General features: G+C 55.2%; 57 protein-coding genes, 2 tRNA genes, 1 other RNA gene and 1 pseudogene (2 of these 61 running past the window's edge). 32 read left to right on the plus strand and 29 right to left on the minus strand.

What is annotated here, in order from left to right:
* Nucleotides 1–1,320, plus strand: partial view of a TRAP transporter permease gene (locus ACT3RQ_RS07305; protein WP_172117617.1) — the 3' portion only. The gene continues 471 nt to the left of window position 1, outside the view; only the last 1,320 of its 1,791 coding nucleotides appear in the window; the start codon falls outside the window, past its left edge; the stop codon is at nt 1,318–1,320.
* A 29-nt stretch (nt 1,321–1,349) separates the two neighbouring features.
* On the opposite strand, the gene ACT3RQ_RS07310 is transcribed toward ACT3RQ_RS07305, so the two are convergent.
* The 3 genes and pseudogenes from ACT3RQ_RS07310 to ACT3RQ_RS07320 all read right to left on the minus strand — a co-directional run.
* Nucleotides 1,350–1,895: a hypothetical protein gene (locus ACT3RQ_RS07310; protein ID WP_444680222.1), complete on the minus strand. Its 546-nt coding sequence runs from the start codon at nt 1,893–1,895 to the stop codon at nt 1,350–1,352.
* 59 nt (nt 1,896–1,954) lie between these two features.
* A complete protein-coding gene (locus tag ACT3RQ_RS07315; RefSeq protein ID WP_444680259.1) occupies nt 1,955–2,914 on the minus strand; it encodes a calcium/sodium antiporter in 960 nt (319 codons plus the stop codon).
* Between the two features lie 123 nt (nt 2,915–3,037).
* A pseudogene (locus ACT3RQ_RS07320) lies at nt 3,038–3,217 on the minus strand (CNNM domain-containing protein); the annotation flags it as partial.
* Nucleotides 3,218–3,395: 178 nt separating this feature from the next.
* On the opposite strand from ACT3RQ_RS07320, the gene ACT3RQ_RS07325 reads away from it, so the two are divergent.
* Nucleotides 3,396–4,085 carry a metal-binding protein ZinT gene (locus ACT3RQ_RS07325; RefSeq protein ID WP_444680223.1) on the plus strand — a complete coding sequence of 230 codons (690 nt, stop codon included), beginning with the start codon at nt 3,396–3,398 and terminating at the stop codon, nt 4,083–4,085.
* Nucleotides 4,086–4,234: 149 nt separating this feature from the next.
* The gene (locus ACT3RQ_RS07330; protein WP_441678203.1) at nt 4,235–4,633 is read left to right on the plus strand and encodes a lysozyme inhibitor LprI family protein; all 399 of its coding nucleotides are present in this window, start codon (nt 4,235–4,237) and stop codon (nt 4,631–4,633) included.
* A gap of 516 nt (nt 4,634–5,149) precedes the next feature.
* On the opposite strand, the gene ACT3RQ_RS07335 is transcribed toward ACT3RQ_RS07330, so the two are convergent.
* The 15 genes from ACT3RQ_RS07335 to smpB all read right to left on the minus strand — a co-directional run bounded on the left by ACT3RQ_RS07335 (nt 5,150) and on the right by smpB (nt 13,629).
* Entirely contained in the window at nt 5,150–5,431 is a 282-nt protein-coding gene (locus ACT3RQ_RS07335; RefSeq protein WP_444680224.1) for a hypothetical protein, read from the minus strand.
* Nucleotides 5,424–5,606, minus strand: a complete 183-nt coding sequence (locus ACT3RQ_RS07340) for a hypothetical protein (protein ID WP_444680225.1) — start codon at nt 5,604–5,606, stop codon at nt 5,424–5,426. Before ACT3RQ_RS07340 ends, ACT3RQ_RS07335 begins: the two co-directional genes overlap by 8 nt.
* Nucleotides 5,603–5,857: a hypothetical protein gene (locus ACT3RQ_RS07345; protein WP_444680226.1), complete on the minus strand. Its 255-nt coding sequence runs from the start codon at nt 5,855–5,857 to the stop codon at nt 5,603–5,605. The genes ACT3RQ_RS07340 and ACT3RQ_RS07345 overlap by 4 nt, the downstream gene beginning before the upstream one ends.
* Nucleotides 5,841–6,257: a DUF5681 domain-containing protein gene (locus ACT3RQ_RS07350; RefSeq protein WP_444680227.1), complete on the minus strand. Its 417-nt coding sequence runs from the start codon at nt 6,255–6,257 to the stop codon at nt 5,841–5,843. The genes ACT3RQ_RS07345 and ACT3RQ_RS07350 overlap by 17 nt, the downstream gene beginning before the upstream one ends.
* Nucleotides 6,244–7,008, minus strand: a complete 765-nt coding sequence (locus ACT3RQ_RS07355; RefSeq protein WP_444680228.1) for a hypothetical protein — start codon at nt 7,006–7,008, stop codon at nt 6,244–6,246. Before ACT3RQ_RS07355 ends, ACT3RQ_RS07350 begins: the two co-directional genes overlap by 14 nt.
* A 34-nt stretch (nt 7,009–7,042) precedes the next feature.
* The gene (locus tag ACT3RQ_RS07360; RefSeq protein ID WP_444680229.1) at nt 7,043–7,432 is read right to left on the minus strand and encodes a hypothetical protein; all 390 of its coding nucleotides are present in this window, start codon (nt 7,430–7,432) and stop codon (nt 7,043–7,045) included.
* Complete coding sequence (locus ACT3RQ_RS07365) at nt 7,429–9,273, minus strand: DUF927 domain-containing protein (protein WP_444680230.1); 1,845 nt, start codon at nt 9,271–9,273, stop codon at nt 7,429–7,431. The genes ACT3RQ_RS07360 and ACT3RQ_RS07365 overlap by 4 nt, the downstream gene beginning before the upstream one ends.
* On the minus strand, nt 9,257–9,772 hold the full coding sequence (locus tag ACT3RQ_RS07370) for a CHC2 zinc finger domain-containing protein (RefSeq protein ID WP_444680231.1): 516 nt from the start codon (nt 9,770–9,772) through the stop codon (nt 9,257–9,259). Before ACT3RQ_RS07370 ends, ACT3RQ_RS07365 begins: the two co-directional genes overlap by 17 nt.
* A complete protein-coding gene (locus tag ACT3RQ_RS07375) occupies nt 9,757–9,987 on the minus strand; it encodes a hypothetical protein (RefSeq protein WP_444680232.1) in 231 nt (76 codons plus the stop codon). Before ACT3RQ_RS07375 ends, ACT3RQ_RS07370 begins: the two co-directional genes overlap by 16 nt.
* Entirely contained in the window at nt 9,984–10,211 is a 228-nt protein-coding gene (locus ACT3RQ_RS07380; protein WP_444680233.1) for a hypothetical protein, read from the minus strand. Before ACT3RQ_RS07380 ends, ACT3RQ_RS07375 begins: the two co-directional genes overlap by 4 nt.
* 269 nt (nt 10,212–10,480) lie before the next feature.
* Nucleotides 10,481–10,705 (minus strand): helix-turn-helix transcriptional regulator, encoded by a 225-nt coding sequence (locus ACT3RQ_RS07385; RefSeq protein ID WP_444680234.1) that lies wholly within the window; start codon nt 10,703–10,705, stop codon nt 10,481–10,483.
* Nucleotides 10,706–10,793: 88 nt separating this feature from the next.
* Nucleotides 10,794–11,321 carry a hypothetical protein gene (locus tag ACT3RQ_RS07390; protein ID WP_172419681.1) on the minus strand — a complete coding sequence of 176 codons (528 nt, stop codon included), beginning with the start codon at nt 11,319–11,321 and terminating at the stop codon, nt 10,794–10,796.
* Nucleotides 11,318–12,547: a tyrosine-type recombinase/integrase gene (locus ACT3RQ_RS07395; RefSeq protein ID WP_444680235.1), complete on the minus strand. Its 1,230-nt coding sequence runs from the start codon at nt 12,545–12,547 to the stop codon at nt 11,318–11,320. Before ACT3RQ_RS07395 ends, ACT3RQ_RS07390 begins: the two co-directional genes overlap by 4 nt.
* Nucleotides 12,548–12,713: 166 nt before the next feature.
* Nucleotides 12,714–13,092: a transfer-messenger RNA gene (gene ssrA / locus ACT3RQ_RS07400) on the minus strand.
* A gap of 45 nt (nt 13,093–13,137) precedes the next feature.
* On the minus strand, nt 13,138–13,629 hold the full coding sequence (smpB, locus tag ACT3RQ_RS07405; RefSeq protein ID WP_087108742.1) for an SsrA-binding protein SmpB: 492 nt from the start codon (nt 13,627–13,629) through the stop codon (nt 13,138–13,140).
* A gap of 126 nt (nt 13,630–13,755) precedes the next feature.
* Here smpB and ACT3RQ_RS07410 point away from each other — a divergent pair, with 126 nt between their 5' ends.
* The gene (locus ACT3RQ_RS07410) at nt 13,756–14,190 is read left to right on the plus strand and encodes a type II toxin-antitoxin system RatA family toxin (RefSeq protein ID WP_087108740.1); all 435 of its coding nucleotides are present in this window, start codon (nt 13,756–13,758) and stop codon (nt 14,188–14,190) included.
* Complete coding sequence (locus ACT3RQ_RS07415; protein ID WP_444680236.1) at nt 14,180–14,491, plus strand: RnfH family protein; 312 nt, start codon at nt 14,180–14,182, stop codon at nt 14,489–14,491. The genes ACT3RQ_RS07410 and ACT3RQ_RS07415 overlap by 11 nt, the downstream gene beginning before the upstream one ends.
* A 5-nt stretch (nt 14,492–14,496) precedes the next feature.
* Here ACT3RQ_RS07415 and ACT3RQ_RS07420 read toward each other — a convergent pair whose 3' ends face one another.
* Nucleotides 14,497–14,967 (minus strand): outer membrane protein assembly factor BamE, encoded by a 471-nt coding sequence (locus ACT3RQ_RS07420; RefSeq protein ID WP_441678207.1) that lies wholly within the window; start codon nt 14,965–14,967, stop codon nt 14,497–14,499.
* 72 nt (nt 14,968–15,039) lie between these two features.
* On the opposite strand from ACT3RQ_RS07420, the gene fur reads away from it, so the two are divergent.
* Entirely contained in the window at nt 15,040–15,492 is a 453-nt protein-coding gene (gene fur / locus ACT3RQ_RS07425) for a ferric iron uptake transcriptional regulator (protein WP_172117611.1), read from the plus strand.
* 120 nt (nt 15,493–15,612) lie between these two features.
* Here the strand turns inward: fur and recN are convergent, their stop codons facing one another.
* A complete protein-coding gene (gene recN, locus ACT3RQ_RS07430; protein ID WP_444680237.1) occupies nt 15,613–17,286 on the minus strand; it encodes a DNA repair protein RecN in 1,674 nt (557 codons plus the stop codon).
* 223 nt (nt 17,287–17,509) lie between these two features.
* Between recN and grpE the strand changes: the two genes are divergently transcribed.
* From grpE to ACT3RQ_RS07450, 4 genes are all read left to right on the plus strand, one after another.
* Nucleotides 17,510–18,139, plus strand: a complete 630-nt coding sequence (gene grpE / locus ACT3RQ_RS07435; protein WP_087108733.1) for a nucleotide exchange factor GrpE — start codon at nt 17,510–17,512, stop codon at nt 18,137–18,139.
* A gap of 129 nt (nt 18,140–18,268) precedes the next feature.
* On the plus strand, nt 18,269–20,200 hold the full coding sequence (dnaK, locus tag ACT3RQ_RS07440) for a molecular chaperone DnaK (protein ID WP_192528396.1): 1,932 nt from the start codon (nt 18,269–18,271) through the stop codon (nt 20,198–20,200).
* Between the two features lie 111 nt (nt 20,201–20,311).
* Nucleotides 20,312–21,463: a molecular chaperone DnaJ gene (gene dnaJ / locus ACT3RQ_RS07445; protein WP_192528395.1), complete on the plus strand. Its 1,152-nt coding sequence runs from the start codon at nt 20,312–20,314 to the stop codon at nt 21,461–21,463.
* 98 nt (nt 21,464–21,561) lie between these two features.
* Nucleotides 21,562–22,461: a DMT family transporter gene (locus tag ACT3RQ_RS07450; protein ID WP_444680238.1), complete on the plus strand. Its 900-nt coding sequence runs from the start codon at nt 21,562–21,564 to the stop codon at nt 22,459–22,461.
* Here ACT3RQ_RS07450 and ACT3RQ_RS07455 read toward each other — a convergent pair.
* The 3 genes from ACT3RQ_RS07455 to ACT3RQ_RS07465 are packed head-to-tail and all read right to left on the minus strand — an operon-like array spanning nt 22,439 to nt 25,369.
* A complete protein-coding gene (locus tag ACT3RQ_RS07455) occupies nt 22,439–23,188 on the minus strand; it encodes an ABC transporter ATP-binding protein (RefSeq protein ID WP_087108725.1) in 750 nt (249 codons plus the stop codon). The genes ACT3RQ_RS07450 and ACT3RQ_RS07455 overlap by 23 nt on opposite strands.
* The gene (locus ACT3RQ_RS07460; protein ID WP_444680239.1) at nt 23,182–24,252 is read right to left on the minus strand and encodes a FecCD family ABC transporter permease; all 1,071 of its coding nucleotides are present in this window, start codon (nt 24,250–24,252) and stop codon (nt 23,182–23,184) included. The genes ACT3RQ_RS07455 and ACT3RQ_RS07460 overlap by 7 nt, the downstream gene beginning before the upstream one ends.
* Nucleotides 24,242–25,369, minus strand: a complete 1,128-nt coding sequence (locus tag ACT3RQ_RS07465; protein ID WP_193056523.1) for an ABC transporter substrate-binding protein — start codon at nt 25,367–25,369, stop codon at nt 24,242–24,244. The genes ACT3RQ_RS07460 and ACT3RQ_RS07465 overlap by 11 nt, the downstream gene beginning before the upstream one ends.
* 284 nt (nt 25,370–25,653) lie before the next feature.
* Between ACT3RQ_RS07465 and ACT3RQ_RS07470 the strand changes: the two genes are divergently transcribed.
* The 5 genes from ACT3RQ_RS07470 (at nt 25,654) to greA (ending at nt 32,345) form a co-directional block, all read left to right on the plus strand.
* Nucleotides 25,654–25,938: a DUF2218 domain-containing protein gene (locus ACT3RQ_RS07470; RefSeq protein ID WP_087108719.1), complete on the plus strand. Its 285-nt coding sequence runs from the start codon at nt 25,654–25,656 to the stop codon at nt 25,936–25,938.
* Nucleotides 25,939–26,108: 170 nt separating this feature from the next.
* Nucleotides 26,109–26,912 (plus strand): 4-hydroxy-tetrahydrodipicolinate reductase, encoded by an 804-nt coding sequence (gene dapB, locus ACT3RQ_RS07475; RefSeq protein ID WP_172117603.1) that lies wholly within the window; start codon nt 26,109–26,111, stop codon nt 26,910–26,912.
* A 514-nt stretch (nt 26,913–27,426) separates the two neighbouring features.
* A complete protein-coding gene (gene carA, locus ACT3RQ_RS07480; protein WP_172117790.1) occupies nt 27,427–28,572 on the plus strand; it encodes a glutamine-hydrolyzing carbamoyl-phosphate synthase small subunit in 1,146 nt (381 codons plus the stop codon).
* Nucleotides 28,573–28,641: 69 nt separating this feature from the next.
* Nucleotides 28,642–31,872, plus strand: coding sequence for a carbamoyl-phosphate synthase large subunit (gene carB, locus ACT3RQ_RS07485; RefSeq protein WP_444680240.1), 3,231 nt, complete (start codon nt 28,642–28,644; stop codon nt 31,870–31,872).
* A complete protein-coding gene (greA, locus tag ACT3RQ_RS07490; protein ID WP_444640321.1) occupies nt 31,869–32,345 on the plus strand; it encodes a transcription elongation factor GreA in 477 nt (158 codons plus the stop codon). Before carB ends, greA begins: the two co-directional genes overlap by 4 nt.
* 128 nt (nt 32,346–32,473) lie before the next feature.
* Here greA and yhbY read toward each other — a convergent pair whose 3' ends face one another.
* Nucleotides 32,474–32,800 carry a ribosome assembly RNA-binding protein YhbY gene (gene yhbY / locus ACT3RQ_RS07495; RefSeq protein WP_087108709.1) on the minus strand — a complete coding sequence of 109 codons (327 nt, stop codon included), beginning with the start codon at nt 32,798–32,800 and terminating at the stop codon, nt 32,474–32,476.
* Nucleotides 32,801–32,915: 115 nt separating this feature from the next.
* Here yhbY and rlmE point away from each other — a divergent pair, with 115 nt between their 5' ends.
* From rlmE to ACT3RQ_RS07580, 17 genes are all read left to right on the plus strand, one after another.
* Entirely contained in the window at nt 32,916–33,563 is a 648-nt protein-coding gene (gene rlmE, locus ACT3RQ_RS07500; protein WP_172117600.1) for a 23S rRNA (uridine(2552)-2'-O)-methyltransferase RlmE, read from the plus strand.
* A gap of 204 nt (nt 33,564–33,767) precedes the next feature.
* Nucleotides 33,768–35,786, plus strand: coding sequence for an ATP-dependent zinc metalloprotease FtsH (gene ftsH / locus ACT3RQ_RS07505; RefSeq protein ID WP_444680241.1), 2,019 nt, complete (start codon nt 33,768–33,770; stop codon nt 35,784–35,786).
* A 97-nt stretch (nt 35,787–35,883) separates the two neighbouring features.
* Nucleotides 35,884–36,798: a dihydropteroate synthase gene (gene folP / locus ACT3RQ_RS07510; RefSeq protein WP_444680242.1), complete on the plus strand. Its 915-nt coding sequence runs from the start codon at nt 35,884–35,886 to the stop codon at nt 36,796–36,798.
* A complete protein-coding gene (gene glmM, locus ACT3RQ_RS07515) occupies nt 36,795–38,144 on the plus strand; it encodes a phosphoglucosamine mutase (protein WP_444680243.1) in 1,350 nt (449 codons plus the stop codon). The genes folP and glmM overlap by 4 nt, the downstream gene beginning before the upstream one ends.
* Nucleotides 38,145–38,222: 78 nt before the next feature.
* Complete coding sequence (tpiA, locus tag ACT3RQ_RS07520; protein WP_444680244.1) at nt 38,223–38,972, plus strand: triose-phosphate isomerase; 750 nt, start codon at nt 38,223–38,225, stop codon at nt 38,970–38,972.
* A 4-nt stretch (nt 38,973–38,976) separates the two neighbouring features.
* The gene (gene secG, locus ACT3RQ_RS07525) at nt 38,977–39,336 is read left to right on the plus strand and encodes a preprotein translocase subunit SecG (RefSeq protein ID WP_444680245.1); all 360 of its coding nucleotides are present in this window, start codon (nt 38,977–38,979) and stop codon (nt 39,334–39,336) included.
* Nucleotides 39,337–39,370: 34 nt separating this feature from the next.
* Nucleotides 39,371–39,457 (plus strand) — tRNA-Leu (locus ACT3RQ_RS07530).
* Nucleotides 39,458–39,609: 152 nt separating this feature from the next.
* Nucleotides 39,610–39,686: transfer RNA gene (locus ACT3RQ_RS07535), tRNA-Met, on the plus strand.
* Between the two features lie 307 nt (nt 39,687–39,993).
* On the plus strand, nt 39,994–40,455 hold the full coding sequence (rimP, locus tag ACT3RQ_RS07540; protein WP_172117595.1) for a ribosome maturation factor RimP: 462 nt from the start codon (nt 39,994–39,996) through the stop codon (nt 40,453–40,455).
* A gap of 72 nt (nt 40,456–40,527) precedes the next feature.
* On the plus strand, nt 40,528–42,042 hold the full coding sequence (gene nusA, locus ACT3RQ_RS07545; protein ID WP_172117594.1) for a transcription termination factor NusA: 1,515 nt from the start codon (nt 40,528–40,530) through the stop codon (nt 42,040–42,042).
* Between the two features lie 27 nt (nt 42,043–42,069).
* Nucleotides 42,070–44,601: a translation initiation factor IF-2 gene (gene infB, locus ACT3RQ_RS07550; RefSeq protein WP_444680246.1), complete on the plus strand. Its 2,532-nt coding sequence runs from the start codon at nt 42,070–42,072 to the stop codon at nt 44,599–44,601.
* Between the two features lie 18 nt (nt 44,602–44,619).
* Entirely contained in the window at nt 44,620–45,030 is a 411-nt protein-coding gene (gene rbfA / locus ACT3RQ_RS07555) for a 30S ribosome-binding factor RbfA (protein WP_444680247.1), read from the plus strand.
* The gene (truB, locus tag ACT3RQ_RS07560) at nt 45,030–45,950 is read left to right on the plus strand and encodes a tRNA pseudouridine(55) synthase TruB (protein WP_444680248.1); all 921 of its coding nucleotides are present in this window, start codon (nt 45,030–45,032) and stop codon (nt 45,948–45,950) included. Before rbfA ends, truB begins: the two co-directional genes overlap by 1 nt.
* Before the next feature lie 180 nt (nt 45,951–46,130).
* A complete protein-coding gene (gene rpsO / locus ACT3RQ_RS07565) occupies nt 46,131–46,400 on the plus strand; it encodes a 30S ribosomal protein S15 (protein ID WP_018917553.1) in 270 nt (89 codons plus the stop codon).
* 316 nt (nt 46,401–46,716) lie between these two features.
* The gene (locus ACT3RQ_RS07570; RefSeq protein WP_444680249.1) at nt 46,717–47,511 is read left to right on the plus strand and encodes a DUF4886 domain-containing protein; all 795 of its coding nucleotides are present in this window, start codon (nt 46,717–46,719) and stop codon (nt 47,509–47,511) included.
* A gap of 254 nt (nt 47,512–47,765) precedes the next feature.
* Nucleotides 47,766–49,928 (plus strand): polyribonucleotide nucleotidyltransferase, encoded by a 2,163-nt coding sequence (pnp, locus tag ACT3RQ_RS07575; RefSeq protein ID WP_444680250.1) that lies wholly within the window; start codon nt 47,766–47,768, stop codon nt 49,926–49,928.
* A 126-nt stretch (nt 49,929–50,054) separates the two neighbouring features.
* Nucleotides 50,055–51,224 carry an MFS transporter gene (locus tag ACT3RQ_RS07580; protein ID WP_444680251.1) on the plus strand — a complete coding sequence of 390 codons (1,170 nt, stop codon included), beginning with the start codon at nt 50,055–50,057 and terminating at the stop codon, nt 51,222–51,224.
* Between the two features lie 100 nt (nt 51,225–51,324).
* Here ACT3RQ_RS07580 and ACT3RQ_RS07585 read toward each other — a convergent pair whose 3' ends face one another.
* The 5 genes from ACT3RQ_RS07585 to folK all read right to left on the minus strand — a co-directional run.
* Entirely contained in the window at nt 51,325–52,503 is a 1,179-nt protein-coding gene (locus tag ACT3RQ_RS07585) for an acetyl-CoA C-acetyltransferase (protein WP_444680252.1), read from the minus strand.
* A gap of 266 nt (nt 52,504–52,769) precedes the next feature.
* Entirely contained in the window at nt 52,770–53,150 is a 381-nt protein-coding gene (gene panD, locus ACT3RQ_RS07590) for an aspartate 1-decarboxylase (protein WP_087108680.1), read from the minus strand.
* Nucleotides 53,151–53,199: 49 nt separating this feature from the next.
* Nucleotides 53,200–54,048 carry a pantoate--beta-alanine ligase gene (gene panC / locus ACT3RQ_RS07595; protein ID WP_444680253.1) on the minus strand — a complete coding sequence of 283 codons (849 nt, stop codon included), beginning with the start codon at nt 54,046–54,048 and terminating at the stop codon, nt 53,200–53,202.
* Nucleotides 54,049–54,085: 37 nt separating this feature from the next.
* Nucleotides 54,086–54,877, minus strand: coding sequence for a 3-methyl-2-oxobutanoate hydroxymethyltransferase (panB, locus tag ACT3RQ_RS07600; RefSeq protein WP_172117585.1), 792 nt, complete (start codon nt 54,875–54,877; stop codon nt 54,086–54,088).
* A gap of 224 nt (nt 54,878–55,101) precedes the next feature.
* Nucleotides 55,102–55,162, minus strand: the 3' end of a protein-coding gene (gene folK / locus ACT3RQ_RS07605) for a 2-amino-4-hydroxy-6-hydroxymethyldihydropteridine diphosphokinase (protein ID WP_172117584.1). The gene runs 440 nt beyond the window's last position; 61 of the gene's 501 nt are visible here — the last part of the coding sequence; its start codon lies beyond the right edge, outside the window; its stop codon occupies nt 55,102–55,104.

The following is a 55,162-nucleotide window of genomic DNA, read 5'->3' on the forward strand; positions in this document are numbered from 1 at the left end:
GTGGGCTCGCTGACCATTGCCGAAGGCGGGCTGTGGGGATCGCTTACCGGTGTCAGTGTGGGCGTCGTCGCAATTTTCGTTATTTTTGGCGCGGTGCTTAACGCGGGCGAGGCAGGCCAAGGGTTTATGAATCTGGCAAGTGCTGTGGCGGGCCGATTAACCGGTGGCGCAGCGAAAGTCTCGGTGATCTCTTCGGCGCTGATGGGGTCCATTTCCGGGTCGGCCTCCGCCAATGTGGCGTCTACCGGGGCCATTACCATTCCTTCCATGGTGCGTTTGCGTTATCCGAAATCCCTGGCAGGGGCGGTGGAAGCCGTGGCCTCCTCGGGTGGACAAATCATGCCGCCCTTGATGGGAGCGGGGGCTTTCGTCATGGTGGAGCTCACTGGAACCCCCTACACACAGATTATGGCGGCGGCTGTTTTACCGGCGTTTCTTTACTTTCTAACGGTCTGGATGGGGATTAATGCTTACGCGACTCGGCATGATTTGCAGCCTTTGGATAAAAGCGATCAGCCCAGCCGTAAAGAGGTGCTGATTACCTCGCTATTTTTTGCGGTCCCGTTTGTGTTGCTGCTGGCGTGTATTTTTATCAGCGGATACACCCCTCAGTATGCGGCGAGCATTGCCATTTTCGCCAGTTTGGCCCTGCTGTTTTTTAACGTCACACTGCGTTTTTCTCTTTCCGGTTTTATAACCCGATTTATGCTTGCCATGGTGACCGCTGGGCGGCAGATTGCGATGATTGGCGCGATTATTATTTGCGCCTCGCTGGTGATAGGCGTGCTGTCGCTGACCGGGCTTGGGGTAAAAATTACCTCCGGTATCCTGTCGCTTTCCAACGATATGCTGTGGCCGGCGCTGTTGTTGACGGCACTGGCGTGTTTGATTCTGGGCATGGAAGTTCCCACCACGGCCGCCTATGTCATCTGTGTCTCAGTGGCGGGGCCTGCACTGACATCGCTTGGGCTTGAGCCGCTCCTCGCGCACTTGTTTGTCTTCTGGTATGCGCTACTGTCGACGATTACACCGCCGGTGTGTGGTGGTGTCTTTATCGCGGCGGGCATGGTGGGAGAGAACTGGCTTAAGGTAGCGTTGAAGGCCATGGCGCTGGGCATTGGGCTTTATATCATTCCGTTAGCAATGGTCGCTAACCCTGACATGATTCGGCTTGCCTTTGACCCCGCTGGTGCGCTGTTCGATACCGCCAAGGTGGCCGTAGGCTTGGGGGCGATCTCCTTTGGCATCATTGCCCATAAAGCGCTCTGGCTGCGCTTGGCGCTTGTGGTGGTGGGCGCGCTGATTATCTTCGCACTCTAGCTTGCCGGGTTCGCCGCTGCCAATGCACGCTATAAATGCAGCGGCGAGCCCTCATTCAGCGCTTCGGTGGCGTAGATAACCCAGCTATCAATGGCCGGTCCTAGCGAGCGTACCAAGGTTAGCGTATCAGGTGCCTGGGCCAGTGCTTCTTCTGCACAAATACCGGCCTGATAACGACCTTCAATCAACCCATTGGCAACGTCGACGGTTGTCGGTGCCTCAATGATCGCCTTGAACGCGCTTAAATCAGTGTAGTAACGCGTGGCAGGCTGAAGCGCGATGTGCTCTGGTTCGGCAACATCACGACGGGCGAGCAGCGCCAGCGGCTTACTGCCCGCAATAAACGTATCGACTGGAAAAGCGCGATGCATATAGCGACCTACGCAGTCGGCATGGCTGAAGTGGGCCGTACATTGCAGTACATGGGTTAGCTCACCGGCCAGCAGTGCCTCGAAAGCCGCCTCAAACGTGTCGAAGAAAATGCATTGGCCGCCTTGCGGTGCCCGACGCTTGAGATAGTGCCCAGCAATCAACGCATGATTGTTGCCTTCAGGCCCCAGAGTACCAAGAATCATTGTGCTTCCTTATGCCGTTAATGCCGTATGGTCGAGCGCAAGCCGTTGTCGTAAAAAGCCTAACTAATCACCGTAAAACTGGCCGTTAAATACGCTATATATCCTACCAAGAGCAATAACCCCTCACCACGTGATAAACGTAGGCTGGTATAGAGGAAAGCAATCAACAGCGCAGAGGCGCCCAGCATTACCCACTGGTCAAAGGATGCCATACGCTCAACAAGCGGTAGCGGCTGAAGAAAGGCGGAGATGCCCAGTATGCCGAGTAAATTAAAGATATTGCTGCCCAGAATGTTGCCTACTGCCACATCGGCATGACGCCGCAGCGCCGCGATCACCGATACCGCGAGTTCAGGTAGTGAGGTGCCGATAGCCACGATGGTAAGCCCGATAACCGCTTCTGAAATCCCCAGCGCCTGAGCAATGCCGACGGCGCCATAAAGCAGCAACTGGGAGCCGCCGATCAGTAGAGCCAGCCCGCCGATTAAAACCACCACGATAAACAGCGTGCTGCTGGGCAGTTGGGTCACTTCCTCTGCCTCGGCCGTGTGTAGCTCGGCAGAAGGGGAGTGCTGGCCGCTTTCGCTGCAGTAGGCCCATACCAGATAAGCCGCCAGGCTTGCGAGTAGCACCGCTGCATCGAAACGCCCCAGGCTGCCGTTAAACGCTAAAAGAATAAACAGCCCAGTGGCGAGCATCATTACCAACCCATCGCGCTTAAGCGCTTGGGGCTGGGTGGTCAGCGGGCAGATAAGTGCACAAAGGCCCAGAATCAACAGGATATTGCCGATATTGCTGCCGACCACATTGCCAATCGCAATGTCGGGCTGCTGGTTCATGGCGGCATGGATCGAGACCACCAGTTCAGGCGATGAGGTACCAAAGCCGACAATCACCAATCCGGTAAACAGCGGTGATACGCCCAGCCGTTTGGCCCCGGCGACGGCGCCGCGAATCAATCCTTCGCCACCTAGCGTTAAAAGCACAATACTGGCTAATAAACTCAGTCCATAAAGCAGCATAAAGGGCCTCCACCATGTAGCCTAAGCGCTTATTGTTAGTGACTATAAGCGTAAACTCGGTGCATGGCGAGACACATTATTTTTCAGCCATAGGGGGTTAAAATATTCGCTAAGGGCCAGCTAGTGAAGGGGTGTGTCGGACGTTACTTGATTGAGCCAACGCTGCTTGGCATGGTTTCTAAGATTCTGAATTTTATCCGTTTCATCTACAATATCTTGCCCCAAAATCGTTTCGATAACGTCTTCAAGGGTAATAATGCCAAGCCATGTCCCATGTTCATCATGGATCACACGCATATGGTGACGTGTCGGATCCCGCATGATCGTTACGAGGATGGTCGACCAGCTTGCCGCCAAGAACCGTTAGGTGCTTTTAACGCTTCAAGCCAATATGCTTTGTTTGATTAGTGTTATGTTATTAAGTATCTTTATTGCTGGTTCAAGAACCATTCATTTGCTGAAAAAGGAAGTCTGAAAAATGCCATTACTTTCATCAAAAGCACTCAGCGCATTAGCCATCAGCTTGCTGGCATTGGCGGGTATTCAGTCGGTGGTTGCAGATGACAAGCATGAACACCACGACCACGACCACGACCATGATCACTCCCATGGTCATTCGCACGACCACAATAGTGATATTTATTCCGGGCATTTCAGTGATGACCAAGTAGCGGACCGTCCTCTTTCCGATTGGGAAGGTGATTGGCAGTCCGTTTATCCTTATCTAGAGGATGGCACGCTGGATGAGGTGTTTGCTCATAAAGCCGAGCATGGCGATAAAACGGCTGAAGAGCACAAGGAGTACTACGACACTGGTTACCAAACAGCGGTTGACCGCATCGTTATTGAAGGCAATAACGTCACTTTTTATGAAGACAGCGAAGAGAGCACGGGCGAGTATCAATATGACGGCTACGAGATTTTAACCTACGACGCAGGCAATCGTGGCGTGAGGTTTATTTTCGAGTTAGAGGGTGAGAGCGCTGAGAATCTTCCTCAGTACATTCAATTCAGCGACCACGATATCTACCCAACCGACGCGCACCACTTTCACCTCTATTGGGGCGATGATCGCGAAGCACTGTTGGAAGAAGTCTCTCACTGGCCGACCTACTATCCGTCCGATTTAGACGGTAATGAAATCGCTGAAGAAATGACCGCTCATTAAGGTGGAGCCACCTTTTTTATAGCTAGTTGATGGGCGCCAGCAGAAATGCTGGCGCTTTGCCGTTATGGGCGCATGAAAAAGAGGCTAACCTGTAAGGCAGGTAGCGTTCTTGTTACCACGTTGGCTTTATTCACCAAATAGGTACGACGATGCGACTACTTTCACGATGGGCAGGTATGGGGCTTTTGATCTTCAGCGGCTTGGTAAGCGCTAATGAAGAGTGTGCTAGCCCTGAAACCCAAGCGGAAATGACGCAGTGTTCAGCGAAAACGTATCAAGCGGCTGATGATGAGCTTAATGAGGCTTATCAGGCGTTGATTGGAAGGCTTGAGAATAATGATTTATCGCTTGAGAAGCTCAGAGTTGCCCAGCGCAAGTGGATTGATTTTCGTGACGCCGAATGTGCGTTCGAGAGTCGCGCGGTCGAAGGGGGAAGCGCCCAGCCCATGGTGCGTAATGGCTGCCTTGAAGCGCTCACCAAAGCACGTACGCAAAGCCTGCAAGAGCATGCCAGCTGCGAAGAGGGCGACCTTAGCTGTGTAAGGTAGCTAATACAAAGGCTGCCTTTAGAAACAAAAAAAGCACCGCTAGGTGCTTGATTTGTAGGGGTGTCTGGTGGCGGCGTCGTTTGAACTGGATTTTATATTACTGTTTTGATTGGTCTTTATGCTGCTGTCTTTTATAGGGATACATCAGGGGATACAAGCTGGATGCTGCTGGAGCATTTTTAACGGTGATTCGGTGGATAAAGTGGGAATCGAATTGCCATAGTCACAGCCCTTTTTTAAGCCGTGGGAAGCGCGGGAAGCTGGGTTCTACGAAACTTTTGTAATACCCGGCACCAGGGGGATTTGAGAGTAGCTTTAAACTACTCTGTTAGTGCCTGTGCAATCGGCTAGGTTCCAAGCCCATTAGCGTTATCCAATTATCGGATATCGCCGGGAAGGTCAGTGCGACCGTCTCGGGTGGTCAGCTTGACCACGGCTAGAAGTGACTCAGGATCACATGAAAAAAGCCCCAGCGTTAGCCAAGGCTTCGGTTCCTGTTTTACACCTGTATGCAGGCTAGTCGTCTGTGATCTGCACCATGACAACAACGCTTCTAGGGTCTCTCCCCGGACGCGCTTGCATGGCAGCCAAGGCACGGTCTGCTAGATCGTCGTCGCTTTCGTTGGCCTGCCGGAATACTTCGATAGGCTCTCTAGTGGAGCTTTCACGCCACCCCAAGATGGGGGCCGGGTTGCCTTCAGAATCCACTCGGGCAATGCGTATGCAGCTCGGCATGTCCTCATCTGGGCGTAGGCGATGCTCTATAGCCTCCAGGCGCTTCATCATTGGGCTAGGCATTACGATCCCCTTCAAGCACATCAATAAGCGACTCGGATGGCCTTGGCGAGTCATCCCCGGCAGCTTTTGCACTTAGCTCGTCCATAATCGCGCTGATTTGAGCAACAATGGCGTTGTTACCGGTCTCTATTGTCCGCCGCTCCAAAGCCTCCAATCGGCTGTCTGTGCGCTTCATCGCGTACCCCCTTGAGCATCCATCCCGAAGGCAACGACTACGCCTCTATGACGGTTGGCAACGACGGACGCTCTAGCCTCTAGCGCTTCGTCTGATTCGTTCGCCTCCCGCCATATATCCACGCTGCCGCCTTTGGACATTGGGACGATCTGCCAGCCAGCCAGGCCGTTCTCGGGCGGGTCTATCCAGATAACGGCGCGTGTGGTGGCTTCCTTCTCCAGCGCCTCGATACGTTTAAGCAGGGGCTTCATGGCTTCTCTCCTCTAACTCAGCCAGACGCCGGGCGATTTCGTCCAGCTCCACGACTCTGGTAAGGCTTGCTATTCCATCCAGCAGGGCGCGGCCTTGATCGGGGGGAAGCTCCCCCCTTGAGACGGCGGCAAGTATTTGTCTCGCTTGATCCGCTAGTGGTGCGTCTGGGTCAAGCTCAAATATCACAGCGGGGTAAACCGGGCGTTGGGTAGGAACGCAGCGTTCTAATACCAACCGAGCGGCACCCATATCGCCAGCGGCAGCGGCCTCCAACACCTTGCTGGCTACCGCGTCAGCACTACCCTCTAATAGCCGGCGTAGTTCATCTGACTTGGCTGGACGACCATTAGGATTACCAGACGCCCCTTTAGCAAAACGGCCTTGCTTATCGCGGCTCATTGTCGCTTTCTCCCTCGGTCTCCTCGCCTTCCTCCTTGGAAACACGATCATGGATGCGCTCGGCTGCTGCTTCGGTCAGATTTCGTTCTAGGGCGTCGGCAGTAGCTGGGTCGCCTGCCGCCTTCACTCGGTCATCAAGCTCAACGCCTGCGCTCGCCTCTACCCAAGCCTGCCCAACCACCTCAGCGGCATCGTGAAGCGCTTGGCGTAGCTCCTCGATCTCGACGGCCTCTTGGGGATGGTTTTGCTCAATAGCTTGGCGCTCAAGCTGGGCGTACTTCTCGGCAGTGATTCCGGTGACAGCGGTAGGTAGTCGCAATACTGCATCGCGTAGCCGTAAATCACCCACTTGGCTCAAGGCGGCGGCGCGCTGGCTGGCAGTCATGCTTTGCAGGTGCTGCGCCAAGGCCAGGTCAATCGCCACGGTTGATTGGTCGCCATCACGGTATGGGGTCACGGCTTTTAAATTGGCGGCCCGAGCGCTCAACTTGTCCGACTCGACCTGTAGCTGGCGTCGCATTCCGGCCAGCTTCGGCAGTGCCTGGGCTGACGTTTTCGCGCTGTCTTCCTTTTTGGCCATATCGCTAAGGCGCGGGTTACTGCCAATCATTCCCTGCCGTGCCCAAATGCCGTTTAGCTCATTAGCGGCGGCCTTGGCGATCTGGAGCGCTAGTCCGTCATGGCTGGTGCGCCAAAGGCCCAATATCTTGCTGTTTCCGTTATAGGCGGCATTGATAGTGCTTTTGTTCATGGTGTGGTTCCTTTCTTTGTGGTTGGTCGTTGCTTCAAACATGGAGGGGGTCTCCTTTTAGCTTTGTGATAATCAGGTTGGCAGCACGTCGGCCAGCGTTATCGCGCTTGTGATACGTGGGTTCATCGTCGGCAGCAGTGCGCCACTCTTCTACATAGCGTTCAGCCAGGCGTTGCTGCATTCGTGGGTGAAGGCGTAGAAGGCCAGTAGCCACATGGCGGCGATCTTCCGGCACCAGGAGGCAGCGTTCAGCGATCCACTCCAGCCAATCGGGTACTTCCTCGCTGCAAGTGGGCGGAACCGACGGAACCAACGGAACCGCCGCTTGTGACGGGGCTTTCAGCGGTTCCGTGTGTTGGATAGGTGGCGGAACCGACGGAACCGAGTCACCAGCCACTGACTTGATAATGTCCATAAGGCTCATGATTCGGCCTCCTGTACGTGGTATAGCCAGATAGAGCGACCATTAACCTTCACCTTTTTGGCACGCTCTTTGTGACTGCGATCCGCAAGCCAGCCTGCACCTTCAAGCGCTTCAGCTATTCGGGCGACTTCATAGCCAGGGGCAGCGCGGCGCAAGCCTTCGGAAGTGAACAGCCAAACGCGACTAGGCCCGCTGTTTCTCCACCATCCGGCGCGATCCCTTATTGTGGTGTTGGTATCACCAAGTTCGGAGAACATGCTGTCACCATGCCTAGCCAAGAAGTCACCAATGCTTTCAAGCACCTTGGTGTCTTCAGACTGCCCACGACCACGGCCTTCCTGCCAGGTGTCGAACAGCTTAACCATGGCATCAGTAGGGTTGCCGCTTACTACGTCGAGAATGCCAAAGCTGACAGCTAACTCCCCGGCAAGCGCTACGATGGCGAACCTTTCAGCGGCGCGGGCTTCTTGCCCGGTAGTGGATGGGAACCTGCCAGCTAGAGCGCTTAACATTTCCGGCAGCTTGTCGGCTTCGCCGGATTCGATCAGCTTTTCTACGAACAGCGGCCCCACATGCCCGTAGTGAGTAGCAGCGGACTTCTGCAAGGCATCCGAAAAGGCGCGGCCATCAGGCAAGCCGTGAAGCTCTTCCCATGCGCCATGCTTCCGACGGGCAGAAACATCTAATAGGCGAATCTCTTGGCCAGCCCTAGCGCGTTGCCCTGACTCTTGCATGTGACGGTTTAAGCTAAGCTCGCCAGACGACAAGACCATGACGCGCCACCTTCTGGTGGCCCTTGCGGCACCTGTGCGTGTCGCCCTCGCTTTCCCGGTGCCATTAGCCAAGCAATAAACGGTGTTACCGATCTCTTTAGGAAGCGCCTCACCAATTTCATCAAGTGCTAGCAGTGTGTCGTTACGTTGGCTGGCGATCCCTTCCAGCCCGTTAGCAGTTGCCCGCCAAGTACGTACAAACTGCTCAGGTTCACCCCACACTGAAGCCGCCGCCGCTAGTGCCGTCGTCTTGCCGGTAGAGCTATCGCCTTTAAGATGAAAGCCGCCGCCATGCCGCTGTAGGTGATGCAGCAAAGGCCCGGCGAGCGCACAACACACCGCCAGCATCAGTACCGGGTTGTTAGCGCAGCGGCTCCCAATCTCGGCCTTCCACCCCTCAAGCGTTCCCGCTTGCCGGAAGTCGTCAGCATTAGCAGTTTCACTCTGAAAAATGGCATCCCCGGTGCCTATATTTTTCCTAGGCATAATGAAAAGCGAGGCTGAGCTATCACCCTTGGCCGAATGCCACCCTGTAGAGGTGGCTGCAATTACCTTTCTTTCAGGGCGCTGGCTCTGAAGGTAGCGGTTGAGCAAGCGATAGGCTTCGGGGTCGATCTCAACACCAAGATTAAGAAGCTCGCCGCGCATAGCTTCACCCGATCCCGCTAGCAAAAGCATCGGCATCGCCCACTCACGCCAAGCGCCTAGACTGTTACGAAAGCGGATTAGCCTTCCAAACTCTGCATCGTCGCTAGAGGTAATCGCTTCCACGTGAAGGGGCGAACATACGAATTTCTCATAAGTATCTTCACCCTTGACGCCGTGAAACCACACGCCAGGTGTTAACAGCTTGCCGTCACACCTGAATTTTTCATCATGGGCGCTAAATGATGGTCGCTCAAAGGTTCCGTCGGTTCCGTGCTTATCTTTAGGGGCGGAACCGCTGGAAGCCGCGTAGTTGCTGGTGGTTCCGTCGGTTCCGTCAGTTCCGTCGTGTTTTTCCAAGGCGTTGCTATAAACCTCATCAACTCTCTGATCTAGCCAGCAAGTTTCAGCCGTGTTTGACATAGCACCCTACCTCCCTTGCGGCAGTCCTCAGACGGCCAGCAGCCACCGCTAGGCGGTTGCGGTCGTCATCAGATAACAGCGTCCCACTATGCACGGCCTCAGCCGCTAACAGTGTAATCAGGGCTTCACGCGCCACCGCTGCCAGTACGTCACGGGGAACCCAGCGTTCACCAGGGCGCTTGCTGGTGGTGTATGCGTCGTTGTCGCGCTGAGGGAATAGGTCTTTAAGCTCCAAGCCAATGGCGGCTAGCACGTCCCCGGTCGGGCATCCTGCAAAGCACTTCATCAGGATCGTGCCGTCTGAGGTTTCACGCACCGCCAGACTAGGCGAGCGGTCTTGGTGTGCAGGACAACATGCCAGCCAGCGGCCCGGCCCGTTTTCTTTTACCTTGTCGAGTCGATTCAACATGGCGTGAACGTCAGCGCGGATGCTATTATTGGCTTGAACAGTATTATTTTGCGCTCGGCCTCGGTCGGGCGTTTTTATTGCTCGATGCATAGCAGCCCCTCCTCTTGAAGCCAGTCGCAGCGATCATCAAGACTGCTGGACAATAACCACAGCGCTTCAATAAGAGCTTCACGCTTCAAACCATCAAGATCATGGTCGTTAAGCAGCATCGCCACGCCTGCGAGGATTTTGGACGCCTGTTGCATTTGGCGAATGTCACCAGTAATGGCGGCTTTCAGCAGGTAGTTTTGGTCTTGGGGTGTCATTGGCTCACCTCCGCGTTTTCAGCGCGTAAGGTGTCGTAAGCCTTCATCGGACGGCTGCGACGGATATGGGCTTGCTCGGCCTCTAGGGCGCGGGCTTTTTCGATATGGTGGTTGTAGCGCTTGAGCCGGACGGCGGCGCTTGAGTCTGAAAACAGCGCAGATTTAGCCATTGCCCGGTGGGCGGCGGCGCGTGCAGACGGATTGCGGGTAGGGAATAGCTTCATGGGTGTGACTCCTAGAGTTGTGGAGTCGTCCCCGGTTGCCGCTAAACAACTAATGGGGGCGACTGTACGCAGGTTAGCGGACCGGCACTCTAGGAAACCGGCACACCCGAAGGTGTCCCACGCACAGCCGCCATAACTGACGGGCACTAAAAAAGCGCCGTCAATGGGGGCGCTAGTGCGCCTAGAAGTATTCGGGCCGCTAAACCCGGCTGACGATTTTGCGCCAGCCCTTGAAGCATATAACGGCATTGGTGAGCGTTGCAAGGTCATTATGCTGCACCTCGCTCGGCCAGCTTGGCATCTAGCCAGGCGTTAACCTCGGCAATAGGGAAGTAGCATTGTGCTTGCTGGCTATCACTGAACTTCAGAGGGCGGGGAAAGCTGGAGTCATTCTTCAGCAACTTGTCGATGCCGCTACGGGTCATATCCATAGCGCGGCATAGATTGGGCTTGGTGATTAGCTTTTGGTCTTGGGGTAGGGCTTCGATATTCATAGGTATGCACTCGTCGTGGGTACATACCTAATTATTCACATATCAATTGTTCGCCAAAAACTGCCCGTGTAGTACAAAGCCCGTTGTTCTACACAGTAGGCCAAGCGGCTAGTCTGGTTTTGGCTTCGCGTATTAGGTTTTCAATAGTTTCGGTACTTACTCCCCATGCATCGGCAGCGATCTGAATACACTCTCTTCCAAGCTCGTCAGCATTACGCATCAGCTCTATTGGTTCGATACTACTTGCTACAGCCGCTGCGCCGACTCCATGCTCCCTGTCGGGGTCTAGGTCAGGATCGAATGCTCGATATTTCACCTCATCGCGGATGCCAAGACATACTGAAACTAACACAGCGGTTTCCGCTCGTTCTTTAGCAGGTATTTTAGCTTTAGCTACTGCCTTGCGATTAGGTAAGCGTTCACCTGCAATTATTGTTGCAACCGCGTTGGTGTATTCCGGTGGTATAGGCTCGCTCCGAACCAGCTCAGTAAGCTGTCTCGGGTCTCCATAATCGTAAGACCACACTGCTTCAAACCAGCGCCAAGTATCTGATAAGCGGGTTGGGAGCCGGGTGGCCCATCCCGGTGTGCTTGCCCACCAATTACTTTCTGTCATGCCCGCTTCATCTCCACCACGTTTCCACGCTGCAAGTTGTCCAGGTGATCGGCGTACCACTGCATCATGTGGCGGCGCTGTTCGATGTATTGCGCCTTGTTATAGACGCCTGCCACACCGTCTTTAACGTGTGATAGTTGGGCCTCGATGTGGTCAGCGTTATAGCCGTACTCATTCAGGATCGTGCTAGCGATATGCCGGAAGCCGTGCCCGGTCTGGCGTCCCTCATAGCCAAGGCGGCGTAGAGCCATGATGAACACCGTGTTGGAGCGGGGTGCTGTCTTGTCACTGCGACCGGGGAAAAGCAGGGGCTGGTATCCGGTCAACTGGTGAAGGCTTTTCAGGGCTTCAATGGCCTGCTTGGGTAGGGGAACAGTATGCTCACGGCGGCGCTTCATTCGCTCGGCGGGTATCGTCCATAGTGCCCTGTCTAGGTCGAACTCTTCCCAGCGTGCCGCTCGCAACTCTGAAGGGCGTACCGCTAGGCGCGAAAGCAGGAATAGGCCAAGACGTACATCCTCAGCGTGAGGGTAAGAGCCAATGGCGCGTAGTAGGGCGGGCAGCTCGTCTTGGCTAACGTGGGAATAGTTGGTGGCTCGGCGCGTGGTCAGGTGCTTATGCAGGCTCTCAAGCGGGTTGTACTCGATGCGGCCACTCACTAGTGCCAAGTCGTACACTTCACGGCAGATAGCGCGTATGCGGCTGGTCTGCTCAATGATCCCTGTCTTTTCCAAGTCGCGCAGGAACTCCAACCATTCCATGGGTGTTATGTCAGTGAAAGAGCGCTTGCCGAACTTGGGAAACACATGCTTTTGCAGCGAGCCAATGACGCGGGTAGAGGTGCCGTCTGTCCAGTTTTGGCGCTTGTTGGTGTGCCACTCCCTCGCCAGTGCTTCAAACGTGCTGTTAGCAGCCTCTAGGGCTTCGACTTCCCTTGTCCGCTTGGCGACGATGGGGTTTTCTCCATTGGCCGCGTCTGCTCTAAGCTGGTCGGCTTTCTTGCGTGCCAAGCTACCGCTGGTTTCTGGATAGCCGCCTAAGCCAATCCACGACCATTTGCCGTCTGGCTTCTTATAGCGAAGCTGCCACGACTTGGAGCCGTTAGGCTTTACGCGAAAGTGCAGCCCATTATTGTCGTCTTTCTCCCGGTACTCTTTTGTCTCGGGTTCCAGTGTCGCCAATACCGTGTCAGCCAGCGGGCGGCGCTTAATCTGGGAGCGTTTCATTCTTGTATCCCTCCGGTTCACTATATCGAAAAGGATACACGCAGGGATACACGGTGCGCAATGCTGTATGGGTATATTGGAAAGCATACAGGCACAAAAAAAACCCGCACTGGGCGGGCTTTTCTGATCATTCAGACCTATGTGGGAGCATCTGAATTTAGGTAGGTGGTGGAGGCGGCGGGAATTGAACCCGCGTCCGCCAGCACGCGCCTATTGGCTCTACATGCTTAGATTCCGTCATTTGTTTTAACGCCACTGACTCCGACGATCAGGATTCAGCAACGCGAGCCTTCTAAAGTTTAACGCTTGGCGAGAAGACACCACCAAACGCGGTCCTATCAGCTTTAGCTCGTATCCCCTCAATGATGAATAGGCACATCACCTTGGGGCCAGACAAGAAGCTAACAGTTTAAGCTGCTAGCGCGCCTTGAGCGTAGTTTTCGTCATTTGCGACTATTTTTTCGTGATGTGGGATTTACGAGATACATCACGCTCTCGGCATGCACCGCAAGGGTTGTCACCGGCGTCGAAACCATGTCGCCCCCTTCTTTCAGATGAGCATTCTAACGTGCTCACACCTGATTGACCAGTTAAGCCTTGTTATGTTCCCGCATAATTCGTCCTTTTTGACGGCTCCAGTCACGATCTTTTTCTGTCGCCCGCTTGTCATGTAGCTGTTTACCGGTCACCAACGCCAATTCGCACTTCACTTTATTGCGTTTCCAATAGAGCTTGAGCGGTACGCAGGTGTGGCCCTTGTCTTGGGTAATCGAAAAGATTTTGGCGATTTCTTTACGATGCAGCAGTAGTTTGCGCGTGCGCGTAGGGTCGGCAATTTCATGAGTGCTTGCTGTATTAAGCGGCATGATGTGGCTGCCAAGCAGGAAGGCCTCGCCGTTACGCACCAGAATGTAGGTGTCGGTAAGCTGAGCTTTACCCGCTCGCAGGCTTTTGACTTCCCAGCCGGCGAGTGCCAAACCCGCTTCAAAGGTCTCATCGATATGGTATTCGAATCTTGCCTTCTTGTTCTGGGCAATAACGCTGCTGCCGGGGCCCTTGCTGTTACCTTTCTTAGTGGCCATGAAACCTCATCTATAATCTGTCGGTGGCACCCCCTTCGTTATATGGGGAGGCGTGATACCATTCAAGGTCTGAATAAATGTTTCCCATGATACGCTTTGGGCACTGTGAAGTCAGCGGAGAGGTCAATGCCAACCGTCAATCGTTCCGCCCTGGTGCGGCACACCCCCCAGCAAATGTTCGATCTGGTCAACGATTTCGAACACTATCCCGAGTTTTTACCAGGCTGTCGTCAGGCGCGTCTGGTAGAGCGTGACGCTACCCATTTAATTGGGGAAATGACGCTGGGCCGTGCGGGGATAGAGCAAACGATCACTACACGTAACGACCTGTTTGCCCCCGAGCAAATCGAGATGTCGCTGGTAAAAGGGCCATTTAAGCGCTTGAAAGGCCACTGGCGGTTCACTCCGATGGGAGATGATGCTTGCAAGGTGAGTCTGGAAATGGAGTTTGAGTTTGCCAGTCGCCTGCTCAGCATGGCCTTTGGTCGATTGTTCCAGCAAATAGCCGGTCAATTGGTAGACGCTTTCACTAAGCGCGCTGACGAGCTGTATGGGCGGTGATCGCCTTCAGGTAGAGGTCGCCTTTGCATTGCCTGCCAAACAGCGCCTAGTGGCGCTGGAAGTACCTGAGGGCACCACTGCCCGGCAGGCGGTAGCGCTTGCTAACCTGCCTCAACTGTTTCCGGAATTGCCCGAAGACACGTTCAACAAGGCGCCGCTGGGTATTTTTGGCAAAGCGCTACGCAACCCCGAGACGCAAACATTGCGCACCGGTGATCGTGTCGAAGTATATCGCCCGCTTGAGATCGACCCTAAAGCCGCCCGCCTGGAACGTGCCAAACGCCAAGCAAGCGGCCAGTAACGTTGTTACTCAGCGCGCAATACGGGCTGAGGTGCGGGTGCTGTCTCCGGTGTTTGCGTGCTTATATTCTCTTGGGGAAGCGTATTCAGCGGGTCAGCGCCTTCAACGGCAGGCCCCAGACTGGAGTCGGTGCTTAGCGGAAGATCGGTGGAAAAATCGCCCTGCTGCTGAACGTTGGCTAAGCGGCCCATCGGGTCAAAAGTAAGTGTGACGCGTCGCTGTACAACGCCACCGTACGCTTCGTCCAATCGATAGACGTAATCCCACTGGCTTGAATCAAACGGGGCTTCCAACAAAGGGCGGCCCATAACGTAGGTGACCTGCTCCTGCGTCATGCCCGGCTGAAGCTGGCTAACCATTTCTTCGGTTACCAGGTTGCCTTGTGGGATGTCACGTTTGTAAACACCGACGTAACTACAGCCACTTACAACAGTAAGGGCAACGGAAAGCGTAATGATGCGAGTCAATTTTTGCATTTGGACCTGTTCTTCACTATCGTGGTTTCGGTCGATCATACCCGACCTAACCTGTTACTGCGAAGAGCAACCATGGCCGATCAGAACCATGAACTGCGCAAAGCCGGGCTGAAAGTGACCCTGCCGCGCGTCAAGATCCTTCAGATTCTCGAAAATGCTTCGGGTCAACACCACCTTAGCGCAGAAGAAGTGTATAAAACACTGATTGATGCGGGCGAGGATGTTGGCTTGGCAACCGTTTACCGCGTGCTGACGCAATTTGAATCAGCAGGTTTGGTAATTCGTCATAATTTTGACGGTGGCCACGCAGTCTTTGAGATGACGCAAGAAGACCATCACGACCATATGGTGTGTTTGGAAAGTGGTGAAATCATCGAGTTTCTTGATGACATCATTGAACGACGCCAGCAAGAAATTGCAGAAGAGCACGGCTACGAGCTTGTCGATCACGCTCTGGTACTTTACGTGCGCCCTCGCGGGTCGGACGTAACGCGCCAGGTTAACGTGCCGATCAACAAAAAATAGGGTTTCCCGCAAACCTGTTTTGGCCGTGATGCAAACCCTCATGCCGCTCCTTGTTACAGGGAGCAGCATGGGGGTATTTTGCGTGGTAGCCGTTAATTAGATAGTGATGTGAGAAAGCTCTTAATGAGGCGGGCGCTGGCTGGCATGCAGCATTTCCTGGGCATGAGCCAGTGTTTGGTCAGAGAGCGTGACCCCGCCCAGCATGCGCGCAAGCTCGCTGATGCGCCCCCGCTCGTCCAGCAAGGCCATATAGGTACGCGTAGAATCTCGCTTGGCACGCTTTTCAATATGCAGGTGCTGATGCGCCTGTGCGGCCACCTGGGGCAGGTGCGTCACGGTCATTACCTGGCCGTTCTGTCCTAACTTGCGCAATAACTGGCCGACAATTTCCGCCGTGGCGCCTGAAATACCCACATCCACTTCGTCAAACACCAGGCTTGGGATCGTCGAATGCGAGGCGGCCACCACCTGAATCGCCAGGCTGATACGCGAAAGCTCACCCCCAGAGGCAACTTTGGCGAGCGGGCGAGCAGGCTGGCCTGGGTTAGCGCTGATTAAAAACTGTACGCTATCCAGCCCTTCAGGCGTGGGTGTTTCACGCGAAGCAACGGCCACTTCAAAGCGTGCCTTCCCCATGGCCAGAAAGGCCAGCTGCTGCTGAACTTCTTTACCCAGCCGTAGAGCAGCTTTTTGACGGGTATCGCTGATTTTCTTGGCTTCGCTGCGGTAGCGCTCACGGTACTCGGCGACCTGACCGCTCAGCGCTTCAAGGTCTTCATCGCTGGTTTCGAGCTGTGCCACTTCACGTTGAAGCGCGCTATGCAGGGCGCATATTTCTTCAGGCGCGACATGATGCTTGCGCGCAATGCGGTGTATATCGGTCAAGCGCTCTTCCACCCACATCAGGCGCTCTGGGTCGAGCTCGGTGCTGCTGGCAAAGCGCTGCAACTCGCTTGAGGCCTCTTCCACCTGAATGCGCGCATCGCTGAGCATGGCGAGCGTATTGGCAAGCGTGCCCTTATCGCTGCCCGGCAGGGCGCTTAAGTGTGCATAAGCTTGATTAAGAAGCGACAGCGCGCCGCCGTCATCGCTGGCGCAGCAGTCGGCAGCCAACTGGGTTTCACGCAGTGTCTCTTCGGCATGCGCAAGGGTCAGTTGCTCCTCTTCAAGCGTCTGTAGTTCGCCTTCACCCAGGCCAAGCTGGTCCAGCTCTTCAACCTGGTAGCGCAGCAGTTGGCGCTTGGCTTCTACTTCACTACCTTCTTCACTGAGCTTTTTAAGCCGTCGTCGCGCATTGCGCCATTCGTGGAAGGTTTCTGCCAGTTGCTGGCGAGCCTCCCGTAGCCCGGCATAATCATCCAGCAGGGCCAGGTGCACCTCTTCACGCATTAACGCTTGATGAGCATGCTGGCCATGAATTTGAATGAGCTGCTCGCCAAGCGATTTTAAGTCCGTGATGGTCGCTGGCTGGCCGTTAATCCACGCTTTTGAACGCCCACTGGCGGTCACTACACGGCGCAGCAGGCATTCGTCGGTGGGGAGCTCGCGGGCTGTGAGCCATTCGACGGCGGCGGGCAGGTGTTGAATGTCGAAACGCGCTGATAGGTCGGTGCGCTCGCAGCCGTGGCGCACGCTGCCAGCATCGGCACGCTCACCAAGGCACAGGCCCAGCGCGCCTAGAAGAATGGATTTGCCTGCACCTGTTTCCCCCGTGATGGCCGTCATGCCGTGGGTCAGGTCAAGCTCAAGGCGGTCGACAATCGCGTAATCTTGAATCGCTAGCTGAGTAAGCATGATGCCTCCTGAGGCGGTGCGACACAGAAGCTGGATACTTATCCAATAAATGTTGTTTTATACAGTAGTCGATAACTGACTTCAATGCTCCTCTTGAGATGGCTTTTATGGCCCCCATATAGCCTCTATACGTGTTTAGGGCTGTTTTAAAACTGATTTATTGATTATTTTTTATGAGCAGTGTTGGGCAGACAAAGCCCGAACCCCTTTTGAGGAGCATGGCATGGCAAAAGAACCGCAAACTCCATTAGATGACGAACTCGCTCGCCAAGAGCGGGAAGCCGATATGAGGGACCAGGAGTCTGAAGAGCGCTTGATTGATGGGGAGCTGGAAGGCCTGATTAACGACGAAGCGCCGCTTGAAGGCAGCTTCGCCGACCCCGAGGCCGACGTACTCGCCGCTCAGGTAAATGAGCTGGAGCAAAACCTGGCAGAAGCCAAGGACCAGGCGTTGCGCGCCGCCGCTGAAGCTCAGAATGTTCGCCGCCGTGCCGAGCAGGAAGCGGACAAGGCACGTAAGTTTGCCTTGGAAAAATTTGTAAAAGAGCTGCTGCCTGTGGTGGATAGTCTGGAAAAAGCGCTTGAATCCATGCAGGACGGCGCCTCTGAGGCGCACCGCGAGGGCGTTTCCATGACGCTCAATATGCAGCTGGGGGTGCTCAATAAATTTGGTGTTGAAAGCATTGAGCCCCAAGGCGAGCCCTTTGACCCCCAAGTGCACGAAGCCATGGCGATGGTGCCGAACCCCGAGCTTGAACCCAATACCGTAATGGAAGTGATGCAGAAAGGTTACCTGCTCAATGGGCGTTTGGTTCGCCCAGCGATGGTTGTGGTCAGTCAGAAGGCAAATTAAGCCGATTAGTGACGCAAAGTGTAAAAAAACCCTTGAAAAGTCACTGGCGGCCCCCAGATAAAGGCCAACCACGCGGGAAATCCCGCACACGTTTTAAGTATTGATACAACTGAATTCGAGGTTTTTGCTATGGGACGCATTATTGGTATTGACCTGGGTACTACCAACTCTTGTGTGGCAGTACTTGATGGCGACAGTGCTAAAGTTATCGAGAATGCTGAAGGTGGCCGTACCACGCCTTCGATCATCGCTTACACCGATGACGGCGAAACTCTGGTAGGCCAGGCCGCCAAGCGCCAAGCCGTTACCAACCCGGAAAACACGCTTTACGCCATCAAGCGTCTGATCGGCCGTCGCTTTAAAGACGACGTTGTTCAGAAAGACATCAAGATGGTGCCCTACAAAATCGCTGAAGCTGACAACGGCGATGCGTGGGTAGAAGTAAAAGGTAAAAAAATGGCGCCGCCGCAAGTAAGTGCGGAAGTGCTGAAGAAAATGAAGAAAACCGCCGAAGATTACCTCGGCGAAGCGGTAACGGAAGCGGTCATCACCGTACCGGCTTACTTCAACGACAGCCAGCGTCAGGCCACTAAGGATGCAGGCCGCATCGCGGGGCTGGACGTTAAGCGTATTATCAACGAGCCGACCGCAGCAGCACTCGCCTACGGTATGGACAAGTCACGCGGTGACAAAACCATCGCCGTTTATGACTTGGGTGGCGGTACGTTCGATATCTCGATCATCGAAATTGCCGACGTTGAAGGCGAAACCCAGTTTGAAGTACTCGCCACCAACGGCGACACCTTCCTGGGCGGCGAAGATTTCGACTTGGCGCTGATCAACTACCTGGTTGACCAGTTCAAGTCTGACAGCGGTATTGATCTGTCGGGTGACAACCTGGCCATGCAGCGTCTGAAAGAAGCCGCTGAAAAAGCCAAAATTGAACTTTCAAGCGCCCAGCAGACCGACGTTAACCTGCCCTATATCACGGCTGACAACACTGGCCCGAAACACCTTAACGTTAAGGTGACTCGTGCCAAGCTGGAATCGCTGGTAGAAGAGCTGGTTCAGCGTTCACTTGAGCCCTGCAAAATGGCGCTGAAAGATGCGGGTCTGTCTGCGTCTGAAATCGACGAAGTGATCCTGGTCGGTGGCCAGACACGTATGCCGATGGTGCAGAAGAAAGCCGCTGATTTCTTCGGTAAAGAAGCGCGTAAAGACGTTAACCCTGACGAAGCGGTTGCCGTAGGTGCAGCGATTCAAGGTGGCGTTCTGGGCGGCGACGTGAAAGACGTACTGCTGCTGGACGTTACCCCGCTGACTCTGGGTATCGAAACGATGGGTGGCGTGATGACGCCGTTAATCGACAAGAACACCACCATCCCGACGAAGAAGACGCAAACCTTCTCCACGGCGGATGACAACCAGACGGCCGTGACCATTCACGTCGTTCAAGGTGAGCGTAAGCAAGTGACTCAGAACAAGTCGCTCGGTCGTTTCGACTTGTCTGATATTCCGCCTGCGCCGCGCGGTGTTCCGCAGATCGAAGTGGCGTTTGACCTGGACGCCAACGGTATTCTGAACGTTTCTGCCAAAGACAAAGCGACCGGTAAAGAGCAGTCGATTGTCATTAAAGCGTCCAGCGGTCTGACGGATGAAGAGATCGATCAAATGGTACGCGACGCTGAAGCCCACGCTGACGAAGATAAAAAATTCGAAGCGTTGGTACAGCTGCGTAACCAAGCCGATGGCATGATCCACGCAACGCGCAAAACCGTGCAAGAAGCGGGCGACAAAGCGACGGATGATGAGAAACAGGCTATCGAAACCGCCATCAGCGAGCTGGAAGAAGCCGTCAAGACTGACGACACGGACAACATCCAGAAGAAACTGGATGCACTGACCGAAGCGTCTGGTCAGCTGGCGCAGAAGATGTACGCCGAACAGGCGGAAGCTGCTCAGCAGGCGGGTGAAGGTGCTGAAGATGCTAGCACCAAGCAGGAAGATGACGTGGTTGACGCCGAGTACGAAGAAGTCAACGACGATAAAAAGCAGTCGTAACATCCTCTTTCTACCAAGGAAGAAGGTAACGCGGGAGGAGACTCCCGCGTTGCTGTTTCCGCGGTCAAGACGCCTAATCAAGAGCATAGTTAACCAGGAGGCGTAGGACCCATGTCCAAACGCGATTATTACGAAGTCCTGGGTGTCGATAAAGGGGCCGATCAGAAAGAGATCAAAAAGGCCTACCGCCGCCTGGCGCAAAAATTCCACCCTGATCGAAACCCGGACGATGATACTGCCTCGGAAAAATTCCGCGAAGTGTCAGAAGCTTACGAAGTGCTTAGCGATGGCGAAAAACGTGCGGCGTACGACCAGTTTGGTCATGCCGGTGTTGATGGCCAAGGCGGTGGCTTTGGCGGCGGCGGTTTCGGTGGCGGTGGCGCGGGTGACTTTAGCGACATCTTCGGCGATGTGTTTGGTGATATTTTCGGTGGCGGGGGCGGCGGCCGCCGTCGTGGTCCTAACGCGCCCGCACGTGGCTCCGACCTTCGCTACAACCTGGAGTTGGACCTTGAGAGTGCGGTAGCTGGTACCACTGTCGACATCCGCGTGCCACGCCACATTGAGTGTGACCGCTGTGATGGCGACGGCGCTGAGCCAGGCTCTTCCAAGGAAACCTGCCCCACGTGTCATGGCCACGGCCAAGTGCGTATGCAGCAGGGCTTTTTCGCGGTACAGCAAACCTGCCCAACCTGTCACGGTAGCGGCCAGCACATCAAAGTGCCGTGCCACAAATGTAACGGCGAAGGCCGTGTGCGTGAAACGCGTACGCTCTCTGTGAAGATTCCGCCGGGTGTTGATACCGGTGATCGCATTCGTCTGAACGGCGAAGGCGAAAGCGGCGTTAATGGTGGTCCAGCGGGCGATCTTTACGTTCAGGTTTCTATCAAAGCGCACCATATCTTCCAGCGCGATGGTAAAAACCTGCACTGCGACGTACCGATCAACTTTGTTGATGCAGCGCTGGGTGGCGAGCTTGAAGTACCCACGCTGGATGGCCGTGTGAAGCTGAAGATTCCACCGGAGACGCAAACCGGCAAACTCTTCCGTCTGCGCGGTAAAGGTGTCAAACCAGTACGCGGTGGTGCGCCGGGCGACCTGCTCTGCAAAGTCGTTATCGAAACCCCGGTCAACCTGGGTGAAGAGCAGCGCGATTTGCTGCGTAAATTCCAGGAAAGCCTGGAAGGCAGCAATAGCCACTCACCCAAGAAAACCGGCTTCTTCGACAGCGTGAAGAAGTTCTTTGAAGAGATGAAGCCCTGATTTTGGTGTGACTGCCCTAACGTAATTGTACAATGTTAGGTTCCGCAGACCCTCGGCCCAGGCCGGGGGTTTTTGACGTTTAAGGAACATAAAGCGTAATGGATAGCTTGCAGGACAAACCCACGTTGGGCATTTGGCTCAGAATCCTTTCCGGTCTGCTGTTTACCGGCATGCTGGTATGTATTAAAGCGGTGAGTGATGAAGTGCCGGTGGGGCAGTCGGTGTTTTTCCGCTCGTTGTTTGCGCTGTTGCCGATTATGGTTTTTCTGATGATTCGTCGGGAATTCCCGGGAGGGCTGGCGACGCGTCGTCCGTTGGGCCATGCGTTGCGTTCAGGGTTGGGGGCGGCGGCAATGTTTGCCTCGTTTGCGGCGGTCGCACTGCTGCCCGTTGCCGAGGCAACGCTGTTGGCTCAGCTAACGCCGGTGTTTATGGCGGTGGGCGGGGTGTTATTGCTGGGTGAGCGGTTCTCGTTTTATCGCGCTGGGGCCATTTTGTTGGCGCTTGCCGGTATGGCGGTGCTGGTGCTGCCTGGCCTTAATGCTAGTTCTGAAAGTGGCCAGATGACCGGCTATGTGTTGGGCGCGCTAAGCGCACTTTTAACGGCGGGGGCGTTGCTTACCGTTAGGCGCATTTCACGTACTGAAACGGCGGCTTCTATCGCCTTTTACTTTATTTTGGTGTCTGCGCTTGCGGGGCTGGCCACGCTGCCGTTGGGGTGGGCGGCGCTGGATACAAAGGCCCTTTGGCTGTTGGTGCTCTCGGGGCTGTTTGGTGGCGCGGCGCATATTGCCATGACGCTGGCGCTTCGCTATGCCGAGGCATCGCGGCTTGCACCGTTTGAGTACATTGCGCTGATTTGGCCAGTAGCGGCCGACTGGGTGTTGTTCGGTATTCCGGTATCGAGTAATTTCTTGCTGGCGCTTCCCTTGATGCTCAGTGGGGTGGCGCTCGCCGCCCTGGAAGGGCGGCGGTTTAGACAGCTTCTTCGACGATAAGCTGGGGGCGGCCTTTCGAGCACGGCTCGATACGTGCCGCCACCTTGTACACCTGGCGCAAAAGCTCAGGGGTAATGACCTCTTCTGTGGGGCCGCATGCGATCAGGCGACCGTTTTCAAGCACCATGGAAGCATCGGTAAAGCGCAGCGCATGGCCCAGGTCGTGAAGCGCCACCAGAATCAGCATTTGGCGTTCATCTGCCAAGCGGCGTAAGACCGTTAGCAGGTTGATCTGGCGGTTAAGGTCCAGCGCCGAAGTAGGTTCATCCAGCATCAGAATCTCGGGCTCTTGTACCAGTGCCTGCGCCGCGCTGACCAACTGGCGTTGGCCGCCGCTTAAATCGCCAATGTCACGCTCGCCAAGTGCCGTAATATTAAGCTCTTCAAGTGCCCGGTCCACCTGGGCCAGATCCTCTGGCTGCACTTTCAGGCTGCGCCCTTGCATGCGTGCGAGCAGCACCGACTCATAAACCGTCAACACCGCTTTGGCGCCCGTGTCCTGAGGCATATAGGCCACCGGGCGCTCGGCGCTCGTATGGCGTATAGCGACGTCACCTTCGCCTTTCAGCAAGCCTAGAATACGCCTGAAAAGCGTCGATTTCCCGGCAGCGTTAGGCCCTAGCAGGGCGACCACTTGACCGCCTTGAAAGCAGGGTGTCGTGATATCTTCCAGAATAGAGCGGCGTCCGTAACGGGCCGAAACACGGGTTAGCTGTAGGGTTACCATGAAGCCTTCTTGTGGTTGAGCACCAGAAACAGGAAGAAGGGAATGCCCACCAGCGATGTAATAATACCGATGGGAATAATCGTGCCTGGAATAATGATCTTGGAAATCACTGAGCCCACCGAAAGAATCAGCGCACCGCAAAGCGCGGAGCCGGGCAGGAAGAAGCGTTGGTCTTCACCGAGCAGGATGCGCGCAATATGCGGCCCCACCAGGCCGATAAAACCGATAGTGCCCACAAACGCCACGGCCACTGCGGCAAGCAGCGATACCAGCACCAGCACTTCCAAACGCAGCGCACGCGGGTTAACGCCCATGCTTTCGGCCTTGGCATCGCCCAGACGCATGGCGGTTAGCGCCCAGCCGTGACGGGCAAGCAGCGGCATAACGGCGGCAAGAATGCCCAGCGCAATCCAGAATTTGGGCCATGTCGCTTTGGTTAAGCTGCCCATGGTCCAGAACACCACTGCCGAGACGGCTTCCTGGCTTGCAAAAAACTGGATCAGCGCCATTAGTGAGTTGAAGATGAACACCATGGCGATGCCGAGCAGTACGATGGTTTCCACCGTCACGCCGCGTTTAAGGCTCAGCGCGTGGATGAGAAACGCGGTGAACATGGCCATGATAAAGGCGTTAAGCGGCACCACGAACTCAATGGCAGTGGGCACAATCGCCACGCCGAAGGCTAGCCCAAGGGCGGCGCCAAAGCTTGCCCCAGCGGAAATGCCCAGCGTAAAGGGGCTGGCCAGCGGGTTGCTTAGAATGGTTTGCATCTGCGCGCCGGCTACCGAAAGGCTGGCGCCCACCACCAGGGCCATCAGCGCCACCGGCATGCGGATTTCCCAGAGAATGACACGTGCCTGCTGGCTGACGCTTTGGGGTGTCAGCAGAGCGGAGACTACTTCGCCCAGGCTATAGCGGGCTGGCCCCAGTGCCAAATCAACGCAGAGACTAAATAACAGCGCCACCACCAGCGCCAGAAGAATCATCTGGCGGCGGAATACCTGAGTGCGGTAGAAGGCGCGCCCCTGTGAGTAGCTGTCGGCGGCGATAGTCTCAGTCGTCATGGAGCGATACCCAGTAACCCGGCTCGTAATCAATAGGCAAGAAGCGGTCGTGAAGCTCTTGCAGGGTGGCTTCAGGGTCTAAGTCTTCAAACAGTGCTGGGTGCAGCCATTTGGCGAGCTGCTGAATGGCTACGAAGTAGTAGGGGCTGTTGTAAAACTGGTGCCAAATAGCGTGAAAGTTACCATCTTCCACCGCCTGGATGCCGGTCATGGCGGTACGCGAGGTCAGCGCTTCAAGCTTGGCGTGAGCGGCTTGCATACCAGAGCCGGGCCCTACACCTACCCAGGCACCGCCGGGTACGTAGGCGTCCCAGTTACCGCCGGTCACAACAACGTGATCAGGGTTTGCAGCAATGATCTGCTCAGGATTTAACGTGCCGAAACTGCCGGGAATGATGCCGTCGGCAATATTGATGCCGCCTGCCAGTGTCACATACTCGCCGAAGTTACCGGGCCCAAAGCTCATGCAGCACTCATCCGAGTAGCCGCCCGCGCGGTCGATAAAGACGCTGGGGCGCTCGGGGTTCGCTTCGTTAATGACATCGGTCACCCGCGCCAGCTGCGCCTCAGCGAAGTCAATAAACTCCTCAGCCGCCGCTTCGTCGTTCATGACCTGGCCCATGATGCGCATGGAGGGGATGGTGTGCTCGATGGGGTCTTCACGAAAATCGACGTAGATGATCGGAATGCCCAATTGAGCAAGTTTGTCATCATAGGCGGCATCTTCGGTGGCGGCTTTGGCCTCAAGGTTCATAAAGACCACGTCAGGGTTAAGCGAGGCGGCCTGCTCAACGTCGAAGGTGCCGTCTTTAAAGCCGCCAAACGTTGGCAGAGCTTCAATTTCAGGAAAGCGTTCCGCGTAGCGGGCGTAGTTATCAGGGTCTGCTTGGAAAAAATCTTCGCGCCAGCCGACGATATGCGCAAACGGGGCTTCAGGCTCCAGTAGGCCGAGCAAGTAGATCTGACGACCCTCACCCAGGATAACACGCTCAGCGGGCGCCTCCAGTGTGACTTCACGGCCGGTAACATCGGTAACGGTAACAGGGTCTGCCGCTGCCGTAGTGCAGCTCACAACCGCTGCCGTACCTATCAGCGTTTTTAAAAGAGAGGACGTCATAAGCGTATTGATCACTTGTGGGTGGGTCGGTTGTCAGTGCGCCAAGCTGGAGCTGGTGTCAGCGCATAGCATCGAATATGAAGTTTTTGGGTATAATTCGCATTCTCATAGTGATGCATTATCATGGAATCCGATGTAGCTGTCGAGATGACATCTGTTACGGTAAGAACATTTTTCAGACGGTGCTGAACACGCTGTTGCGCTATCAAGGCATTTAACTGTTTGGCGGCTATCCCTGTTACCCATAAGCTAGAGGTAACACCCTTTATCCAGTGGAGAATACTATGCCTTTATCACGTGCTGAAATTGCGACTGCATCAGGCGAGCGCATCATTAACCGGCTTTGCAAGCACTGGGCGCATAAGTTGGAGGTTGAGCACAGCCAGCAGGAGGGCAGGATTGTATTTCCTGACAAAGGCACCTGCTTGTTGCACGCAGAAGCTGACAAGTTGCTGGTGTCTATCGAAGCCCTGGAAGAGGAGCATCTGGATCAGTTGGAAGGCGTGGTGGAAAATCACCTTGTGCGCATGGCGAAAGACGAGGAACTGATTGTCGTTTGGCAAAACTGACGCTTTTAGAAGACATGCCTTTAGATGCTAGAGCGTTGAAAACCAGCGGCAAGGAAAGTCAGGCCGCCTGAAACACAAGCACAGCACTGCTTGAAGCGTCTGTTATAATCACCGCTTGGTTACTATTCAGTTTGATTCGACGTAATTGATCGCAAAATGCAGGAGTTCGCATGACCCGAGTTGCCATTGTAGGCGTGGCTGGCCGAATGGGCCGTACGCTGGTAAGCGCTATTGAACAGGATGCTGGCGCGACGCTCGCCGGTGGAATTGTCGAGCCAGGCAGCTCGTTGGCAGGTGCGGATATTGGTGAGTTAGCGGGCGTGGGCAAGCGCGGTGTTAGCGCAGTCGACTCCCTTGATGCAATCGTTAACGACTTCGATGTGCTGATCGACTTTACCGCGCCTCAGGTAACGCTGGCGAATCTGGCATTTTGTGCCAAGCACGATAAGTGCATGGTGATTGGCACCACGGGCATGAGCGATGATGAGCTCGCCCAGCTGGATAGCTACCGCGATAAAGTGGCGATGGTGTTCGCGCCTAATATGAGCGTTGGGGTTAATCTCACGCTCAAGCTTCTGGAAACCGCTGCTAAAGCGCTGGGCGATGAAGGCTACGATATCGAGATTATCGAGTCGCATCACCGCCACAAGGTGGATGCGCCCTCCGGCACTGCGATTAAAATGGGCGAAGTGGTGGCCGATAGCCTCGGACGTACCTTAAAAGAGCACGGCGTGTTTGAGCGAGTAGGCCAGTGTGGTCCGCGTACCGATAAAGAGATTGGCTTTGCCACTGTACGTGCGGGCGATATCGTCGGCGAGCACACGGTGATGTTCGCCACCGAAGGCGAGCGCATCGAAATTACCCACAAGGCTTCCAGCCGCATGACGTTTGCCAAAGGCGCTGTACGCGCGGCGCGCTGGGTCGCAGGCCAAAAGCATGGCCGTTACGACATGCAGGATGTGTTAGGGCTTTAGTGAGAAGCATCGCATCGATCTTGGCCCGCTTTAGAAGCGCACCACGCGTTGCGGGTTTTTATGGGTAGTCAAAGGCCAGAATATGCTGTAACATTCCATAAATTTTGGCCGGGTGGCCCATGAAAAACAGACGGCGCGCTTGTTGCGTTGGTCAGCCCACTGCCTGCTCAGGTTCGTTAGTGCGAATTTAGTGACAGCGAAATTAGCTACAGCGTCTGTATTGCCTTTGGCATATAGGCCTGATCACAGACCTGAGATGCCCAGAACAACAAGCGGGATGAAACCGATTTTTTCTTTATCGGCTTCGTCCCGCTTTTTTACGACCCGAGTTTTAAGCATTTGATACTGAAGTTTTGGTAGCTGGGTTTCAACACCGGGTTTAAAAAAACCAGACTTCAAACATTAATCTCGATTCTGGTGAGGGTGTCCTGCGGATGCTTTCAACCAGCATCGCTGAGCCTGCGCCCACAGGCTCCCACCAGCATGGGAGGACCTTGACTTGAATAACCCCGCATTGAGCAAACCTGCGATTTTGGCCCTGGAAGACGGCAGCGTGTTTCATGGAATCGCCATTGGCGCGGACGGATTAACAAGCGGTGAGGTAGTGTTCAATACAGCCATGACCGGCTATCAAGAAATCCTGACTGACCCCTCCTATACCCGCCAAATCGTAACGCTCACTTATCCCCATATCGGCAATACCGGCATTAACGCTGAAGACATTGAGTCAGCTTCTATTGCCGCCGCCGGTTTGGTTATCCGCGACTTGCCCCTGATGGCCAGCAGTTTCCGCTCTGAGCAAACGCTGTCTGACTACCTGGCAAGCCAAAACGTTGTGGGTATCGCTGATATTGATACCCGCCGCCTGACGCGTATTTTGCGCGATAAAGGTGCCCAGAACGGTGCGATTTTGGCAGGCGAGGACGCGCAGGGTGATGACGCTGTTGAGCGCGCGTTGGCGGCCGCCAACGCCTTTCCTGGTTTGAAAGGTATGGACCTGGCCAAAGAAGTCTCCTGCAAAGAGGCTTATGAGTGGACAGAGGGTGAGTGGACGCTGGGCGAAGGCTATGCGGATGCAACGAAAGGCGAGCGCCCTTACCATGTTGTGGCGTTTGATTACGGCGTGAAATTCAACATTCTGCGCATGCTGGCTGCCCGCGGCTGCCGCCTGACGGTGGTGCCCGCGCAAACACCCGCCGCTGACGTGCTGGCGATGAATCCGGACGGTGTGTTCCTGGCCAACGGCCCAGGTGACCCCGAACCCTGCGATTACGCCATCAAAGCCATTCAGGACGTACTCGAAACGGACACGCCGGTATTCGGTATTTGCCTGGGCCACCAGTTGCTCGCGCTCGCCTCGGGTGCCAAAACCGTCAAAATGAACCATGGTCACCACGGTGCTAACCACCCGGTTCAGGATTTGGACACGGGCGCTGTGATGATCACCAGTCAGAACCATGGTTTTGCCGCCGATGAAACGAGCCTTCCGGCCAATTTGCGCGCCACCCATCGTTCGCTGTTCGACGGCACGCTGCAGGGTATTGAGCGCACCGACCGACCCGCATTTAGTTTTCAGGGTCACCCGGAAGCCAGCCCCGGCCCGCGTGATGTAGCGCCGCTGTTTGATCGCTTCATCACGATGATGCAGGCACGCCGCTAACGCAGGCTCTGCTTCATCACTGTATGCCGCTTTTGTCGCTCTTCGTCACCATTTTTTGCGGGAACCGTTATGCCTAAGCGTACCGACTTAAACAGTATTTTGATCATTGGCGCTGGCCCGATTGTTATCGGCCAGGCCTGCGAATTCGACTACTCCGGCGCCCAGGCGTGTAAGGCGCTGCGCGAGGAGGGGTTCCGGGTTATTTTGGTGAACTCCAACCCGGCCACCATCATGACCGACCCGGCCATGGCGGATGCTACCTACATTGAGCCGATTACCTGGCAGGCCGTTGAGAAGATCATCGAGGCTGAAAAGCCCGATGCTATTCTGCCCACCATGGGCGGTCAGACCGCGCTTAACTGTGCGCTGGATCTGGAAAAACATGGCGTGTTGGAAAAGCACGGCGTGGAGATGATCGGTGCCAACGCCGACGCCATCAACATGGCCGAAGACCGCGATTTGTTTGACCAGGCCATGAAGCGTATTGGCCTTGAGTGCCCGAAAGCGAAAGTCGCGCACACCATGGACGAAGCGTGGGAAATTCAAGCCGAGCTTGGCTTTCCGACCATTATTCGGCCCTCCTACACCATGGGCGGCTCCGGTGGCGGCGTGGCGTACAACAAGGAAGAGTTTGAGGAGATTTGTACGCGTGGTTTCGAGCTTTCCAACAACCACGAGCTGCTGATTGATGAATCGCTGCTGGGTTGGAAAGAGTACGAAATGGAGGTCGTGCGCGACAAAAAAGATAATTGCATCATTGTCTGTGCGATTGAAAACTTTGACCCGATGGGTGTGCATACCGGCGACTCGATTACTGTCGCACCGGCGCAAACGCTGACGGACAAAGAGTACCAGATCATGCGCGACGCAAGCCTTGCGGTGCTGCGCGAGATTGGCGTGGAAACCGGTGGCTCCAACGTGCAGTTCGGTATGGACCCGAAAACCGGCCGCCTGGTCGTGATCGAGATGAACCCACGGGTGTCACGCTCTTCCGCACTGGCATCCAAGGCAACCGGCTTCCCGATTGCCAAAATCGCCGCCAAGCTGGCGATTGGTTACACCCTGGATGAGCTGCAAAACGATATTACTGGTGGACGCACGCCAGCGTCGTTCGAGCCGTCTATCGACTACGTGGTCACCAAGATCCCGCGCTTCACATTTGAGAAGTTTCCGCAGGCCAATGATCGCCTGACGACTCAGATGAAGTCGGTGGGCGAGGTCATGGCCATTGGCCGTACCTTCCAGGAGTCGCTGCAAAAAGCACTGCGCGGTACGGAAACCGGTAACGACGGTCTCGACCCGATTATTACCGACTTCAACCCGGAAAATATGGCCCTGATCAAGGGGGAGCTTCAGGCGGCAGGCGCTGAGCGTATCTTCTATGTGGCCGATGCCATGCGTTCAGGTATGAGCGTGGATGACGTCTTCGCACTGACCAATATCGACCCCTGGTTCCTGGTCCAGATGGAAGACCTGGTATTGACCGAGGCCGCTGTTGCCAAACGCTCGCTAAGCGATTTCTCTGCGCGCGAACTCTATCAGCTCAAGCGCAAAGGCTTTGGCGATGCGCGCCTGGCCACGCTGCTGAACGTGAGCGAAAAAGAGTTCCGCCAAACGCGTCAGGCCGCTGGCATTCGCCCGGTCTACAAGCGCGTGGATACCTGCGCTGCCGAGTTCGCTTCTGATACCGCCTACATGTACTCCACCTATGAAGAGGAGTGTGAAGCGGACGTATCTGATCGCCAGAAGATCATGGTGCTGGGTGGCGGGCCGAACCGTATTGGTCAAGGCATCGAGTTTGACTACTGCTGTGTGCACGCCGCCTTCGCCATGCGCGATGACGGCTATGAAACCATCATGGTCAACTGCAACCCGGAAACCGTGTCGACGGATTATGACACCTCTGATCGCCTCTACTTCGAGCCGGTGACGCTTGAAGACGTGCTTGAAATTGCTGACAAAGAGAAGCCGGTTGGCGTGATTGTTCAGTTCGGTGGTCAAACGCCGCTGAAACTGGCTCGTGAGCTGGAAGCGGCTGGTGTGCCAATTATCGGCACCACACCGGATGCGATTGACCGTGCTGAAGACCGCGAGCGCTTCCAGGTGATGATCGACAAGCTCGGCCTGAAACAGCCGCCTAACGCTACCGCACGCAGCTTTGAAGAAGCCTTCGCCAAGGCGGAAACCATTGGTTACCCGCTGGTCGTGCGCCCCAGCTACGTGTTGGGCGGTCGGGCCATGGAGATCGTCTACGACGCCTCCGAGCTTGAGAACTACATGACCAATGCGGTCAAGGTTTCCAACGACTCACCGGTGCTGCTGGACCACTTCCTGAGTGCTGCCATTGAGATCGACATTGATGCGGTTTCAGACGGCCAGCAGGTAGTCATTGGCGGCATTATGCAGCACGTCGAGCAAGCGGGCGTTCACTCCGGTGACTCCGCCTGTGCGCTGCCGCCTTACTCGCTACCCGCCGATGTACAGGATGAAATGCGCGAGCAGGTCAAGCAGATGGCCGTTGAGCTGGGCGTAAAGGGCTTAATGAACGTGCAGCTGGCCTGGCAGGATGGAGAGATCTACGTGATTGAAGTTAACCCGCGTGCGTCGCGTACCGTGCCGTTTGTCTCCAAGTGCATTGGTACCTCGCTGGCCCAGATTGCGGCACGCTGCATGGCGGGCACAACACTTGCCGAGCAGGGCTTTGAGCGCGAAATCATTCCGCACTTCTATAGCGTGAAAGAGGCGGTTTTCCCGTTCAATAAGTTCCAGGGCGTTGACCCGATTCTGTCGCCGGAAATGAAGTCCACCGGTGAAGTAATGGGTTCAGGCGAGACCTTTGCCGAAGCATTCTTTAAGGCGCAGCTGGGTGCAGGCGAAGCGATCCCGGCGCTTGAGGGGGATCGCAAGGCGTTCCTTTCCGTGCGTGAGCCGGACAAGGCGGGGATTATCGAAGTCGCTCGTTCTCTGCTAACATTAGGCTTCACACTATGCGCGACACGCGGCACAGCCGAAGCACTGGAAGCCGCTGGGCTTGCGGTCGAGCACGTCAATAAAGTCTATGAAGGTCGTCCCCATATCGTCGATCTGCTTAAGAACGACGAAATCGCCTACATCGTGAACACTACCGAAGGTCGTCAGGCTATTAATGACTCTTCGGTCATTCGCCGTACTGCTCTTGCGCGCAAGGTGCCCTATGCAACCACCTTGGCGGGCGCTAATGCCGTTTGTATGGCACTTGAGTACGGTAGGGAGATTACGGTGCGTCGCCTTCAGGATCTGCATGCAGGAGCAAGTCAATGAACAAGGTCCCGATGACGGTTGCGGGTGAAAAAAGCCTTCGCGAAGAACTCAATCATCTTAAGGGTGAAGCGCGCCCGCGAGTGATTGCGTCGATTGCCGAAGCGCGTGAGCACGGCGACCTTAAGGAGAACGCCGAATACCACGCTGCCCGTGAACAACAGGGGTTTATCGAAGGCCGTATTCAGGAAATCGAGAGCAAGCTTTCGGTAGCGCAGGTGATTGATGTCACCAAGCTGCCGAATACAGGGAAAGTGATCTTTGGTGTCACGGTCGCTCTGCTCAACCTGGATACGGATGCCAGCGTGACCTACCGCATTGTGGGCGAAGATGAGGCAGATATTAAGTCTGGCCGCATTTCCGTCACGTCCCCGATTGCACGTGCGCTGATCGGTAAAGAAGAGGGCGACGTTGCCGTGGTGAAAACACCCGGTGGCGACGTTGAGTATGAGATCGAAAGCGTTGAATATGTCTAAGCGCTAGGTCTATAGAGCTAGTGGGTGCCCAACTTAATGGGCGCCCATAAAAAAGCCCGCTTATCAGGTTGATATCAACCGAATCGCGGGCTTTTTATCGCTCTTTGTAACAGCCAGGCAGTGACGCGTTAGTGGCGGCCGTGATGACCCTCGAAGCGTGAAACGTTAGAGAGCTTCGGATTGGCTTTAGGGTTTTTGCGATAAAGCAGTGCCATTTTGCCAATCGTTTGCACGACGTCGGCGCGGCTGCCGGTGACCAGTTCGTTTAGCATGGCCGCACGGTCGTCACGCTCAGGCAGGGCAAGTTTTACCTTGATAAGCTCGTGATCGTTGAGCGCGCGGTTGAGTTCTGTGAGCAAATTTTCGGAGACGCCGTTTTCAGAAACGGTGACCACTGGGTTCAAATGGTGGCCAATGCTGCGAAATGCTTTCTTTTGTGCCTGTGACAAGCTCATGGTATCTTGCGGTATCCCGGTTAGCGCTTAACGTTCCATCTTACGGTGAAATGCCACCAAGTGAAAGCTATCGCGTTAATGCGCCCATCTCTATATTGCAGTGTTAGATTCTGATATGCAGCAAAAGCCCCCGAGTCGTAAACATTCAGTGAGCAAAACCAGCAACAACTGGAAGAAAGAGCACTTTGACGACCAGTACGTGAAACAGAGTTGGCAGGATGGTTATCGCTCTCGCGCAAGCTATAAACTGCTGGAGCTGGATGAAAAAGATAAGCTGCTTCGCCCGGGCATGACGATCATTGATCTGGGCGCGGCGCCTGGCGGTTGGAGTCAGATCGCCGCTGAAAAAGTCGGTATGGACGGTGTGGTGATCGCCTCTGACATACTGGAGATGGACGCGCTGGCAGGGGTGGACTTTATTCAAGGCGATTTTACGGAAGAGTCGGTGCTTAATGCGATTCTTGAACGGCTGGGAAATCGTCAGGTAGACCTTGTGATGTCCGACATGGCCCCCAATATGAGTGGTATGGCTGCGATTGACCAGCCTCAGGCTATGTACCTTGTAGAGCTGGCACTAGAGCTCGCCCGTGAGACACTGCCCCCCAAAGGCCGCTTTCTGGCCAAGGTGTTTCAGGGGGAAGGATTTGACGCCTACCTTAAAGAATTGCGCGGCAGTTTTGATCGTGTCGTGATCCGTAAGCCAGATGCCTCGCGGGCTCGTTCGCGGGAAGTCTACTTTCTAGCGGAGGGGTTTCGCGGCTAAACTGACAGGTCGTGCATAGCAAAGATTTATCATCGCGATTGCCAGACAGGCAGGCGCAAGGTGTGTCACATTATACGCATGAGATAAGCGTGATACAGATGGCCCAAAGTTAATAGTGCTTTGGCAATGGTTGAACGCCAGGTACTGGTGTAAGGTCTCAGTATTGGCGTTTAACTGACGGATTCTTGTAATGAGGGTAGCCCCTTGAACGATATGGCGAAGAACCTGATTCTGTGGCTGGTCATCGCGGCTGTGCTACTGACAGTGTTCAACAATTTTAGTACCGAAAGTGCTCCCCAAAGCACCAACTACTCCCAGTTTGTGGAGCAGGTGCAAAATCAGCAGGTGCGTAGCGTTACCATTGATGGCTATACCATTAACGGTGAGCGTACGGACGGTTCGCAGTTCCAGACGATTCGTCCGGCGGCTGAAGACCCCAAGCTGATGGATGACCTGCTAAGCAATAATGTAACGGTTGTGGGTAAAGCGCCAGAGCAGCAAAGCATCTGGACGCGCCTGCTGATCGCAAGCTTCCCGATTCTGTTGATTCTGGCCATCTTTATGTTCTTTATGCGCCAGATGCAGGGCGGTGCTGGTGGCGGTAAAGGCGGCCCGATGAGCTTTGGCAAGTCCAAGGCTAAGCTGCTTTCTCAGGACCAGATCAAAACTACGTTTGCCGATGTAGCTGGCTGTGATGAAGCGAAAGAGGAAGTGGAAGAGCTTGTCGACTTCCTGCGTGATCCAACTAAGTTCCAGCGCCTGGGCGGTACGATCCCTCGCGGTGTATTGATGGTGGGCCCGCCGGGTACAGGTAAAACGCTGCTGGCAAAATCGATTGCCGGTGAAGCCAAGGTGCCGTTCTTCTCGATTTCCGGTTCCGACTTCGTTGAAATGTTTGTGGGTGTCGGTGCATCGCGTGTACGTGACATGTTCGAACAGGCCAAGAAGCAGTCGCCCTGTATTATCTTTATCGATGAGATTGACGCGGTAGGTCGTTCACGCGGTGCCGGTATGGGCGGCGGTAATGATGAGCGTGAGCAGACGCTTAACCAGTTGCTGGTTGAGATGGACGGCTTTGAAGCCAACGAAGGCGTTATCGTGATTGCCGCGACCAACCGTCCGGACGTACTTGACCCAGCGCTGCTGCGCCCGGGCCGTTTTGACCGTCAGGTGACCGTTGGCTTACCAGATATCCGTGGCCGTGAGCATATTCTGGGCGTTCACCTGCGTAAGGTGCCGCTGGCAGAAGACGTTAAACCGTCGATTATTGCGCGTGGAACGCCAGGCTTCTCAGGTGCCGATTTGGCTAACCTGGTGAATGAGTCAGCGCTGTTCGCCGCGCGCCGTAACAAGCGCTTGGTTAGCATGGAAGAGCTGGAGCTTGCCAAAGACAAGATCATGATGGGCGCTGAGCGCAAATCGATGGTCATGACCGATAAAGAGAAGTTGAATACGGCTTATCACGAATCGGGCCATGCGATTATCGGTCTGGTGATGCCTGAGCACGATCCGGTCTACAAGGTAACGATTATTCCGCGCGGTCGGGCATTGGGTGTCACCATGTTCCTGCCCGAGGAAGACCGTTATAGCCTGTCGCGTCAGCAGATTCTTAGCCAGATTTGTTCGCTGTTCGGTGGCCGTATCGCCGAAGAGATGACGCTGGGGGCCAACGGTGTCACCACCGGTGCTTCTAATGACATCAAGCGCGCTACCGAACTGGCTCATAACATGGTCGCGAAATGGGGGCTGTCAGACGAGATGGGCCCGATCATGTACGACGAAGATGAGTCACATCAGTTTCTCGGTGGCCCGGGCCAGGGCGGCAGCAAGATGAAGTCGGGTGACACAACGACGCGTCTTGATAAAGAAGTACGTAAGATTATTGACGATTGTTATGAGCAGGCGCGTCAGATCCTGACCGATAATCGCGATAAACTGGAAGCCATGACCGAAGCGTTGATGAAGTACGAAACCATCGATGCCGACCAGTTGAAAGACATCATGGAAGGCCGTGATCCGCGTCCGCCGGAAGGTTGGAACGACGGTGATTCACCGGGTGGTGGCACGCCCGTTAGCGATGACGCACCGACGACGCAGAACGATTCACCGAACGCCACTGATCATGCGTCTGGTGGTGGTGCTTCAGGGGATGAGGGTGACGAGGATGATGACAAACCTCGCCGACGCCCCTCTGACCCGCTAGGTGGTTCAACGGGCTCCTGATACGCTCCGGCCACTGCAAAGGCGCCCCAATATGGGGCGCCTTTTTGTTATGCTGTTATTCAGGCAGTAGCAGTGCTTCTTTTTAATAGGCAGCCGCATGAAATCAATAATTGACCCCTCTTTATCGCCCGCAATGAATGAGAATGTGCACATGCGTTGCGGGCGCCATGTACTGGATCTCTCTTTTCCTCGCGTTATGGGGATTTTAAATGTTACGCCCGACTCTTTTTCTGATGGTGGTCGGCACGTAGCGCTGGATGACGCGCTGCGTCATGCCGAGCGTATGCTTGCCGAAGGTGCCGCGATTATTGATGTGGGTGGTGAGTCGACGCGCCCCGGGGCTGAGCCGCTAAGTGCTCAAGAGGAACTTGATCGGGTCGCGCCGGTTGTTGAGGCGCTGGTTCGTGAGCTGGACGCGTTGGTATCAGTCGATACCAGCTGCTCGCTGGTGATGCGCGAATCAAGTGCGCTGGGCGCCGGAATGATTAACGACGTGCGTGCGCTTGAGCGTGAAGATGCCTTAATGGCGGCCATTGGCAGCGGGCTTCCTGTCTGTTTAATGCACCGCCAGGGTGAGCCGCAGGATATGCAGCAGTCACCTTCTTATGACCAGCCGGTGGAAGTGGCTGTCGCTGATTATCTAGCGCAGCGTGTCGCGGAGTGCGAGGCTGCTGGCCTGCGTCGCAGCCGTTTGCTGCTCGACCCGGGCTTTGGGTTTGGTAAAACGGTTGAACACAATTTGCGCCTGCTAAAATATATGGATGCCCTGCAGGCGCTTGGTTTGCCGCTATTGGTGGGAATGTCGCGTAAAAGCATGATTGGCAAAGTGCTGGGGCGTCCGGTTGAAGAGCGTTTGGCGGGTGGTCTTGCGCTGTCTGCCATGGCCGTTGAACGTGGCGCTAAAATCCTACGCGTGCACGATGTGGGGCCGACGGTCGATGCCGTTAATATGGCCTGGGCGGTACTCCAGGAGGGGTGCGACATGCCGCGAAACGAGGAAAAATATTCATGACACGACGCTATTTTGGTACCGACGGGATTCGGGGCACGGTCGGACAAGCACCAATCACTGCCGATTTTATGCTCAAGCTTGGTTGGGCAGCGGGCCAGGTATTGCGCCGCGAAAAGGGTCGGACGCGGGTGTTGATTGGTAAAGACACGCGTATTTCAGGTTATATGTTTGAGTCGGCGTTAGAAGCCGGGCTTTCAGCCGCTGGCGTTGATGTGTCGCTTTTGGGGCCCATGCCGACACCAGGTATTGCGTATCTCACCCGCACGTTTCGTGCCGATGCAGGGATCGTGATTTCAGCATCACATAATCCGTTTGATGATAACGGCATCAAGTTTTTCTCGGCAGAGGGCAAAAAGCTCCCCGATGAGACAGAAGACCGTATCGAAGCCATGCTGGAGGCGCCGTTAACGACCGCTGAAGCGGCCCAGCTGGGCAAGGCAACTCGGATCGGTGATGCCGCTGGTCGCTATATCGAGTTTTGCAAATCGACGCTGCCAGACCGCTTAAGCCTGCATGGGCTAAACGTTGTGCTGGATTGCTCCCACGGTGCGACCTATCACATCGCGCCAAACGTGTTTCGCGAGCTAGGTGCAGAGGTCAGCGTTATCGGCGCGTCACCTGACGGCTTGAATATTAACCATCAAGTAGGCTCTACACATCCTGCGGCGCTACGTGCTGCGGTCATCCACCGGGGGGCCGATTTAGGCATCGCATTTGATGGTGATGGGGACCGCGTGTTGATGGTGGATAGTGATGGCCGCGAAATTGATGGCGATGATATTCTCTATTTGATTGCTCGTGACCGTCATGAGAGAGGCCTGTTAGCAGGCGGCGTGGTCGGCACCTTAATGAGTAACTTTGGCCTTGCTGTCGCGCTTGAAAAGCTGGGTATCCCCTTTAAACGGGCCAAGGTGGGCGACCGCTTTGTCATGGAGATGATGGCGGCTAACGAGTGGGAGTTGGGCGGTGAAGCGTCGGGGCATATTGTATGCGGACATGTGCAAACCACTGGTGACGGCATTGTCGCTGTTCTACAGGTGTTGGCATTGATGATCCGTGAGCAAGCATCGCTGCCGGAATTGCTGAAAGGGTTTGAGAAAGTCCCGCAGGCCTTGGTGAATGTGCGCTTGCCCGCTGGGACCTTGGCGCATGATGTCATGGCATTAAGCGCCCTGCAGGACGCTGTTTCTGACGTTGAAAAACAGCTGGGTGATCAAGGGCGGGTGCTGTTGCGGCCCTCCGGCACCGAGCCATTGATACGCGTGATGGTAGAAGGCTGCGGTCACTTGAATGTTGATCAGTTAACTCAGGGGCTGGCTGATCGTGTTCAAGCCTTGCTCAAATAAGGCAGCTGTGCTTGTCAGCGGTTGTCTTGTCAAGGCCGCTCCTATACCATTTCGCTCCACCTTGAGTGAGGAGAGTTCATGCGTACGCCATTAATTGCCGGTAATTGGAAAATGAACGGGTCCGCTGCACTGATAAATGATTTTGGCAGCGTGTTTGCTGATGTCTCGTTACCTGCAGCCTTGGACGTTGTGCTTATTCCCCCCTTTCCTTATCTGGACGCGGCGCGTCAGGCGTTTCGCAATACACCGCTAGCGCTAGGCGCCCAGACGCTCAATCCTATCGAGTCTGGTGCACACACGGGTGAAGTGAGCGGACGTATGCTCAAAGAGTTCGAAGTGGCGTATGTGCTGGTGGGGCACTCCGAGCGTCGCGAGCTGTACCGTGAAAGCGATGAGCAGGTGTTTGATCGCTTATTGGCGGCGCTGGATAATGGCCTGACACCCATTCTGTGTGTGGGTGAGTCACTTGCCGAACGCGATGCAGAAAAGACCATGGATGTGGTATTGCGCCAGGTAGGCTATGCGATGACGCGTTTAGCGCCCGAACAGCGCCAAGCGGTCGTGATTGCCTATGAACCCGTATGGGCGATTGGTACCGGGCGGACAGCAACGCCCGAGCAGGCGCAGGACGTAATGGCCGGCATTCGCGCCTACCTCGCAGAGTTTAGTGCAGCGCTCGCTGAGCAAATGCGGTTGCTCTACGGCGGCAGTATGAACGCAAAAAATGCGGCTGAGCTACTTGCCCAGCCGGATATCGACGGCGGTTTAGTGGGCGGTGCTTCGCTCAAAACCGATGATTTTTACGCCATTTGTCAGTCAGCAGGATAACGCCATGCAAGTTGCAATTCTTATGGTCCACGTGGTGATTGCGGTCGCCCTGGTTGTATTGATCCTGCTTCAGCAGGGTAAAGGTGCCGAAGCGGGTGCCGCGTTTGGAGGCGGTGCCTCACAAACGGTATTTGGCTCGCGCGGTAGCGGTAGCTTTTTATCGCGTACAACCGCGGTTCTGGCAGCAGGTTTTTTCGTAACTTCTATGGCGCTGGCGTACTTTGCAACGCAAGCAGGCCAGGCGCCGGAAGCGGGTATTCCTGATTCACGCCTGATCGAGCAACAGCAAAGCGTTCCAACGCTTGACGATAGCCCTGCAAGTGTGGATAATGCCGCGCCAGTGCTAGAGGAAAGCAGCGAGTAAATGCTTGATGTCGCTTTCTTTAGCCTCCCCTGATGCCGAAGTGGTGGAATTGGTAGACACGCTATCTTGAGGGGGTAGTGACCGTATGGTCGTGCGGGTTCAAGTCCCGCCTTCGGCACCATCTGTTTTGCTGGCTCGCCAGCTTCCCAGACTCTTTATCAAACAACGTTCGTCAAAAAACGTTTTGATAAAGAAACCCAGGTTTAGCGCCTGAGACGAAAAGAGTTCTTGACGTAAGTGGTTCAAGTGTCTATTATCGTCGACCTAGATTGATGCGGGGTGGAGCAGTCTGGTAGCTCGTCGGGCTCATAACCCGAAGGTCATCGGTTCAAATCCGGTCCCCGCTACCATTTCCTGGTAGCACGTTAGATAGGCGAGTAGCCTGACAGATCATGGTAATGAGATGTCGATAAGGGTTAATTGCCAAGTAGGTAAATCCTGCGCTGTGTTCCCTGGTTGGTATTACAGGTTTCTTATGAAAAGCCCCTTCCTGTGAAGGGGCTTTTTGTTAGCAAGCTTTTTGTTAACAAGCGTGTCTCAAGAGCGGATATCGTCCGAGTTGCCGGAGACACATTCCGGGTAACGCCAATCAGCCTCCTGGCTTCTCTAATAACTCCTGGCCAGGTGCCTGATGCAACGGCTATAGGAGCTTTGTCTGTGGCCACTAAACACGCAGCGCTACATGCGCTAATTGAACCTGTCGTCGCCGCCATGGGCTTTGAACTATGGGGTATCGATCATGTTTCCCAAGGCAAGCATTCGCGGTTGGTGGTTTACATCGAAAGCGAAAGCGGTGTCAGTGTGGAAAATTGCGCTGATATTAGTCGCCAAGTCAGTGCTGTGATGGACGTGGAAGATCCCATTCCCGGTGAGTACCGGCTGGAAGTCTCTTCGCCCGGTATGGCACGCCCTTTATATACCCTGGATCAATTTACCCGCTATCAAGGCCACCATGTCGCACTTAAGCTGCGCGTGGCGTTTGATGGACGGCGCAAATACCAGGGGCTCTTGGCAGGTGTCGAGGGTGATGAAGTACTGCTACAACTGGATGGCGAGGAGTTCTGCTTTCCGATTGAAAGCATTGATTCAGCGCACATCGTACCGCAGTTCGACGATTAACCGGGTGGCGGCGCTGCCGGCAGGCTGCCGGGGTGATGCACAAAAGGACAGGTTTTCTGGCGAGGCAAACGCATGAGTAAAGAAATTTTAATGGTCGTTGACGCGATCTCCAACGAAAAAGGCGTCCCCCGGGATGTCATCTTCGAGGCGGTAGAAGCGGCTCTTGCGAGCGCGTCACGCAAGCGTTTTGAAAATGAAGAAGCCAATGTACGGGTGCGTATCGACCGCCGTACAGGGGAATACGACACCTTCCGCTACTGGACAGTGGTTGAAGATGACGAATTCGAAACGCCAGATTACGAAATCAAAGAGACCATCGCCGAGCAGCGCGACCCGCCTTTGAAACTTGGCGACGTTGTCGAACAGCAGATCGAAAACGCGATGTTTGGACGTATTGCCGCCCAAACTGCCAAGCAGGTCATCGTACAAAAAGTGCGTGAAGCTGAGCGCGCTGAAGTGGTTCGCCAATATGCGGACCGTGAAGGCGAGCTGGTGGCCGGTATTGTCAAAAAGACCACTCGCGACGGCCTGATTATCGATTTGGGCGAGAATGCTGAAGCCTTCTTGCCGCGCAATGAGATGATCCACGGCGAGCGTTACCGCATGAACGAGCGGGTTCGCGCACTGCTGGTTAAAGTTGACCCGGATGCACGGGGCGCCCAGTTGCAGCTGTCGCGTACCAACCCGGCGTTGATTATCGAGCTGTTTAAAATTGAAGTACCTGAAATCGCTGAACAGCTGATTGAGATTAAAGGGGCTGCGCGCGACCCTGGCTCACGTGCCAAAATTGCCGTTAAGACCAATGATCGCCGCATCGACCCGGTAGGGGCGTGTGTGGGGATGCGTGGTTCACGCGTTCAGGCTGTTTCGTCTGAGCTGCAAAATGAGCGTGTCGATATCGTGCTGTGGGACGACAATCCCGCCCAGCTGGTCATTAATGCCATGGCGCCCGCTGATGTTGGGTCTATCCTTGTCGACGAGGATGCCCACGCAATGGACGTGGCGGTTGCTCAGGATAACCTGGCACAGGCAATTGGGCGTAGTGGTCAAAACGTACGCTTGGCGTCAGAGCTTACCGGCTGGCGTATCAACGTGATGACCGAAGAAGAAGCTGACTCCAAGCGCGAGCAGGAGATTGATAGCTTGGTGGACACGTTCGTTCAGCACCTTGAAGTGGACGAAGACGTGGCCCGCCTGCTGGTAGAAGAAGGGTTTACTACCCTGGAAGAAGTTGCCTACGTGCCGCTTGAAGAAATGCTCGAGATCGAAGAGTTCGATGAAGATCTGGTTGAAGAGCTGCGTGCACGTGCGAAAGACGAGCTGCTGACGATGGCGATTGCCTCGGAAGAAGCGCTAGACGGTGCCCAGCCAGCAACTGATCTGCTGGAAATGGACGGCATGGAGCGCCATCTGGCCTTCATTCTGGCTAGCCGTGGCATTGTCACTATGGAAGATCTCGCCGAGCAGTCTGTCGACGATCTGGTCGATATCGAGGAGTTGGACGAAGCGCGCGCAGCGGCACTGATCATGACTGCCCGTGCGCCCTGGTTTGAAGACGATAACGCATCGGATTCGAACACACAGTAAACAGGTCACGGGCTGAGGAGGGTCACTATGTCAGATATGACAGTTAAAGATTTTGCAGTAAAGGTGGGCCGTGATGTGCCCCGCCTACTAGAACAGATGAAAGAAGCTGGCTTGAAGCACGCCTCTGAAGGCGATGCCGTGTCTGAAGAAGACAAGCAGAAATTGCTGACTTTTCTGAAGAAAAGCCATGGCGGCGACAGCGACACTGATACAAGCAAAAACCGTATCACGCTGACCCGTAAAACGCGCAGCCGTATTAAAACCGGCGAACGCGGTAAAACGATTGAAGTGCAAGTACGTAAGAAAAAAACGTACGTTAAAAGTGCCGAAGAGGATAAGCCGAAAGTCGCTGAGTCCAAGCATTCAGGTCCGCGTCAGTTGGTAGGCGATATGGCCGAAGCCGAAGCCGAGCGTAAAGCGCGCGAAGCACGTGAAGCTGCCGAGAAAGCAGCCGCCGCTAAAGCCAAAGCTGCGGAAGACGCCGCGCGTAAAGAAGCCGAAGCGAAAGCAGCGGCTGAGCCTAAACTTGAAGTGCCCGAACTTCAGATCGAAGCTGCGCCAGCGACAGAGGAAATGCCGCCAGCACCGCCGAAAGAAGGCCGTACCGACCGTCGTACCGCACCGCCCAAGAAAGCTGTCGCGAAGAAAAAAGGTCGTGATGACGAAGATGACCGTGGTGATCGCGAAGAGCGTAAGCGCGGCGGCGGGGCGAAGAAAGTAAAACGTGCCGAGCGTCGTGGCGGCCGCCGTGGCCCAAGTCAGAGCGGCAATGGCAAGCACGGCTTCCAAAAGCCGACTCAGCCGATCGTACGTGAAGTATCGATCCCTGAGTCAATCAGCGTGGCTGAGCTTGCCGACAAAATGTCGATCAAGGCCAACGAAGTCATCAAGGCCATGTTTAACATGGGCGCGGCCGTGACCATCAACCAAACGATTGACCAGGATACAGCGGCCATCGTAGTGGAAGAGATGGGCCACAAGGTCAAGCTGGTGAAAGATGACGCGCTGGAAACGGAAATGCTTGAAGGCATCTCCTATGAAGGCGAAGAGATCACCCGCTCTCCCGTCGTGACCGTTATGGGCCACGTTGACCACGGTAAGACCTCACTGCTGGACTACATTCGCCGTGCCAAAGTGGCCACCGGTGAAGCGGGTGGTATCACCCAGCATATCGGTGCTTACCACGTTGAAGACAGCCATGGTGGCGTGACCTTCCTGGATACCCCCGGCCACGCGGCGTTTACCGCCATGCGTGCTCGTGGTGCCAAGGCAACCGACGTGGTTATCCTGGTGGTCGCTGCTGACGACGGCGTGATGCCCCAGACCATTGAGGCGATCGAGCACTCCAAAGCGGCTGAGGTACCCATGGTCGTTGCGGTGAACAAGGTCGATAAGATTGGTGTTGATTTTGACCGCATTCGTAACGAACTCTCGCAGCACGGCGTAATTTCCGAAGAGTGGGGCGGTGATACGCAGTTTGTACACGTTTCCGCCAAGACCGGTGACGGTATTGAAGAGCTGCTGGAAGCGATTCAGCTGGTTTCTGAAGTACTTGAGCTGAAAGCAGTGCCGTCGGCACCTGCTAAAGGCGTTGTCGTTGAGTCACGTCTTGACCGAGGTCGTGGCCCGGTTGCCACCGTACTGGTTCAAAACGGTACGCTGCAGAAAGGCGACATCGTTCTGGCTGGCCTGCACTACGGCCGTGTACGTGCGCTGACCAACGAACTTGGCCTGCAGGTTGAGAGCGTTGGCCCGGCCATGCCCGTTGAGATTCAGGGCCTGGACGGTACGCCGGATGCGGGTGATGACTTCATGGTCGTGGCCGATGAGAAGAAAGCACGTGAAGTGGCTAACTTCCGTCAAGGCAAGTACCGCGAAGTACGTCTGGCGCGTCAGCAGAAAGCCAAGCTTGAGAACATGTTTAGCCAGATGGGTCAGGATGAAGTGGCCAAGGTTAATATCGTTCTTAAAGCCGACGTACAAGGCTCTCTGGAGGCGATTAAAGGTGCCCTGGAAGAACTCTCCACTGATGAAGTACAAGTGGCTGTGGTCTCTTCAGGTGTTGGTGGTATCACCGGTACTGACGCCAACCTGGCGCTTGCCTCTGAGGCAATCGTGGTCGGCTTCAACGTCCGTGCCGACGCCGCTGCCCGCGAGATTATCGAGCGTGAAGGCCTGGATCTGCGTTACTACAGCGTCATCTACCACTTGATCGATGAGGTCAAGCAGGCGATGAGCGGTATGCTCGCCCCCGACTGGAAAGAAGAAATCGTCGGTGTTGCCGAAGTGCGCGATGTGTTCCGTGCGCCGAAGATCGGTGCAGTGGCGGGTTGTATGGTCGTCGAAGGTTCCGTGTCCCGCAGCAAACGCATCCGCGTACTGCGTGACAACGTGGTCATCTACGAAGGCGAGCTCGAATCGCTGCGCCGCTTCAAGGACGACGTACAAGAAGTGCGTAACGGTATGGAGTGTGGCATCGGCGTGAAGAACTACAACGATGTCCAGGTCGGCGACAAGATCGAAGTCTTCGATCAAGTCAGAGTCGAGCGCAGCCTGTAAGGCCGCGAGGAGACAACCATGCGCGAATTTAAGCGTACCGACCGAGTAGCCGACCAGCTCCAGAAGGAGCTGGCGGTACTTATTCAACGCGAAGTGAAAGACCCGCGTTTGGGCATGATCACGGTGAGCGGCGTAACCGTTAGCCGTGATCTTGGCTACGCCGATATCCATGTCACCCTGTTGGGTGAGCAGGAGCCTGAGCGTATCAAAGAGAACCTGCAGGTGCTTAAGCGTGCCGCCGGTTTTCTAAGAAGCCAGGTTGCCAAACGCATTCAGCTGCGCCATGTCCCCGAACTGCGTTTTCATTACGATGAGAGCGTGGTGCGTGGGCAGCACCTCTCTTCCCTGATTGAAGAGGCCGTGTCGACTGACCGGGCCCGTCAAGTGGATGAAGAGGGTGACTCTGATCAAGGTGAGGAGACGCGCTAATGGCTCGTCGCCGTCGCGGTTTACCGGTCAATGGGGTATTACTGCTGGATAAGCCCAAGGGCGTTTCCAGCAACCATGCCCTACAGCGTGTACGTCGTTTGTTCGAGGCCCAAAAAGCCGGACATACCGGCACGCTGGACCCCATGGCAACCGGCTTATTGCCGATTTGCCTGGGCGAGGCCACCAAGTTCTCCGCGCACCTGCTGGAAGCCGACAAGATGTATCGCACCCGCGTTGAGCTGGGTGTGATCACCGACACCGGTGATGCAGAAGGCACGGTGATTGAGCGCCGCGATGTGCCGTCGTTAACAGCGGATGACGTTGAAGCCGCGATTGCGCGCTTTCGCGGTGAGATCGATCAAGTGCCGCCGATGTATTCGGCGCTCAAGCATCAGGGCAAAAAACTCTATGAGCTGGCCCGTGAGGGTAAGCAGGTAGAGCGTGCAGCGCGGCGGGTAAGCGTGTATGATGCGCGCCTGCTTGCGTTTGACGGCGAAGCCTTCGAGCTTGAAGTCACCTGCAGCAAGGGGACTTACATCCGTACGCTGGCCGAAGATATCGGTTTGGCGCTGGGGTGTGGTGCTCACATCAGTCAGCTCCGCAGGCTCAAAACCGGGCCTTTTACGGGTGACGCGATGTGGACCCTCGAAGCGCTTGAGGCATTGGCGGATCAGGCCTCGCGTGAGGCTGAATTAATGCCCGCTGATGTGCTGGTGGATCATCTGCCGACGCTTGAGGTGGACGAAACGGCTTACGGGCGCTTAGCCCACGGCCAATCAGTCAACTTGAGTATTGGTACGCTGGCTCCCGATGCATTGGCAAGACTTTATTATGCTGAGACGTTTATCGGCCTCGGTGTTGTAAAAGGTGCTCAGGAAGTAGCACCCAAGCGGCTGTTAAGTACCGTCGCTATCTCGTAAGAGTCCGGGTGAAACGTTGCAAGGATGTGACGATTTACGCGAAAATAGCACTTGAAATAGTACTGGAAACGGTACTTGAAATAGTGCTGGAAACAGTACGTCGAAAAGAGTCGCCTGAGACTGCAAATATGCGTGGTCTCACCCATTAAATTTTAGGCATATTGCTTACTGGAGAGACAGATGGCATTAACCGCTGAAACGAAAGCCGAAATCGTCAACGAATACGGCCGCGGCGATAACGATACCGGTTCCCCTGAAGTACAGGTTGCACTGCTGAGCGCCAACATCAATGGCCTGCAGGACCACTTCAAAACCAACAAGCAGGATCACCACTCGCGTCGTGGTCTGATCCGCATGGTAAACCAGCGTCGTAAACTGCTGGACTACCTGAAGCGTAAAGATTTCGAACGCTATCAGTCTCTGATCCAGCGTTTAGGTCTGCGCCGCTAAGTTATTGTTGGCGAAGATTGAGAAACGGGCAGCTCCTTGTGAGCTGCCCGTTTTGCGTTGAGACATATACCATTGATAGTACATTTTAATGTGCGGTTTTCCGTACATGTATAGGTGACTGCTTGTGCGGAAAAAACTCGATTGGTTGGAATGAGGTCTTCGCCCTTTGTAGTGTTGGGGGTTTTCAAGCCTCTGAAATAATAAAGCGGAATTACGAAAGGAATGAAGTTTGCTGTAATGTATGTGGCGTACTGAGGTGCCTAAACGCAATGCGCCTTGGATTTTTGTAAATCAGTTCAGGATGGAGATAATATCAATGAAAACATCCCTCGCCGGAATTGGCATTTTCACGCTTACTGCGTTACTCCCTGCTTCGGTCATGGCTGAAACCGGAAGCAACCGCAATGCTCTCGGTTCACCAAACCCGCAACAAATACTCTATGTCGGCAATAGCTATCAATACTACAACAACAGTCTGCACAACTACGTCAAGCGTATGGCGGAAGCCGCCTATCCGGATATTGCGGATCAGCTCAACAGCAAATCTGTAACCATTTCCGGAGCTTATTTGTCGCAACACGACATAAAAAGCTATCTGTTCCCAGACGCTCTGGGCCTGCCTGATCCGTTTGATGTTGTGGTTCTACAAGGACACAGTGGCGCGGCTTTGAGCGACGAGAAGCGACAAGATTTTCGTGACGCGGTTCTACGGCATCACAAAGCCATCGAAGCGACGGGGGCAGAGAGCGTGCTCTATATGACGCCTGCCTACAGCGAAGATCATAATAGCTACGATCCTGGCATGACTGACAAGATCGAAGAATTGTATACCGCTGTCGGCAATGAGCTTGATGTTCTGGTAATTCCGGTCGGCCTTGCCTTTCAGAATGCCTATGAGCAGCGCCCAGAGCTGGCTTTGCATGTCGATTATGACGGTAGCCACCCTTCACCAGAAGGCAGCTACCTAGCGGCCGCCACAGTGTTTTCGGCTCTTTACGACACATCTGTGGTCGGTAACCCGTACACTTACTACGGTCGAATCGACGAGGATGATGCTGCCTTTTTACAGCAAGTCGCTGAAGACACGGTAGCGGAGTACTACCGTCGCTAAGACCATCAAGCCATAGCCTTATTTAGTAAGGTGTCTACCACCTGCAGCCGCTTAATCTGTGATTCAGAATTGAGCATGGCTGTTGGTCCTGATTTGGCGACATCGCTGTGTTCGCTAGCGGAGGCTGCCGAATATGGGCGATACACCATGGATATGCACCCGGTGATTTTGGGTTTCTGGTAGCCGTATGGCGCTACAGCGCCTAGAATGGTGGCGAGTCAAAACGACCCAAACGAATAGACAAGTAGATATTAATGTTAAAGGAAGTCGCCGTGAATCCGGTAAAAAAAACGTTTCAGTACGGTCGTAGCACCGTCACGCTAGAAACCGGGCGTATCGCTCGTCAAGCCACAGGTGCCGTCATGGTCACTATGGAAGATACCGTTGTGCTGTGTACCGTGGTGGCGCGTAAAGAAGCCAACCCCAGCCAACCCTTTTTTCCGCTCTCGGTTCATTACCAGGAAAAAACCTACGCAGTAGGTAAAATTCCCGGCGGCTTCTTTAAGCGCGAAGGGCGTCCGACCGAGAAAGAAACTCTGACCTCGCGTCTGATCGATCGTCCGATCCGTCCGCTTTTCCCCAAAGGCTTTATGAACGAAGTGCAGGTTATCTGTACCGTTCTTTCCACTGATCGTAACCACGATCCGGATATTGCCGCGATGCTGGGTACCTCCGCTGCACTCAGCATTTCTGGCGTGCCGTTCAACGGCCCGATCGGCGCTGCGCGCGTTGGCTTCAACGAAGAGCAAGGTTATTTCCTTAACCCGACCGTTGAAGAGCTCGCGACTTCTGAACTGAACATGGTGGTTGCCGGTACTGAAAATGCTGTGCTGATGGTCGAGTCCGAAGCCAAAGAGCTTCTGGAAGACGAAATGCTGGGCGCCGTACTGTTTGGTCATCAGGAAATGCAGGTCGCGGTTAGCGCGATTAACGAACTGGTTCAAGAGGCCGGAAAACCGCGTTGGGACTGGCAGCCAGCCGCTGAGAACGTGGCGCTGAAAACCGCCATTGCGGATGCGTTTGAAGCTCAGGTGGGCGATGCCTATCGCATCACCGATAAGATGCAGCGCCAAGACGCGCTAGCAGCTCTGAAAGATCAGGCGGTTGAGCAGTTGGCAGTCGTTGACGGCGAGCCGGTTAACGACAAGTTCAGCAAAGACGAAGTAAAAGGTGCCTTTGCTGGTCTTGAGAAGCGCGTTGTACGTTCACGCGTTGTAAAAGGTGAGCCGCGCATTGATGGCCGTGACAACTTCACCGTGCGCCCGCTGGCGATCGAAGTGGGCGTGCTGCCCAAGACTCACGGTTCGGCGGTGTTCACTCGCGGTGAGACCCAAGCGATTGCAGTGGCAACGCTGGGCACCCTGCGTGACTCTCAGTTGATCGAGTCGCTGGAAGGCGAGCGTAAAGACCGCTTTATGCTGCACTACAACTTCCCTCCCTACTCGGTCGGTGAAGCGGGCTTTATGGGTGGCCCGAAACGTCGTGAAATCGGCCATGGCCGTTTGGCACGTCGTGGTATTCAAGCCATGCTGCCGTCCGAAGAAGATTTCCCCTACACCATTCGCGTGGTATCGGAAATTACCGAATCCAACGGTTCAAGCTCAATGGCTTCGGTATGTGGCTCCTCGCTTGCGCTGATGGATGCGGGTGTACCGCTGAAAGCGCCGGTGGCGGGTATCGCCATGGGCCTGGTGAAAGACGAAGATGGCTACGCGGTACTGACCGATATCCTGGGTGATGAAGATCACCTTGGCGATATGGACTTTAAAGTTGCCGGTTCAGAGGAGGGTGTTACTGCCCTGCAGATGGACATCAAGATCGAAGGCATCAACGAAGAAATCATGGAGACCGCGCTTCAGCAAGCCCACAAAGCGCGTCTGGGTATCCTTGAGCAGATGAACGTGGTCATTAGCCAGAGCCGTACCGACGTCTCCGATAATGCGCCTTCCATGGCCACTATCAAGATCGACCCGGACAAGATCCGTGACGTTATTGGTAAAGGCGGCGCCACCATTCGCAAGATTTGCGATGATACCGGCGCGTCTATCGACCTCGATGACGACGGCACCGTGCGCATCTACGCTGAAGACAAGGCAGCGGCGAAAAAAGCCATCGATACCGTATTGGCGATTACGGCAGAAGCGGAAATTGGCAAGCTGTATAACGGCAAGGTCGTACGTATTGCTGACTTCGGTGCCTTTGTGAACATCATGCCGGGTACGGATGGTCTTGTGCATATTTCGCAAATCGTGGCTGAGCGCGTTAACAACGTGCGCGATTTCCTGAACGAAGGCGACGACGTGATTGTGAAGGTGCTCGACATCGATAACCGCAACCGCGTGAAGCTCTCGATGAAAGAGATCGCTGAAGAAGAGAAAGCAGCGTTTGCCGCTGAAAGTGAGAACACCGCGGACTAAGTCGCCGTAAGGTTGTCTCTTCCGCCCCCGTAGCCCCTGGTTGCGGGGGCGGAGTCGTTTGGTTGAAAGAAAGTGTGATTAAAAGAGCGTTTGGTTGGGTGGACGTTTAGTTAGAAGGAAGTAGGCATGGAGAAGGAACAGGCACCGCGTTGGTGGGCGGTGGTCGCCGTGATGATCGGCATTTTTCTATTGGTAACCGCTGAACAGCTGCCTATCGGGTTGTTGTCTCAGGTGGCTTCATCCATGGATGTAACGCCCGGTATCGCTGGCTTGATGGTAACGGTACCGGGCGTGGTCGCCGCTTTTTCGGCACCGCTACTGCCCGTGGCGGTAGGCCGGTTGGATAGACGCATTATGCTCACGCTACTCATGGTCGTCATGGTGATTGGTAGCGTGCTTTCAGCACTGGCCAGTAGCTTTATTCTGCTGCTGGGCGCCCGCGTGCTGGTGGGTGTCAGCATTGGCGGTTATTGGGCCGTGGCCGGGAGTATTGCTCCGCGCTTGGTGCCCAGCGATAAAGTGCCCAAGGCCATGACGATTATTTTTGGCGGCGTAGCCGCTGCATCGGTACTTGGCGTGCCACTGGGTACCTTACTGGGTGATCTAAGCAACTGGCGAATCGCGTTTGGGGCTTTGGGCGGTTTTAGCCTGTTAACCGCACTGGCACTGTGGTGCTGGCTGCCGCCACTGCCACCCAGGGAGCCAGTCCGCCTCAAAGTGCTGGCCCAGCAGTTCACTAGCCGTGGCGTTCGGGTCGCGGTTCTGGTCACGGGCTTTGTGGTTGTCGGACACTTTGCAGCGTACACCTTCATTAGCCCTATCCTTCAGGAGATAAGCGGTGTAGCTCAGCGCCATGTGGGCAGCTTGCTGCTACTGTATGGGGCGGCAGGAATTCTGGGCAATATCGCCGCAGGCATGTTCGCTGGGCGCCATCCTTATCGGGCGGTGCTGGCGATCCCAAGCTTGCTGCTATTGGTGGTGGCGTCTTTCCCGCTGCTCGGGGTCGAGCCTGTCAGCGGCGTGCTGCTACTCATGGTATGGGGGGCCGCGTTTGGCAGCGTGTCGGTGAGCATACAGACGTGGATTTTACGCACCGCACCCAATACCGAAGCCGCGACCGCCTTGATGGCCTTTGTGTTCAACCTCTCCATTGGGCTGGGCGCGATGGTCGGTGGCCGGGTTGTTGATGCTACTAGCCTGCCTATTACCATGTGGGCCGCATCGGGCCTATTCTTGCTGGGCGCGCTGTTGGTATGGCGAACACCCGCCACCATTGTGGGTGAAAAGCACCGCTAAGTGCCCCATGAGTGTTAGATGTCAGGTGCGAAGCCTTGAGGCATAAAAATGCCCCTGTCAGTGACAGGGGCATTTACATTTTAAGCGTTAATCGCCGAGATCAGGGGCGCTCAATCGCCAGTGCCACCCCTTGGCCGCCGCCGATACACAGCGTCGCCAGGCCTTTCTTGGCATCCCGGGCAATCATCTCATGAAGGAGTGATACCAGCACGCGACAGCCAGAAGCACCAATCGGGTGGCCCAGGGCAATCGCGCCACCGTTGACGTTGACCTTGGATATATCCCAGCCCAGCTCTTTCTGAACAGAAAGGGCCTGTGCCGCAAAAGCCTCGTTGGCTTCCGCCAGGTCCAGGTCCTCCAGGCTCCAGCCGGCTTTTTCCAGGCAGCGACGGGTAGCAGGCACGGGGCCAATACCCATAATGGCAGGGTCTACGCCCGCATTGGCATAAGCGGCAATACGTGCCAGCGGCTCAAGACCTAACGCCTTGGCTTTTTCTGCCGAGCAGATCATCACAACGGCCGCGCCATCGTTCAATGAGGAGGCGTTACCTGCGGTAACGGTGCCATCCTTTTTGAACGCTGGGCGCATGCCCGTCAGCTTTTCAGCGGTAATTTCGCGCGGGTTCTCGTCGGTATCAAACACAACGGGATCGCCTTTGCGCTGGGGGATCTGCACCGGCACGATCTGGCTTTTAAATTTGCCCTCTTTAATGGCGTTGGCAGCGTTCTGTTGCGACTGAGCGGCAAACGCGTCCATTTCCTCGCGGGTAATGCCGTATTTTTCAGCCAGGTTTTCGGCGGTGATGCCCATATGATAGTCGTTGAACGCATCCCAAAGACCGTCATGCACCATGGTATCAATGGCTTTCCAATCGCCCATGCGCTGACCAGTGCGCGAATGGGGCAATACATGGGGAGACGCCGACATGTTTTCCTGCCCACCCGCCAGAATCAGCTCAGCGTCGCCACAGCGAATCGCTTGTGTTGCAAGATGCACGGCTTTTAGGCCTGAGCCACATACCTTGTTGATTGTCATGGCCGGTACAGAGGCCGGCAGGCCCGCTTTAATTGCCGCCTGACGAGCAGGGTTTTGCCCTACGCCCGCCGTCAGTACTTGGCCGAGGAGTACTTCGTCCACCTGGTCGGGGGAAACGCCGGTTGATTCAAGGATATCCTTTATCACTAACGCGCCAAGCTCGCTTGCAGGAATGCCTGCCAGTGAACCGCCAAAGGAACCGACCGCAGTGCGGCGAGCCGCAACAATGACCACTTCTTGCATGAGATGACTCCTAACGTGAGTAAGGTAGACTGCCTGTTTTGCTATTTTGTTTGTACGGGCCTGTTTTTACGGACCTGTTTTACTGTCTGTTCTTGCTATCTGTTCTTACTGCCTGATGTACTGAGCATAACCTACGCTATCTGTTTTTTATGTCAGGCTTGCTACTCAGCATAGGGGAAAGTTGTGCGTTGCGGCAATGCGCTTTTTTAAAGGCAAATAAAAACGGACCCTGAAGGTCCGCTCGGTAGATGACTAGAAGGCGTAGCCTACGCCAGCTGCACCGGGATAGCGTTGCTGGTATGGCTAACCTCGTTACCTTCTTGTAGGTAGACCAGAGCTGGCTGGTGCTGTTCAAGCTCGGCTTCCGAATAGTGGGCGTAGCTACAAATAATAATCCGGTGACCGGGGGCAGCTAAATGCGCTGCCGCGCCGTTAATCGAGATCAAACGAGAGCCTTCTTCGCCACGGATCGCGTAGGTGGTAAAACGCTCACCGTTTTCAACGTTATAGATCTGGATTTGTTCGTTTTCACGAATACCGGCCATATCCAGCAGGTCGCCATCAATGGCGCAAGACCCTTCGTAGTTAAGCACTGCATGGGTAACGCGTGCCATATGGAGCTTGGCTTTGAGCATAATTGTTTGCATAACAACTCCTGGTTGCGAAGCCTGCGGCTTGGCGATAAAGCGTAATGGATCAAGCGGGCAGTTGCACGCTGAGATTATCAATCAAGCGAGCGGGACCTAGCCGAGCAGCGGCCAGTAATACCGCGTCACGAGTGGTGGTGCTGACAGGCGTTAACTCGGGCGTACGAAGCTCAAGGTAATCGGGCGTAAAGCCCGCCTTGGTAAGCTCAATAAGCCCGTTCGCCAAAATGGTTTCCAGTGACTCACCCTGTTCCAAGGCGTCGCGCAATTCACATAGCGTGCGGTAAAGCGTAGGGGCTATTATGCGTTCGGCATCGCTCAAGTAGCCGTTACGCGATGAAAGTGCCAGCCCATCGTCGGCGCGCACAATCGGCACGCCAATAATGTCAATCGGCATATGCAGGTCCTGCACACACTTGCGAATAACGGCAAGCTGCTGGTAGTCCTTCTCACCAAAGCAGGCAACGTCAGGCTGTACGAGGTTAAACAGCAGCGTGACAACGGTAGACACGCCGTCAAAGTGCCCGGGCCGTGAGCCACCGCACAGGCCCTCTCCCACGTCAGGCACGTGAACGCACGTTTGCGAGGTTAGCCCATTGGGATAAAGCGTGCTTACCGAGGGTGAAAAGAGCACGTCGCATCCGGCTGCCCCAAGCTTTGCCTGGTCATCGGTGAAGGTGCGCGGGTAGCCGTCCAGGTCTTCGTTAGGCCCAAACTGCATGGGGTTTACAAACAGGCTGGCAACGACAACATCTGCGTGCTCACGCGCCTTGGCAACCAGCGCTAAATGCCCGGCATGAAGATTGCCCATGGTCGGCACGAGCGCGATTCGCTGGCCGCGCGTTCGGTAGTCGCGCAGGAGGCTGCGCAGGTCGTTGATCTCTCGCAATGTACGCATAGTCATGTGTCGTAAGGTTACGTCGCAAACGGGCAGATTAGAAGCAGTGCTCGGGAGCTGGGAAGGCGCGCGTTTTGACCGCCTCGTGGAAGTCCTGAAAGGCGCCCTGAATATTGCCAGCATCTGCCATGAAGTTTTTCACAAACCGCGGCGGGCGGCCATGGGTGACGCCGAGCACATCATGCATGACCAGAATTTGACCATCGGTATCGGGGCCTGCACCAATTCCGATGACCGGTACATCAAGTGCGTTGGTAATGGCCTTCCCCAGGCTTGCCGGTACGCACTCCAGTAATATAACCGAAGCGCCCGCCTCAACCAGCACTTTGGCATCCTGCAGGATACGCTCTGCCTGGGTGGTGTCTCGTCCTTGTACCTTGTAGCCACCTAACTGATAAACCGCCTGTGGCGTTAAGCCCAAGTGGGCGCATACGGGCACGCCGCGGCGTGTTAGCTCACGGATCCCCTCGGCCATCCAGGCTTCGCCTTCTACCTTGACCAGTTCCGCACCGGCACGCATGAGGGCTGCGCCGTCTTCCAGCATGCGCTGCGTAGAGGCGTTACTCATAAACGGCAGGTCAACCATCAACAGACTATGGCCTTTGCCGCGTGCGGCACAGCGGGTGTGGTAGCAAATATCGTCGACTGTCACGGGGAGCGTGCTGGTATGCCCCTGGAGCACCATGCCGAGCGAGTCACCCACCAAAAGCACGTCGATACCGGCGTGGCTCGCCGCTTGGGCAAAGGAGGCATCGTAAGCGGTTAAGCAACTAAACGTTTCGCCAGCGCGCTTGTAGGCCTGTAGCGTGCTTAGAGTCACGGGTTTCATGGCATGCTCTCACTCGTCGTGGCCGCTGCGGCATGGGCAGCCGGCCGTTGTTAATATCACGCTGTTGCAATGTTCTTAAAAACGGTTTTTGAAAATAGTTCTTAAAAAACGGGTCTTAAAAAATGGGCCCTGAAAGACAAACCAGAACGTTAGTGTGTGGGCTGGAAAACGATTGTTACCCGGTCCAGTGTTGTGTGTAGAGGCTAGGGTAGCAAGATAACCGCTTAGGCAGGGCCATCTTCGACTAAACGCTGAATGCCTGGTTCGGGGATTTGATTTAGCCAT

It is taken from the genome of Halomonas sp. AOP43-D1-4 (genome assembly GCF_052446175.1).
GTDB lineage: Bacteria > Pseudomonadota > Gammaproteobacteria > Pseudomonadales > Halomonadaceae > Vreelandella > Vreelandella citrativorans.

Coding starts and splice junctions, on each gene's coding strand:
- rbfA (WP_444680247.1), top strand. CDS start 44,620: ATGCGCGAATTTAAGCGTACCGACCGAGTAGCCGACCAGCTCCAGAAG.
- ACT3RQ_RS07460 (WP_444680239.1), bottom strand. CDS start 24,252: ATGACGACTGAGACTATCGCCGCCGACAGCTACTCACAGGGGCGCGCC.
- ACT3RQ_RS07410 (WP_087108740.1), top strand. CDS start 13,756: ATGCCAACCGTCAATCGTTCCGCCCTGGTGCGGCACACCCCCCAGCAA.
- pnp (WP_444680250.1), top strand. CDS start 47,766: ATGTTAAAGGAAGTCGCCGTGAATCCGGTAAAAAAAACGTTTCAGTAC.
- ACT3RQ_RS07580 (WP_444680251.1), top strand. CDS start 50,055: ATGGAGAAGGAACAGGCACCGCGTTGGTGGGCGGTGGTCGCCGTGATG.
- ACT3RQ_RS07585 (WP_444680252.1), bottom strand. CDS start 52,503: ATGCAAGAAGTGGTCATTGTTGCGGCTCGCCGCACTGCGGTCGGTTCC.
- dnaJ (WP_192528395.1), top strand. CDS start 20,312: ATGTCCAAACGCGATTATTACGAAGTCCTGGGTGTCGATAAAGGGGCC.
- ACT3RQ_RS07395 (WP_444680235.1), bottom strand. CDS start 12,547: ATGAAACGCTCCCAGATTAAGCGCCGCCCGCTGGCTGACACGGTATTG.
- ACT3RQ_RS07570 (WP_444680249.1), top strand. CDS start 46,717: ATGAAAACATCCCTCGCCGGAATTGGCATTTTCACGCTTACTGCGTTA.
- ACT3RQ_RS07455 (WP_087108725.1), bottom strand. CDS start 23,188: ATGGTAACCCTACAGCTAACCCGTGTTTCGGCCCGTTACGGACGCCGC.
- dnaK (WP_192528396.1), top strand. CDS start 18,269: ATGGGACGCATTATTGGTATTGACCTGGGTACTACCAACTCTTGTGTG.
- ACT3RQ_RS07375 (WP_444680232.1), bottom strand. CDS start 9,987: ATGACACCCCAAGACCAAAACTACCTGCTGAAAGCCGCCATTACTGGT.
- ACT3RQ_RS07335 (WP_444680224.1), bottom strand. CDS start 5,431: ATGCCTAGCCCAATGATGAAGCGCCTGGAGGCTATAGAGCATCGCCTA.
- ACT3RQ_RS07450 (WP_444680238.1), top strand. CDS start 21,562: ATGGATAGCTTGCAGGACAAACCCACGTTGGGCATTTGGCTCAGAATC.
- ACT3RQ_RS07465 (WP_193056523.1), bottom strand. CDS start 25,369: ATGACGTCCTCTCTTTTAAAAACGCTGATAGGTACGGCAGCGGTTGTG.
- ACT3RQ_RS07390 (WP_172419681.1), bottom strand. CDS start 11,321: ATGACAGAAAGTAATTGGTGGGCAAGCACACCGGGATGGGCCACCCGG.
- ACT3RQ_RS07345 (WP_444680226.1), bottom strand. CDS start 5,857: ATGAAGCCCCTGCTTAAACGTATCGAGGCGCTGGAGAAGGAAGCCACC.
- greA (WP_444640321.1), top strand. CDS start 31,869: ATGAACAAGGTCCCGATGACGGTTGCGGGTGAAAAAAGCCTTCGCGAA.
- glmM (WP_444680243.1), top strand. CDS start 36,795: ATGACACGACGCTATTTTGGTACCGACGGGATTCGGGGCACGGTCGGA.
- folP (WP_444680242.1), top strand. CDS start 35,884: ATGAAATCAATAATTGACCCCTCTTTATCGCCCGCAATGAATGAGAAT.
- ACT3RQ_RS07340 (WP_444680225.1), bottom strand. CDS start 5,606: ATGAAGCGCACAGACAGCCGATTGGAGGCTTTGGAGCGGCGGACAATA.
- truB (WP_444680248.1), top strand. CDS start 45,030: ATGGCTCGTCGCCGTCGCGGTTTACCGGTCAATGGGGTATTACTGCTG.
- ACT3RQ_RS07370 (WP_444680231.1), bottom strand. CDS start 9,772: ATGCATCGAGCAATAAAAACGCCCGACCGAGGCCGAGCGCAAAATAAT.
- panD (WP_087108680.1), bottom strand. CDS start 53,150: ATGCAAACAATTATGCTCAAAGCCAAGCTCCATATGGCACGCGTTACC.
- ACT3RQ_RS07415 (WP_444680236.1), top strand. CDS start 14,180: ATGGGCGGTGATCGCCTTCAGGTAGAGGTCGCCTTTGCATTGCCTGCC.
- tpiA (WP_444680244.1), top strand. CDS start 38,223: ATGCGTACGCCATTAATTGCCGGTAATTGGAAAATGAACGGGTCCGCT.
- ACT3RQ_RS07385 (WP_444680234.1), bottom strand. CDS start 10,705: ATGAATATCGAAGCCCTACCCCAAGACCAAAAGCTAATCACCAAGCCC.
- ACT3RQ_RS07310 (WP_444680222.1), bottom strand. CDS start 1,895: ATGATTCTTGGTACTCTGGGGCCTGAAGGCAACAATCATGCGTTGATT.
- smpB (WP_087108742.1), bottom strand. CDS start 13,629: ATGGCCACTAAGAAAGGTAACAGCAAGGGCCCCGGCAGCAGCGTTATT.
- ACT3RQ_RS07330 (WP_441678203.1), top strand. CDS start 4,235: ATGCGACTACTTTCACGATGGGCAGGTATGGGGCTTTTGATCTTCAGC.
- carB (WP_444680240.1), top strand. CDS start 28,642: ATGCCTAAGCGTACCGACTTAAACAGTATTTTGATCATTGGCGCTGGC.
- ACT3RQ_RS07365 (WP_444680230.1), bottom strand. CDS start 9,273: ATGTCAAACACGGCTGAAACTTGCTGGCTAGATCAGAGAGTTGATGAG.
- ACT3RQ_RS07470 (WP_087108719.1), top strand. CDS start 25,654: ATGCCTTTATCACGTGCTGAAATTGCGACTGCATCAGGCGAGCGCATC.
- secG (WP_444680245.1), top strand. CDS start 38,977: ATGCAAGTTGCAATTCTTATGGTCCACGTGGTGATTGCGGTCGCCCTG.
- ACT3RQ_RS07380 (WP_444680233.1), bottom strand. CDS start 10,211: ATGAAGCTATTCCCTACCCGCAATCCGTCTGCACGCGCCGCCGCCCAC.
- nusA (WP_172117594.1), top strand. CDS start 40,528: ATGAGTAAAGAAATTTTAATGGTCGTTGACGCGATCTCCAACGAAAAA.
- fur (WP_172117611.1), top strand. CDS start 15,040: ATGGCCGATCAGAACCATGAACTGCGCAAAGCCGGGCTGAAAGTGACC.
- rpsO (WP_018917553.1), top strand. CDS start 46,131: ATGGCATTAACCGCTGAAACGAAAGCCGAAATCGTCAACGAATACGGC.
- ACT3RQ_RS07350 (WP_444680227.1), bottom strand. CDS start 6,257: ATGAGCCGCGATAAGCAAGGCCGTTTTGCTAAAGGGGCGTCTGGTAAT.
- infB (WP_444680246.1), top strand. CDS start 42,070: ATGTCAGATATGACAGTTAAAGATTTTGCAGTAAAGGTGGGCCGTGAT.
- rlmE (WP_172117600.1), top strand. CDS start 32,916: ATGCAGCAAAAGCCCCCGAGTCGTAAACATTCAGTGAGCAAAACCAGC.
- ACT3RQ_RS07355 (WP_444680228.1), bottom strand. CDS start 7,008: ATGAACAAAAGCACTATCAATGCCGCCTATAACGGAAACAGCAAGATA.
- yhbY (WP_087108709.1), bottom strand. CDS start 32,800: ATGAGCTTGTCACAGGCACAAAAGAAAGCATTTCGCAGCATTGGCCAC.
- ACT3RQ_RS07420 (WP_441678207.1), bottom strand. CDS start 14,967: ATGCAAAAATTGACTCGCATCATTACGCTTTCCGTTGCCCTTACTGTT.
- dapB (WP_172117603.1), top strand. CDS start 26,109: ATGACCCGAGTTGCCATTGTAGGCGTGGCTGGCCGAATGGGCCGTACG.
- ACT3RQ_RS07325 (WP_444680223.1), top strand. CDS start 3,396: ATGCCATTACTTTCATCAAAAGCACTCAGCGCATTAGCCATCAGCTTG.
- panB (WP_172117585.1), bottom strand. CDS start 54,877: ATGAAACCCGTGACTCTAAGCACGCTACAGGCCTACAAGCGCGCTGGC.
- grpE (WP_087108733.1), top strand. CDS start 17,510: ATGGCAAAAGAACCGCAAACTCCATTAGATGACGAACTCGCTCGCCAA.
- panC (WP_444680253.1), bottom strand. CDS start 54,048: ATGCGTACATTGCGAGAGATCAACGACCTGCGCAGCCTCCTGCGCGAC.
- ACT3RQ_RS07360 (WP_444680229.1), bottom strand. CDS start 7,432: ATGAGCCTTATGGACATTATCAAGTCAGTGGCTGGTGACTCGGTTCCG.
- recN (WP_444680237.1), bottom strand. CDS start 17,286: ATGCTTACTCAGCTAGCGATTCAAGATTACGCGATTGTCGACCGCCTT.